The organism is Actibacterium lipolyticum (assembly GCF_900184935.1).
GTDB classification, from domain to species: Bacteria; Pseudomonadota; Alphaproteobacteria; order Rhodobacterales; family Rhodobacteraceae; genus Actibacterium_A; species Actibacterium_A lipolyticum.
The window spans coordinates 673,095-729,752 of the sequence record NZ_FXYE01000002.1 but is presented as its reverse complement, the minus strand read 5'-3'; the positions used below and the strand labels follow the sequence as shown (position 1 = coordinate 729,752).

Annotated in this window: 56 protein-coding genes (2 of these 56 running past the window's edge); 29 read left to right on the top strand and 27 right to left on the bottom strand. The window is 57.9% G+C overall.

The window, feature by feature from the left end; translation table 11 throughout:
* The 4 genes in view from COL8621_RS12265 to COL8621_RS12250 are tightly spaced (each overlapping or abutting the next) and all read right to left on the bottom strand, a layout consistent with a single transcriptional unit that may run on beyond the window.
* Positions 1-8: the 5' portion of an SDR family oxidoreductase gene (locus COL8621_RS12265; RefSeq protein WP_093967635.1), read on the bottom strand. 733 nt of this gene lie to the left of the window's left edge; only the first 8 of its 741 coding nucleotides appear in the window; its start codon is at positions 6-8; its stop codon lies beyond the left edge, outside the window.
* Entirely contained in the window at positions 5-1,327 is a 1,323-nt protein-coding gene (locus tag COL8621_RS12260) for an FAD-binding oxidoreductase (protein WP_093967634.1), read from the bottom strand. The genes COL8621_RS12265 and COL8621_RS12260 overlap by 4 nt, the downstream gene beginning before the upstream one ends.
* Entirely contained in the window at positions 1,324-1,752 is a 429-nt protein-coding gene (locus tag COL8621_RS12255) for a GtrA family protein (RefSeq protein WP_093967633.1), read from the bottom strand. Before COL8621_RS12255 ends, COL8621_RS12260 begins: the two co-directional genes overlap by 4 nt.
* Positions 1,749-3,191 carry a UbiA family prenyltransferase gene (locus tag COL8621_RS12250; protein ID WP_306345723.1) on the bottom strand — a complete coding sequence of 481 codons (1,443 nt, stop codon included), beginning with the start codon at positions 3,189-3,191 and terminating at the stop codon, positions 1,749-1,751. The genes COL8621_RS12255 and COL8621_RS12250 overlap by 4 nt, the downstream gene beginning before the upstream one ends.
* Positions 3,192-3,389: 198 nt before the next feature.
* On the opposite strand from COL8621_RS12250, the gene COL8621_RS12245 reads away from it, so the two are divergent.
* Positions 3,390-4,142, top strand: coding sequence for an SDR family NAD(P)-dependent oxidoreductase (locus COL8621_RS12245; protein ID WP_093967631.1), 753 nt, complete (start codon positions 3,390-3,392; stop codon positions 4,140-4,142).
* A 7-nt stretch (positions 4,143-4,149) separates the two neighbouring features.
* On the opposite strand, the gene truA is transcribed toward COL8621_RS12245, so the two are convergent.
* Positions 4,150-4,917, bottom strand: a complete 768-nt coding sequence (gene truA / locus COL8621_RS12240) for a tRNA pseudouridine(38-40) synthase TruA (protein WP_093967630.1) — start codon at positions 4,915-4,917, stop codon at positions 4,150-4,152.
* A gap of 100 nt (positions 4,918-5,017) precedes the next feature.
* Between truA and COL8621_RS12235 the strand changes: the two genes are divergently transcribed.
* From COL8621_RS12235 to COL8621_RS12220, 4 genes are all read left to right on the top strand, one after another.
* Entirely contained in the window at positions 5,018-6,433 is a 1,416-nt protein-coding gene (locus COL8621_RS12235) for a YcjX family GTP-binding protein (protein ID WP_093967629.1), read from the top strand.
* A 22-nt stretch (positions 6,434-6,455) separates the two neighbouring features.
* Complete coding sequence (locus COL8621_RS12230) at positions 6,456-7,460, top strand: YcjF family protein (protein WP_093968555.1); 1,005 nt, start codon at positions 6,456-6,458, stop codon at positions 7,458-7,460.
* A gap of 242 nt (positions 7,461-7,702) precedes the next feature.
* On the top strand, positions 7,703-10,603 hold the full coding sequence (ileS, locus tag COL8621_RS12225) for an isoleucine--tRNA ligase (protein WP_093967628.1): 2,901 nt from the start codon (positions 7,703-7,705) through the stop codon (positions 10,601-10,603).
* Positions 10,604-10,607: 4 nt separating this feature from the next.
* Entirely contained in the window at positions 10,608-11,075 is a 468-nt protein-coding gene (locus tag COL8621_RS12220; protein WP_093968553.1) for a methylated-DNA--[protein]-cysteine S-methyltransferase, read from the top strand.
* On the opposite strand, the gene COL8621_RS12215 is transcribed toward COL8621_RS12220, so the two are convergent.
* Genes COL8621_RS12215 through fsa form a run of 4 tightly spaced genes read right to left on the bottom strand, consistent with a single transcriptional unit; the run spans position 11,072 to position 14,130 of the window.
* On the bottom strand, positions 11,072-11,764 hold the full coding sequence (locus COL8621_RS12215) for a CDP-alcohol phosphatidyltransferase family protein (protein WP_093968554.1): 693 nt from the start codon (positions 11,762-11,764) through the stop codon (positions 11,072-11,074). The two genes, COL8621_RS12220 and COL8621_RS12215, sit on opposite strands and share 4 nt — an antisense overlap.
* A gap of 40 nt (positions 11,765-11,804) precedes the next feature.
* Complete coding sequence (locus tag COL8621_RS12210) at positions 11,805-12,728, bottom strand: tyrosine recombinase XerC (RefSeq protein ID WP_093967627.1); 924 nt, start codon at positions 12,726-12,728, stop codon at positions 11,805-11,807.
* Entirely contained in the window at positions 12,725-13,432 is a 708-nt protein-coding gene (locus COL8621_RS12205; protein WP_093967626.1) for a DUF484 family protein, read from the bottom strand. The genes COL8621_RS12210 and COL8621_RS12205 overlap by 4 nt, the downstream gene beginning before the upstream one ends.
* 44 nt (positions 13,433-13,476) lie before the next feature.
* Positions 13,477-14,130, bottom strand: coding sequence for a fructose-6-phosphate aldolase (gene fsa, locus COL8621_RS12200; protein ID WP_093967625.1), 654 nt, complete (start codon positions 14,128-14,130; stop codon positions 13,477-13,479).
* A 90-nt stretch (positions 14,131-14,220) separates the two neighbouring features.
* Between fsa and COL8621_RS12195 the strand changes: the two genes are divergently transcribed.
* Complete coding sequence (locus COL8621_RS12195) at positions 14,221-16,413, top strand: primosomal protein N' (RefSeq protein ID WP_093967624.1); 2,193 nt, start codon at positions 14,221-14,223, stop codon at positions 16,411-16,413.
* 430 nt (positions 16,414-16,843) lie between these two features.
* On the opposite strand, the gene COL8621_RS12185 is transcribed toward COL8621_RS12195, so the two are convergent.
* Positions 16,844-17,905 (bottom strand): YeeE/YedE family protein, encoded by a 1,062-nt coding sequence (locus COL8621_RS12185; protein WP_093967622.1) that lies wholly within the window; start codon positions 17,903-17,905, stop codon positions 16,844-16,846.
* Positions 17,906-18,087: 182 nt separating this feature from the next.
* Between COL8621_RS12185 and COL8621_RS12180 the strand changes: the two genes are divergently transcribed.
* The 5 genes from COL8621_RS12180 to COL8621_RS12160 all read left to right on the top strand — a co-directional run bounded on the left by COL8621_RS12180 (position 18,088) and on the right by COL8621_RS12160 (position 21,965).
* A complete protein-coding gene (locus COL8621_RS12180; RefSeq protein WP_235823854.1) occupies positions 18,088-18,537 on the top strand; it encodes a cupin domain-containing protein in 450 nt (149 codons plus the stop codon).
* A gap of 73 nt (positions 18,538-18,610) precedes the next feature.
* Positions 18,611-19,861 carry an MFS transporter gene (locus COL8621_RS12175; protein ID WP_093967621.1) on the top strand — a complete coding sequence of 417 codons (1,251 nt, stop codon included), beginning with the start codon at positions 18,611-18,613 and terminating at the stop codon, positions 19,859-19,861.
* 54 nt (positions 19,862-19,915) lie between these two features.
* Positions 19,916-20,566, top strand: coding sequence for a peptide-methionine (S)-S-oxide reductase MsrA (msrA, locus tag COL8621_RS12170; RefSeq protein ID WP_093967620.1), 651 nt, complete (start codon positions 19,916-19,918; stop codon positions 20,564-20,566).
* Positions 20,567-20,643: 77 nt separating this feature from the next.
* On the top strand, positions 20,644-21,513 hold the full coding sequence (locus COL8621_RS12165) for a 50S ribosomal protein L11 methyltransferase (RefSeq protein ID WP_093967619.1): 870 nt from the start codon (positions 20,644-20,646) through the stop codon (positions 21,511-21,513).
* A 104-nt stretch (positions 21,514-21,617) separates the two neighbouring features.
* Positions 21,618-21,965: a hypothetical protein gene (locus COL8621_RS12160; RefSeq protein WP_093967618.1), complete on the top strand. Its 348-nt coding sequence runs from the start codon at positions 21,618-21,620 to the stop codon at positions 21,963-21,965.
* 79 nt (positions 21,966-22,044) lie between these two features.
* Here COL8621_RS12160 and COL8621_RS12155 read toward each other — a convergent pair whose 3' ends face one another.
* Positions 22,045-22,233, bottom strand: coding sequence for a DUF1127 domain-containing protein (locus COL8621_RS12155; RefSeq protein WP_093967617.1), 189 nt, complete (start codon positions 22,231-22,233; stop codon positions 22,045-22,047).
* 314 nt (positions 22,234-22,547) lie between these two features.
* On the opposite strand from COL8621_RS12155, the gene ruvC reads away from it, so the two are divergent.
* The 13 genes from ruvC to ftsH all read left to right on the top strand — a co-directional run bounded on the left by ruvC (position 22,548) and on the right by ftsH (position 34,242).
* Positions 22,548-23,051: a crossover junction endodeoxyribonuclease RuvC gene (ruvC, locus tag COL8621_RS12145; protein ID WP_093967615.1), complete on the top strand. Its 504-nt coding sequence runs from the start codon at positions 22,548-22,550 to the stop codon at positions 23,049-23,051.
* A complete protein-coding gene (ruvA, locus tag COL8621_RS12140; protein WP_093967614.1) occupies positions 23,048-23,716 on the top strand; it encodes a Holliday junction branch migration protein RuvA in 669 nt (222 codons plus the stop codon). Before ruvC ends, ruvA begins: the two co-directional genes overlap by 4 nt.
* 3 nt (positions 23,717-23,719) lie before the next feature.
* Positions 23,720-24,748: a Holliday junction branch migration DNA helicase RuvB gene (gene ruvB / locus COL8621_RS12135; RefSeq protein ID WP_093967613.1), complete on the top strand. Its 1,029-nt coding sequence runs from the start codon at positions 23,720-23,722 to the stop codon at positions 24,746-24,748.
* A gap of 43 nt (positions 24,749-24,791) precedes the next feature.
* A complete protein-coding gene (locus COL8621_RS12130; protein WP_093967612.1) occupies positions 24,792-25,418 on the top strand; it encodes a hypothetical protein in 627 nt (208 codons plus the stop codon).
* Positions 25,418-25,810, top strand: coding sequence for a tol-pal system-associated acyl-CoA thioesterase (gene ybgC / locus COL8621_RS12125; RefSeq protein ID WP_093967611.1), 393 nt, complete (start codon positions 25,418-25,420; stop codon positions 25,808-25,810). Before COL8621_RS12130 ends, ybgC begins: the two co-directional genes overlap by 1 nt.
* A gap of 105 nt (positions 25,811-25,915) precedes the next feature.
* The gene (tolQ, locus tag COL8621_RS12120) at positions 25,916-26,611 is read left to right on the top strand and encodes a protein TolQ (protein ID WP_093967610.1); all 696 of its coding nucleotides are present in this window, start codon (positions 25,916-25,918) and stop codon (positions 26,609-26,611) included.
* Positions 26,612-26,614: 3 nt separating this feature from the next.
* Complete coding sequence (gene tolR / locus COL8621_RS12115; RefSeq protein WP_093967609.1) at positions 26,615-27,085, top strand: protein TolR; 471 nt, start codon at positions 26,615-26,617, stop codon at positions 27,083-27,085.
* Positions 27,086-27,098: 13 nt separating this feature from the next.
* Positions 27,099-28,223: a cell envelope integrity protein TolA gene (tolA, locus tag COL8621_RS12110; protein WP_093968551.1), complete on the top strand. Its 1,125-nt coding sequence runs from the start codon at positions 27,099-27,101 to the stop codon at positions 28,221-28,223.
* On the top strand, positions 28,220-29,545 hold the full coding sequence (tolB, locus tag COL8621_RS12105) for a Tol-Pal system beta propeller repeat protein TolB (RefSeq protein WP_093967608.1): 1,326 nt from the start codon (positions 28,220-28,222) through the stop codon (positions 29,543-29,545). Before tolA ends, tolB begins: the two co-directional genes overlap by 4 nt.
* 75 nt (positions 29,546-29,620) lie before the next feature.
* On the top strand, positions 29,621-30,148 hold the full coding sequence (gene pal, locus COL8621_RS12100; RefSeq protein WP_093967607.1) for a peptidoglycan-associated lipoprotein Pal: 528 nt from the start codon (positions 29,621-29,623) through the stop codon (positions 30,146-30,148).
* Positions 30,149-30,165: 17 nt separating this feature from the next.
* Positions 30,166-30,999, top strand: coding sequence for a tol-pal system protein YbgF (gene ybgF, locus COL8621_RS12095; protein ID WP_093968550.1), 834 nt, complete (start codon positions 30,166-30,168; stop codon positions 30,997-30,999).
* On the top strand, positions 30,996-32,249 hold the full coding sequence (gene tilS, locus COL8621_RS12090; RefSeq protein ID WP_235823852.1) for a tRNA lysidine(34) synthetase TilS: 1,254 nt from the start codon (positions 30,996-30,998) through the stop codon (positions 32,247-32,249). The genes ybgF and tilS overlap by 4 nt, the downstream gene beginning before the upstream one ends.
* A gap of 73 nt (positions 32,250-32,322) precedes the next feature.
* Positions 32,323-34,242 (top strand): ATP-dependent zinc metalloprotease FtsH, encoded by a 1,920-nt coding sequence (gene ftsH / locus COL8621_RS12085; protein WP_093967606.1) that lies wholly within the window; start codon positions 32,323-32,325, stop codon positions 34,240-34,242.
* A 33-nt stretch (positions 34,243-34,275) separates the two neighbouring features.
* On the opposite strand, the gene COL8621_RS12080 is transcribed toward ftsH, so the two are convergent.
* Positions 34,276-35,124: a hypothetical protein gene (locus tag COL8621_RS12080; protein ID WP_093967605.1), complete on the bottom strand. Its 849-nt coding sequence runs from the start codon at positions 35,122-35,124 to the stop codon at positions 34,276-34,278.
* A 159-nt stretch (positions 35,125-35,283) separates the two neighbouring features.
* On the opposite strand from COL8621_RS12080, the gene COL8621_RS12075 reads away from it, so the two are divergent.
* The 3 genes from COL8621_RS12075 to folD all read left to right on the top strand — a co-directional run bounded on the left by COL8621_RS12075 (position 35,284) and on the right by folD (position 38,676).
* Entirely contained in the window at positions 35,284-35,883 is a 600-nt protein-coding gene (locus COL8621_RS12075) for an MOSC domain-containing protein (protein ID WP_093967604.1), read from the top strand.
* 145 nt (positions 35,884-36,028) lie between these two features.
* Positions 36,029-37,705 carry a formate--tetrahydrofolate ligase gene (locus tag COL8621_RS12070; RefSeq protein WP_093967603.1) on the top strand — a complete coding sequence of 559 codons (1,677 nt, stop codon included), beginning with the start codon at positions 36,029-36,031 and terminating at the stop codon, positions 37,703-37,705.
* Between the two features lie 68 nt (positions 37,706-37,773).
* Entirely contained in the window at positions 37,774-38,676 is a 903-nt protein-coding gene (gene folD, locus COL8621_RS12065; protein WP_093967602.1) for a bifunctional methylenetetrahydrofolate dehydrogenase/methenyltetrahydrofolate cyclohydrolase FolD, read from the top strand.
* Here the strand turns inward: folD and COL8621_RS12060 are convergent.
* Positions 38,666-39,109: a PaaI family thioesterase gene (locus COL8621_RS12060; protein WP_235823851.1), complete on the bottom strand. Its 444-nt coding sequence runs from the start codon at positions 39,107-39,109 to the stop codon at positions 38,666-38,668. The genes folD and COL8621_RS12060 overlap by 11 nt on opposite strands.
* Positions 39,110-39,274: 165 nt before the next feature.
* On the opposite strand from COL8621_RS12060, the gene COL8621_RS12055 reads away from it, so the two are divergent.
* Positions 39,275-40,048: a LytTR family DNA-binding domain-containing protein gene (locus COL8621_RS12055; RefSeq protein WP_176438490.1), complete on the top strand. Its 774-nt coding sequence runs from the start codon at positions 39,275-39,277 to the stop codon at positions 40,046-40,048.
* On the opposite strand, the gene pdeM is transcribed toward COL8621_RS12055, so the two are convergent.
* The 4 genes from pdeM to COL8621_RS12035 are packed head-to-tail and all read right to left on the bottom strand — an operon-like array spanning position 40,045 to position 45,316.
* Positions 40,045-40,710, bottom strand: coding sequence for a ligase-associated DNA damage response endonuclease PdeM (gene pdeM, locus COL8621_RS12050; protein WP_093967600.1), 666 nt, complete (start codon positions 40,708-40,710; stop codon positions 40,045-40,047). The genes COL8621_RS12055 and pdeM overlap by 4 nt on opposite strands.
* A gap of 39 nt (positions 40,711-40,749) precedes the next feature.
* On the bottom strand, positions 40,750-43,152 hold the full coding sequence (locus tag COL8621_RS12045; RefSeq protein WP_093967599.1) for a ligase-associated DNA damage response DEXH box helicase: 2,403 nt from the start codon (positions 43,150-43,152) through the stop codon (positions 40,750-40,752).
* 41 nt (positions 43,153-43,193) lie between these two features.
* Positions 43,194-44,048, bottom strand: coding sequence for an NAD(P)-dependent oxidoreductase (locus COL8621_RS12040; RefSeq protein ID WP_093967598.1), 855 nt, complete (start codon positions 44,046-44,048; stop codon positions 43,194-43,196).
* A complete protein-coding gene (locus tag COL8621_RS12035) occupies positions 44,006-45,316 on the bottom strand; it encodes a DUF8689 domain-containing protein (protein WP_093967597.1) in 1,311 nt (436 codons plus the stop codon). Before COL8621_RS12035 ends, COL8621_RS12040 begins: the two co-directional genes overlap by 43 nt.
* A 144-nt stretch (positions 45,317-45,460) precedes the next feature.
* Between COL8621_RS12035 and COL8621_RS12030 the strand changes: the two genes are divergently transcribed.
* Positions 45,461-47,095 (top strand): DUF2029 domain-containing protein, encoded by a 1,635-nt coding sequence (locus tag COL8621_RS12030; protein ID WP_141137887.1) that lies wholly within the window; start codon positions 45,461-45,463, stop codon positions 47,093-47,095.
* Here COL8621_RS12030 and COL8621_RS12025 read toward each other — a convergent pair.
* The 10 genes from COL8621_RS12025 to cpaB form a co-directional block, all read right to left on the bottom strand.
* Positions 47,055-47,576, bottom strand: a complete 522-nt coding sequence (locus COL8621_RS12025; RefSeq protein ID WP_093967595.1) for an A24 family peptidase — start codon at positions 47,574-47,576, stop codon at positions 47,055-47,057. The genes COL8621_RS12030 and COL8621_RS12025 overlap by 41 nt on opposite strands.
* 3 nt (positions 47,577-47,579) lie before the next feature.
* Positions 47,580-48,425, bottom strand: a complete 846-nt coding sequence (locus COL8621_RS12020; protein WP_093967594.1) for a tetratricopeptide repeat protein — start codon at positions 48,423-48,425, stop codon at positions 47,580-47,582.
* A 26-nt stretch (positions 48,426-48,451) separates the two neighbouring features.
* On the bottom strand, positions 48,452-49,018 hold the full coding sequence (locus COL8621_RS12015) for a tetratricopeptide repeat protein (protein ID WP_093967593.1): 567 nt from the start codon (positions 49,016-49,018) through the stop codon (positions 48,452-48,454).
* 4 nt (positions 49,019-49,022) lie between these two features.
* The gene (locus COL8621_RS12010; protein WP_093967592.1) at positions 49,023-50,024 is read right to left on the bottom strand and encodes a type II secretion system F family protein; all 1,002 of its coding nucleotides are present in this window, start codon (positions 50,022-50,024) and stop codon (positions 49,023-49,025) included.
* Positions 50,025-50,036: 12 nt separating this feature from the next.
* A complete protein-coding gene (locus COL8621_RS12005; protein ID WP_093967591.1) occupies positions 50,037-51,005 on the bottom strand; it encodes a type II secretion system F family protein in 969 nt (322 codons plus the stop codon).
* A 5-nt stretch (positions 51,006-51,010) separates the two neighbouring features.
* Positions 51,011-52,453, bottom strand: coding sequence for a TadA family conjugal transfer-associated ATPase (locus COL8621_RS12000; protein WP_093967590.1), 1,443 nt, complete (start codon positions 52,451-52,453; stop codon positions 51,011-51,013).
* A 27-nt stretch (positions 52,454-52,480) separates the two neighbouring features.
* Positions 52,481-53,737: a CpaE/TadZ family protein gene (locus tag COL8621_RS11995; protein WP_093967589.1), complete on the bottom strand. Its 1,257-nt coding sequence runs from the start codon at positions 53,735-53,737 to the stop codon at positions 52,481-52,483.
* 177 nt (positions 53,738-53,914) lie between these two features.
* On the bottom strand, positions 53,915-54,580 hold the full coding sequence (locus tag COL8621_RS11990; protein ID WP_093967588.1) for an OmpA family protein: 666 nt from the start codon (positions 54,578-54,580) through the stop codon (positions 53,915-53,917).
* Positions 54,580-56,010, bottom strand: coding sequence for a type II and III secretion system protein family protein (locus tag COL8621_RS11985; RefSeq protein ID WP_093967587.1), 1,431 nt, complete (start codon positions 56,008-56,010; stop codon positions 54,580-54,582). The genes COL8621_RS11990 and COL8621_RS11985 overlap by 1 nt, the downstream gene beginning before the upstream one ends.
* Positions 56,011-56,221: 211 nt before the next feature.
* Positions 56,222-56,658: the 3' portion of a Flp pilus assembly protein CpaB gene (gene cpaB, locus COL8621_RS11980; RefSeq protein WP_093967586.1), read on the bottom strand. Its footprint extends 409 nt past the window's final position; 437 of the gene's 846 nt are visible here — the last part of the coding sequence; the start codon falls outside the window, past its right edge; its stop codon occupies positions 56,222-56,224.

Sequence of the window (56,658 nt, the reverse complement as noted above, 5' to 3'; positions counted from 1 at the left end):
TTGCTCATAGTTTCAGCCTTTCGGATTGTGCAGAGGAGAATGTCGCAGCGCGGCCAGCAGCGGCGCGCATGTTCAGGAATTCGTCAACACGCGGGTCAGCAGAACGCAGGGTTTCCGGCGTCATTCGCGCGTCTTTGGCCAGATAGAACCGCCCGCCGTGGTCCAGCGTGATCTGGTCCAGTTGCTTCATCAGGGCCAGCGTTTCAGGATTAACCGGGAAATCCAGCGCCAGCGTGTACCCTTCCATCGGGAAGGAAAAACGGCTGTCTTGCGCCCCGAACCGTTTCAGAACGGCAAGGAAAGACCCTTGGCCAGCCACAGATGTGGCACGCAACAGCGCCTCTAGGCCCTTCTTGGAACTGTCCAGGGGCAGGGCGCATTGGAACTGCATGAACCCTTTGCGCCCATAGATGCGGTTCCAACCAAGGATCGCGTCCAGCGGGTAAAAATAGCTGTCCCAATCGACGAAACTGTCGCCCGCCTTGCGCTGCCCATTATAGAAATAGGCGGCGTTGAAGGCGCGAACCGTCAGGCTGTTCAGGGCAAAGGAAGGCGCATTAAACGGGATGCTGCGTTTGGATTTGGCGGCGATGTCAAACGGGCGGCGGCGCTTTTCCAGATCAAGCGTGTCGCGCGGCGCATGTTCGCCCAGCATTACCAGTGATCGGCCAAGCGCGTCGCCCGCCGACAGGCAGTCAATCCACGCGACCGAGTATGTGGCCTCGCCGGATGCCTCAAACACGTCCATCGCGGCATCAAGGTTTGCGGCGGGGATCATCGTTTGCTTGATCCAGGCGCTCTCAACTTTGCTCAGGCGGAAAGCGGCGCGTAGGATAATGCCGGTCAGGCCCATGCCGCCCATCGTCCAAGCAAACAGATCCGCGTTTTCCGTGGGGCTGCAGCGCTGAACAGTGCCGTCCGCGCCCATCACATCGATCCAATCGACGAAAGCACCGAATGTGCCGTGTTTGTGGTGGTTTTTGCCATGCACGTCTGCCGCAATCATACCGCCGATCGTCACAAACTTGGTGCCCGGCGTGACGGGCGGGAACCAGCCGCGCGGCAGGAAGGCGTTGATGACGTCGCCCAGCAAAACGCCGGCCTCGGCCACCACTTGGCCGGTGGCGTCGTCAAAGGCGATCATCCGGTTGAAGCCGCGCATATCTACGGTGTTCTGCGCGCTTGCCGCGCTGTCGCCATAGGCACGCCCGTTGCCACGTGCGATGGCGTGGCCCTTGGTCAGGGCGGCTGCAACCTCGGCGTCGGTACGCGGGGCGGTGACGTGGCAGTCGATGCGCGGGAATTGACCCCATCCAGACAGTTTCATTGCGCCCCCCGCAAACCCATCGTGGCATCGGTAAAGACAAAGCGTCGGTCAAGCTGGTACTTCACGACGTAGCCAATGCTAAGGCCGATGATTGCGCCCAGCTCTCTCATCGTGTCAGTTTTCCAGACCAGCCAAAACCCGGTTTCCATCCCCCAAAAGATCAGCGTGGTGATGATGCCCATCGCGGTATAAAGGCCGAATTTCTGGCCGTGTGATTTCAGCCCCGTCGACTGGTCGCCAAAAATCCACCGTTTATCCAGAACATATTTGATCACCAAGCCAACCCCGGTGCCCACCGCGACCGCCAAGACAAAGCCAAAGGTCGATGGGACGGCGCCCAGCACAATACGTTGTGCCGCCAGATTGGCGAAGGTCGCGATGACGGCGAAGGCCGCGTATCGCAGAACAAGGCTGCGCAGGGTCACGACATTGCTCCGGTGGCAGAGATCAGAAAGATGATGACAAGGCAGATCTGGCTAACGCGGTCTTTCACCGCGAAGACCACGGGGTCGTCATGCATTGCGCCCCGGTGGGTGATCATCACGATTCGGCTGATCCAATACAAAAGCACCAGGCAAATGCCCCAAAGATAGGTCGGGCTGGTGTAAAGCGCGGTGACGGAAGATGAGTTCACGTAAAGCGCCATAACAAGAACCGATACGTACCCCGCCGCCGCCGCCATGGTAGAAATCAGCGGCAGGTCGGAAGTTTGATACCCGCGCCCATCGGCGCTGGCTTTGCCGCGTGATGCACTGTCTACCAGCTCTGCCTGACGCTTTACGGCAGCGAGCGAGAAGAAGAAGAAAACCGAAAACGCCAACAGCCAGACCGAAAGTTCGATCCCTGTCGCCGCGCCGCCAGCGATGATGCGCAGGGCGTAAAGCACGGCAAGTGTGCAGATGTCGATGACCAGCTGACGTTTCAAATACAGCGAATAGGCGGTGGTGGTGACGTAATAGACCGCCATCACCAACATAAAACTGGGGCCAAGCAACAGGGCCAGCCCGAACCCGCCCAACAGCAGAAGTGGCGCAAGCCATGTGCCGTTTGCGATTGGCAAGCTGCCGGATGCAAAGGGGCGGAACCGTTTGCGCGGATGCGCGCGGTCGGCGGCCAGATCAAGCAGATCGTTCAGAACATAGACGGAAGAGGCCACAAGGCTGAACGCCAGAAACGCCAAGAATGATCGCAGGACCATCGCACCCGTGAAATCATGCGCCATCAACATCGGCAGGAAAACCAACAGGTTCTTCAACCACTGATGCGGGCGCAGGGCCTTGAAATAGGGGCGGACAGAGGGCGCGGCGGCGCTGATGTGTTCGACCTCGTTCATCATCGCGTCCACGCGTGTGCGCAGCGCGCCGGGCGCGTTTACCGTGATCGCCTTGCCCGACTTTTGCCAAACCGGAACGTCCGCCGTGGAATCGCCCATGTATTCAAAGCCGCCCACACCGAAACGTTGTTCAAGGAAGGTGGCTTTGTTCGGTCCTTTCAGGTTGTGCGATTGGTCTGATCCGTGAACTTCATCGAACAGGCCAATGTGATCTGCAACGCGGTCTGCAATCGCTTGGTTGGTTGCGGTGACCAGCGCCGTGCGTCCGCCCTCATCTTTCCAACGGCGGATATAGTCCAAGACCTCGTCGTTATAGGGCAGCGAAGCGGGGTCAACTTGGGCCAGTTCGTTCAGCCGGTGCTTTAGCGCGGCGCGGCCGTTCAACAGGCTTTTCGTCACGACAAACGGCGCCGTCCACCGGGCCGAAAAAGCCGACCAGAAGGTTTCGAACAACATGTCCGAGCGGATAAGTGTTCCGTCCAGATCGATCACAAGGATGCGGTCAGGGCGCATGTCTTCTGTCAAAGCCACACCGATATTCTGCTTTTGCTGCCTCTTTTGCGGTGTTTTCGCATTGCGCGGCCTTCGTGGAAAGGGATTTCGCCAAGCCCTGACAATTGCGCGCAAAAAGGTGACTCCGATACCACGACTGACGGTTGAGCAATCTGTTAGGAAAACGCGACCAGCCGTTCTATGAATTCTACAGGGAATAAGAGGAGGACGGCCAAGATGAACCAGAACCTATCCGGGAAAACTATTCTTGTTACGGGCGCATCCGGCGGGCTTGGCTTGCATTTTGCACGCACGCTGGCGGCGGATGGTGCGCATGTCATTTTGGCCGCGCGGCGCTTGGACAAGGTCGAGGCCGCAGCAAAAGAGATTGCTGAAAGCGGTGGGTCAGCGTCTGCTGTCGCGCTGGATGTCACGGATAAGGCCTCGATCGATGTGGCGTTCGCGGGCCCAGCGGCGAATGTGGACGCGGTGGTCAACAACGCCGGTATCAGCATCGCTGGCGCGGCACTTGATCTTACCGAAGAAGACTTTGACGCGGTGATCGATACGAACCTGAAGGGTGTGTTTCTTGTCGCGCAGGCGGCGGCACGGGCGATGAATACGCGCGGGCAGGGCGGATCTATTGTTAACATCGCTTCGGTTTTGGGGCTGCGGGTGGCAGGGCATTTGTCATCCTATTGCGCGTCCAAGGCGGGCGTTGTGCAGATGACCAAGGCGCTGGCGCTGGAATGGGCGCGGTACGGCATCCGCGTGAACGCGATTTGCCCCGGCTATTTTCAGACCGAAATCAACGCAGGCTTCTTTGATACCCCAGCGGGCGAAGCGATGATGAAACGCATTCCGCAGCGCCGTATCGGGCAACTGTCAGACCTTGATGCGCCGCTGAAACTGCTGTGTTCCGACGGGTCGGGATACATGACAGGGTCTGTCATCGCGGTCGATGGGGGGCATCTGGTTTCATCGATGTAAACGCGCGTCAGGCAAACGGGTCTTCGGGGTAGACAACATTAGCAAGGTAAAGCCCCTGAGGCGGGCAGACCGGGCCACATGCGGCGCGGTCTTGCGCCTCTAACGCCGTTTTCACGTCATCGGGTTCCCATGCGCCCGCGCCTACGCGTTCCAGCGTACCAACGAAGCTGCGCACCTGATTGTGCAAAAAGCTGCGGGCGCGCACATGGAACCGGAATTCGCGACCATGGGGAATGTCGAAGGCTTCGATCCGGACTTCGTCCACGGATTTCACCGGTGACGCGGCCTGACACATCGACGCGCGGAACGTCGTGAAGTCATGCAGCCCGATCAGATGCTTGGCAGCGGCCTGCATCGGTTCAAGTTCCAGCGGGTGCTGGACTTGCCAGACATTGCCACGGTCGTGCGTTACCGGGGCGCGGCGGGAAATCAGCCGGAACAGGTATTGGCGTTCTAACGCCGAAAAGCGGGCGTGGAATTCATCATCCACGCGCGCGGCTGTCAGGATGGAAATCGGGTCTGGTTTCAGGTGGTAATTCAGCGCCTCGGACAGGCGGAAAGGGTCCCAGTCTTTGACCATATCGCAATGGGCCACCTGACCCAACGCATGCACCCCGGCATCGGTGCGCCCTGCGGCGGCAATGGTGGGCACGTCCGCCTCTAGCTTGGCTAGGGCGGCCTCAACAGCGCCTTGCGCGGTGGCAAGGTCGTTCTGACGTTGCCACCCGGCAAAAGGGGCGCCGTCATATTCTATTTTCAGGGCATAACGCGGCATGGCCCCCGGTTACCCGGCAAATGCGGGCTTGGCAATCATCTGCCGCTGGCGAAACCGCAAAGGCATGCTTATCTTTAGCGTAACAATATGAGGGGCGGCTTTGATAATAGGTGACATTGCAGATGGCCTGACGCGCGGCGTCGAAGGCATCAGCGCCAGTGTTTCGGGCGTGTTTTTCGAACCGGTGATCCGGTTGGGCGTGACGGGCTTGTCGCGGGCCGGGAAAACGGTGTTCATCACCTCGCTTGTGGCGAACCTGCTGGACCGAGGGCGTATGCCGCAACTTGTGGCCGCATCTTCGGGCGCCATCCGCACGGCGTATTTGCAGCCTCAGCCCGACGATACGGTGCCCCGGTTTGACTATGAAACCCATCTGGCGGCGCTGACAGGGGATGCGCCGCACTGGCCCGACAGCACGCGTTCTGTGTCGCAGCTACGTTTGTCGTTTCGGGTGCAGCCTTCGGGGTTGATGGGCGCGATTTCGGGGCCGCGGACGGTTCACTTGGACATCGTCGATTATCCGGGCGAATGGCTGTTGGACCTTGCGCTGTTGGACAAGTCTTATACCGACTGGTCCGCCGAAACTCTTGCCCGTGCGCAGGGGCGTGAATTCGCCGCGTCCTACCTTGCCGCCGTTGGTGGGGTCGATCTGACCGCCCGTTTGGAAGAGCCCGTCGCCAAAGAGCTGAGCGCAGAGTTTGCCAATTACCTGCATCAGGCCCGCGCGCAGGGGTTTTCGGATTGCACGCCCGGTCGTTTCTTGTTGCCTGGGGAAATGGCGGGTTCGCCCGTGCTGACATTCGCGCCATTACCCAAGCCCGCCCAAACCGGGCGCGGCACCCTGTGGCGTGAGATGGAGCGCCGGTACGAGGCCTATAAACGCGAAGTGGTGAAACCTTTCTTCCGCGACCACTTTTCCAAAATCGACAGGCAGGTGGTGTTGGTCGACGCGCTGGGCGCGATCCATTCGGGGCCCAAAGCGGTTGAGGATCTGCGCGAGGCGATGGCCGAAATCCTTGGCGCGTTTCGCCCCGGTCGCAACGCATGGCTAAGCCAGTTGTTGCTTGGTAAACGCGTGGAAAAGATACTGTTCGCAGCGACCAAGGCCGACCATTTGCATCACCGTCAGCATGGGCGGTTGACGGCGATCATGTCGGCGCTGGTGCGGGATGCGAAAGACCGGGCGGATTTCGCGGGGGCGCGGACGGCGGCAATGTCGATTGCCTCTATCCGGGCAACGGTTGAGGAAACGCTAAACCACGACGGGCAAAACCTGGACTGCGTGCGGGGCACGTTGTTGGACAGCGGTAAACAGGCGGCGTTCTATCCCGGTGAATTGCCAGAAGACCCCGCGCGTATTTTGGCAGCGGCCAAATCGGGGAAAGAGGCGTGGCTGGACGCAGATTACGAAATCATGCGCTTTGCCCCCGCGCCGTTAACCCTGAAACCGGGCGAGGGGCCACCGCATATCCGGCTGGACAAGGCCGCAGAGTTTTTGATTGGGGACCGGTTATGAGTTTGGTGCAGAGGAAATGGTTATGAATGATCGTAAGGGCCCCGTTCTGATCGAACTGGATGATGAGGCCGCCCAAACCCCATCGACAGCGCCACCCGTGCCAGAAGCTGCGCCGGATATGCCGACAGGCCGGGCCATGCAGACGATGGCCGTGCTGGCCGCGCGCCGACCGTCGCGCATCGGGCGCTTTTTCTGGAGCGCCTTGGTCGCGCTGCTGGGGTTCATCGCCTCGGTTGCGGCGTGGGATTTCGTGACCTCTCTTTTGACGCGGAACACGGTGATCGGAACGGTTGCGTTGGCGTTAATCGGGGCGGTCTTGGTTGCGTTCCTGTTGGTCGCAATGCGCGAGCTGGCCGCATTTGCGCGCCTGCGACGGATGGATGTGCTGCACAAGGCGGCAGAGGCCGCGGTGGTATCGGGCGATCTTGGCGCGGCGCGGGGTGTGACGGACAAGTTGGAAAAGCTCTATGCCGGGCGGGACGATCTGGCGTGGGGGCGCGAACGGTTTGACGAGCGTAAGGGCGATATTTTCGACGCCGACGGGTTGCTTGGCTTGGCCGAGGTGGAGCTGTTGGCCCCGCTGGACGCCGCCGCGATGCGCGAGGTTGAGGGTGCCGCCCGGCAAGTGGCAACCGTAACGGCGCTGGTGCCGCTGGCATTGGCGGATTTGATTGCGGCGCTGACATCGAACCTGCGGATGATCCGGCGGATCGCTGAAATCTATGGCGGGCGGTCGGGTACGTTGGGCAGTTGGCGCATCACGCGCGCGGTGCTGACGCATCTGGTGGCCACGGGCGCAGTGGCGGTTGGGGACGATATGCTGGGTTCAGTCGCGGGCGGCGGGGTGTTGTCCAAAGTCTCCCGCCGGTTTGGCGAAGGCGTGGTGAACGGGGCACTGACGGCCCGTGTTGGCGTTGCGGCGATGGAGGTCTGTCGCCCATTGCCATTTGTGCGGGCAAAGCGCCCATCGGTGACGGCATTGGTGCGCCGGGCGCTGACTGGGCTTTTCGCCAAAGACGAAGCTTGATCCAGCGGCGCGGGGCGTTGCCCCGCACACCATTCTTTGATTGGCGCGTGCCTTGGGGTTTGCGTGGCTTTACGGCCCCTAAGATGCGGCCTATAAGCCATGGCATGATGCATTTGCAGGCCATCATTATTCGAATTATCGGCCCGGCGCTCTGATCCAGATGAGCCGCCGGGACAAGGCGTTTGAGCCATCGCGCCGCCCCCTCCGTCCAAATTGCGAATTCCCTTGAAGGACCACGAAACATGTGTGCCGACACGCCCGACTATAAAGATACGCTGAACCTGCCCGAAACCGATTTCCCGATGCGCGCAGGCTTGCCCAAGCGCGAGCCTGAGTGGCTGGAGCGGTGGGCCAAGATTGGCGTTTACGACCGCCTGCGCGAAAAAGAGGGGCGCGAGCCCTTCACTCTGCATGATGGCCCACCCTATGCGAACGGGCATCTGCACATCGGGCACGCCCTGAACAAGATCCTGAAAGACATGGTTGTGCGCAGCCAGCAGATGATGGGCAAAGACGCGCGTTACGTTCCCGGCTGGGATTGCCATGGCCTTCCGATCGAATGGAAGATCGAAGAGCAGTACCGCAAGAAAGGCCGCAACAAGGATGACGTGCCGGTCATCGATTTCCGTCAGGAATGCCGCAAGTTCGCCGAAGGCTGGGTGGATATCCAGCGCGAAGAGTTCAAGCGTTTGGGCGTTGCGGGCAACTGGGCCGACCCATACCTGACGATGAACTTCCACGCCGAACGCGTGATCGCCGAGGAGTTCATGAAATTCCTGATGAACGGCACGCTTTATCAGGGTTCCAAGCCTGTGATGTGGTCGCCCGTTGAAAAGACCGCGCTGGCCGAGGCCGAGATCGAGTATCACGATCACAAAAGCCACACGATCTGGGTGCCGTTCAAAGCGACAACAGCGCCAGAGGGTCTGGAGGCCGCGCGCTTCGTGATCTGGACGACGACTCCTTGGACGATCCCGTCGAACAAAGCGATCGCGTATAACCCCAAGGTTGCTTACGGCCTTTACCGCGTTGATGCGACAGAGGAAGAAAGCTGGACCAGCCCCGGTGATCTGTACGTTTTCGCCGATACGCTGGCCGCCGATGCACTTGGCAAATCACGCGTGACGGAATTCAGCCGCGTGCGTGATGTTACGGCCGAAGAACTGGCTGTTGTGACCTGTGCACACCCGTTCGCGGGGCTGGACGGGGCGGATGGCTTTTGGGATTACGACGTTCCGATGATCGATGGTGATCACGTGACGGATGATGCCGGTACAGGCTTTGTGCATACCGCGCCAAGCCACGGTGCGGATGACTATGAATGCTTCGTCAAGCGTAACTGGATGGACCGGATGACCCACAACGTGGGCGAGGAATCCGAGTTCCTGCCGCATGTTCCGTTCTTTGCTGGCCTTCAGGTGTTTGACCGCAAGGGCAAAGAGGGCAAAGCCAACAACGCCGTCATCGCCAAGCTGGTGGAAGCGGGCGGTATCATCGCGCGTGGGCGGGTGACGCACAGCTATCCGCATTCGTGGCGGTCTAAGGCACCTGTCATCTTCCGCAATACGCCACAGTGGTTTGCGGCGATTGATAAGGAAGTCGGCGACGGGCAGGACCAATACGGAAAGACGATCCGCGAACGCGCGCTGACCTCGATCGACGAACTGGTGACGTGGACCCCGCAAACCGGGCGCAACCGTTTGTATTCGATGATCGAAGCCCGCCCGGATTGGGTTCTGTCGCGCCAGCGTGCGTGGGGCGTGCCGCTGACCTGTTTCGTGAAAAAGGGGCTGTTGCCGACCGACGAGGGCTTCCTGCTGCGTGACCCAGTGGTGAACGCGCGCGTGGCCGAAGCGTTTGAGGTTGAAGGCGCGGATGCGTGGTATGCCGATGGCGCGAAGGCGCGGTTCTTGGGCAACGATTACAATGCCGACGAATACGAGCAGGTGTTCGATATTCTGGATGTTTGGTTCGACTCTGGTTCGACCCACGCGTTTGTTCTGCGCGACCGGCCCGATGGGGCTGCGGATGGCATTGCAGATCTTTATCTGGAAGGCACAGACCAACACCGCGGATGGTTCCATTCGTCGATGTTGCAAGCCTGTGGCACCAAAGGACGCGCGCCTTATCGCGGGGTTCTGACGCATGGCTTTACGCTGGACGAGAAGGGCAACAAGATGTCCAAATCGGTCGGCAACACGGTCGCGCCGGAACAGGTGATCAAGCAATACGGCGCGGACATTCTGCGCCTTTGGGTGGCTCAGTCTGACTATACGGCGGACCTGCGCATCGGGAATGAAATCCTGAAAGGTGTGGCTGACAGCTATCGCCGTTTGCGCAACACGATGCGGTTTATGCTGGGCAACCTTGCCGGGTTCTCGGACGCGGAAAAGGTTGAGCCTGCGGATATGCCCGAGCTAGAGCGTTGGGTTCTGCATCGTCTGGCCGAGCTGGACCACAAGGTGCGCACCGGTTACGCCGCCTATGATTTCCAAGGTGTGTTCCAAGCGTTGTTCAACTTCGCCACAGTGGAGCTTTCCAGCTTCTATTTCGACGTTCGTAAGGACGCGCTTTACTGTGATGGTGATGACAGCCTTGAACGCCGCGCGGCGCGCACGGTTCTGGATATCCTGTTCCACCGCCTGACAACATGGCTGGCCCCGGTTCTGGTGTTCACCATGGAAGAGGTCTGGCTGGAACGTTTCCCGGGCGACGAAAGCTCGCTTCACCTTCAAGACATCCCGGCGACGCCCGCCGATTGGCTGGACGAACCACTTGCCGCGAAATGGGCTGGCATCCGTCAGGCCCGCCGTGTTGTCACGGCGGCGCTGGAAATTCAGCGTCGTGATAAGGTGATCGGGGCCAGCCTTGAGGCAGCGCCGGTGGTTCACATCGAAAACGCGGACGTGCTGAAGGCGCTGAAATCGGTGAACTTCGCGGATGTTTGCATCACCTCTTCGGTGTCGCTGACCGGCGATCCAAGCCCGGCCGAGGCATTCCGCATGCCAGAGGTTGAGGGCATGGGCGTTGTCTTTGAAAAGGCTGACGGCGCGAAATGCCAGCGGTGCTGGAAGATCTTGCCAGATGTCGGCACGCATAAGCACGCGGATGTCTGCGGGCGCTGCGACACGGCCCTGGGTTAAGAAAATGGCGGGCGCTGTGCATATCGCGGCGCTCGTCACCCCCGTTGGCCAATTGGGGCTGGTGGAAGAAGACGGCGCAATCATCAAGGTGATCTGGGGCGCCGAAGATCGTGGCCCGCGCACAGCTTTGTTGAACAAAGCGCTGCGGCAGTTGGCTGATTATTTCGACGGAAAACTGGAACGTTTTGACCTGCCGCTTCGCGTGGCTGGTTCCGATTTTCAACGGGCCGTTTGTGACGCGATGCTGGCCATACCATTTGGCGAGACACTGACCTATGGCGACATTGCGCAACAGGTTGGTGCATCTGCGCAAGCGGTCGGCAATGCGTGCGGCGCAAACCCAATCCCGGTGATCATACCCTGCCACCGCGTTTTGGGCGCAAGCAGCCTTGGTGGATTTTCAGGCGATGGCGGCGTGGAAACCAAGGTGGCCCTGTTGCGCCACGAAGGCGCGGCGGGCCTGTTGATTTAGCGCTGTTCGGGCAGGATTTGCTGAGCGATACCAGCAAACAGCAAATACACGCTTGTCAGTGTCAGCCCCAGATGCGCCCAACTTTGAGGATCAAAATCCACCCATGCGGCCCATGCGGCAAAGCCAGTCCATGCAAGCGCGATTGGCAGCGAAACCTTGCGCCAGCGCTTTGTGCGTACGGGATGAATGAATTTCAGCGGCAGGAACATCGCCACGGCCAACACGCTGATCGTGAACAGGATCAGCCAAAAGTCGGGCTTCAGCGCGAACATGACGATAACCACCATGTTCCAGCAGCCGGGAAAGCCGTTAAAGGAATAGTCCTGTGTTTTCATGCGGGTGTCGGCGAAATAGATCACGCTGGCAAAGGTGATGACGATAATCGCGCACCATCCTGTCCAGCCGGGTAACAGGTCGGAACTGAACAGCGCATAGGCCGGGATAAACACATACGTCAGATAGTCGATGATCAGGTCCATCAACACGCCGTCAAATCGCGCCGCGTTGGTTTTCACGTCGTACCGGCGGGCAAGGGGGCCATCGATCCCGTCGACCACGAAGGCGACAACCAGCCAAAGGAACATCATTCCCCAGTGGTCATTCGCCGCTGCCAAGACCGCAAGCATTGCGAAAACGGCTCCGGTCGCGGTGAGTAGGTGAACCATCAAGGCTTTTTGCGGAAGTGTCATGCGCATGTCATGACCTATCCGGGGAAGTTGCACAATGGTTTCAGGCTTTTGGGTGCGCTTTCTCGTACACTTCCATCAGGCGGGCGGTGTCGACGGCCGTATAGGCCTGTGTCGTGGAAAGAGAGGAGTGGCCAAGCAGTTCCTGGATCGCCCGCAGGTCACCGCCCGCGCTAAGCAGGTGCGTGGCAAAGCTGTGGCGCATCGCGTGTGGCGTGGCGGTGGCGGGCAGGCCAAGCTGCATTCGTGCAGACTCCATCACTCCGGAAATCAGGCGCGGGTTCAGTGCGCCGCCGCGGACGCCGCGAAACAGGGGCGCGTCGCTGTCCAGATCGAACGGGCACAGGTCAGTGTAACGACCAACCGCATCGCGCGCAGCATTCAGCACGGGTACCAAACGTTCTTTCCCGCCTTTACCAACAATGCGCAGCACGTCGGGCAGGGGGGCGTCTTTGCCGGTAAGGCCCAACGCCTCGGATATACGCAGGCCGCAGCCGTACAGCAGGGTCACCACGGCAACATCACGCGCCGCGACCCAGCCCTTTTGCGACTGTAGTTCGACGGTTTCGATCATCGCGCGGGCGGCATCTTCGGCCAAGGGGCGGGGCAGCTTTTTGTGGAACTTTGGGGCGCGGGTGGACAGAACCGCAGTGGGTTCAAACCCTTCCCGTGCGCTTAGCCACCGGTAAAAGCTTTTGACGGCGGAAAGGGAACGGGCAAGGGAACGCGCAGCAACGCCGCGCCCACGTTCATGCGCCATCCATGCCCGCATATCGGTCACGCCGACGCGGGCCAGCGGCGCAAGGCCTGACTGTTCGCCAAAATGTTGGTTTAGAAAAGAAAGAAAGCCCAGCACATCCGTGCGATAGGCTTTCAATGTGTTTTCCGTCGCGCTGTTCAAAGCCTTTTCATGCTTTAGCCAGCTTTCAAGTGCATCACGCACCGCCGGCGAAAGCATGAGGGTCATGACAGCCAGCGCCGCATGGCACGTTCAAAGACGCCCGCGAAAAAGGCCAGCAGGTCCGTTCCTTGAGTCGGGCAGAACAGGTTGGGATCTTCGGAACCCATAACAAGCAGGCCCGGAAGACGGCCTTCGCCAAGGTCAAGCTTCAGGACGGCCTCGGATCTGATCCAGCTTGCCGCGTCCCCATAGATCAGCGGGGTGGAGCATGAAACCTTGCGAAGCGTCACCGTGCGGGTCGTTGTCTGGCGGCCTTGCGTCAGGTGGTGTTCTGCAAAGCCCGGCTCTGCCACGCTTAGCACTTCGCCGAAACGGGCCAGCGCTGGGTCCAGTTGGCTTTGTGCGGATTCCAGAACCAGCCGAACGTGATCGACGCGCAGGATGTCAGAGACTTCGCCGCCTAGGTTCTTCAGGAAATGTTCAAACTCGGACGGATCCAGAAGTTTCAGGATCGCGCGGTGAATCTGATTTGTTCCCGCAAGGTTTTCATACGCGGCCGCGATTACGGAACGGTGGGTGTCTTCAAGGCGCGCAAGGCGCTTTTCCAACCGTTCCATCGCAATGCCGCGCAGATCGATAATGTTGTTGCCAAGGCTTTTTTCATTGGCCGCAACTAGGGCGCGCATTAGGTCGCGATCTTCAAGAATGACGTCGGGATCCGATATGATCCGGTCCCGCAGGTTTGTTTCGGTCATTGCCGTGCTGCTCATCGACTTGCCTCTTTGTCGTCTTTTTTTGCGACCTTACACGAAACTTACAGAATTTTCTGCCCTGTTTTTTCCCAATCTTTCATAAAAGCGTCCAAACCTTTGTCTGTCAGCACGTGATTGGCCATGGATTTGATGACTGCGGGCGGTGCAGTTGCCACATCGGCACCCACAAGGGCTGCGTCTTTCATGTGGTTGACCGTGCGGATGGACGCGGCCAAAATCTCGGTTCCGAAGTCATAGTTGTCATAGATTGTGCGAATATCCGCGATCAGGTCCATCCCATCGATGTTGATGTCATCCAGACGGCCGATAAACGGCGAAATGAATGTTGCACCCGCTTTGGCGGCCAAAAGCGCTTGGTTGGCAGAGAAGCAGAGCGTCACGTTGACCATGTTGCCTTCGCTGCTGAGGGTTTTACAGGCTTTCAGGCCATCCCATGTCAGCGGCACCTTCACGGTGATGTTTTCCGCGATTTTGGCCAGTTTGCGGCCTTCGGCGATCATGTCATCGGCTTTGGTTGCAACAACTTCGGCGGACACGGGGCCAGCGACGAGGTCACAAATCTCTTTCGTGACTTCAAGGATGTCACGGCCAGATTTCATGATGATAGAAGGGTTTGTGGTAACACCGTCAACCATGCCAAGATCGTTGAGTTCGGCGATCGCCTCTACATCGGCGGTATCTACGAAAAATTTCATGCTGCGTCTCCTGCGGGCATTTGCCTTGATTTGCGCCCCTGATACAGGATGGGCGCGGGGGCTGGAACCCTCTGAATTGCGGCGGAGCGTATGACGGATCAGTTCTTTGACGAAGGCGCGCTTGTTGCGGTGTTGACGACACAGCCACTGGATCGTGCGCTGGACTATCGCGCGCCGGAAGGGGGCTGCCACCTTGGGGCGTTTGTTGAGGTGCCGTTGGGCCCGCGCAAGGTTTTGGGCGTGGTCTGGGGCAATGGCGAAGGCGGATATGACCTTGCCAAGGTCCGGTCGATCATCCGCGTGCTGGATGCGGCGCCAATGCGCGAAGATATGCGCAACTTCCTGATCCGTGCGGCGGATTACACCGTAACGCCAATGCCCGCGATGTTGCGTCTTGCGACCCGCGCACCGGGTTTGGGCGATGCGGTTTCGATGCGCAAAGTGTATCGCCTTGGCCACAATGAACCGGATCGGATGACCGACGCGCGCACCCGCGTCATCGCAGTGCTAGAGGAATACGGCGATCTGGCGTTCACCCTAGGCGAGCTGTCGGAGATGGCGGGTGTATCAACATCCGTGATCAAGGGTTTGGTCAAACAAGGCGCAGTGTCCGAAGAGGATACGCCGCGCGATCTGCCCTATCCACGTCTTGATCCGAACCTTCCGGGTCATGAACTGACCCAGGCTCAGGCCGATGTTGCGGATGCATTGAAGGCGGCGGTTGCTTCGGGCGAATATGGCTCAACGTTGCTGAAGGGCGTTACCGGGTCGGGCAAGACCGAAGTGTATCTGGAGGCTGTTGCAGAATGCCTGCAGCAGGGCCGCCAAGCGCTGGTGCTGTTGCCGGAAATTGCCCTGACGGCAGAATTCCTGACCCGCGTGGAAAAGCGGTTCGGGGCAAAGCCTGCCGAATGGCATTCGGGCGTTACGATGACGGAACGCCGGCGCTGTTGGAAAATGGTGGGGCAGGGCGGTGCGCAACTGGTTGTGGGCGCGCGGTCCGCACTGTTTCTGCCTTATCGTGATCTTGGTCTGATCGTCGTCGATGAAGAACACGATACTTCGTACAAACAGGAAGAGGGCGCACTGTATAACGCGCGCGATATGTCCGTGCTGCGGGCTCATTTTGCCTCTGCTCAGGTTGTACTGGCGTCGGCTACCCCGTCGCTTGAAAGCTGGGCGAATGTCGAGGCCGGGAAATACCAGCGGCTGGATCTAGAGGCGCGGTTCGGCCCTGCTGTTATGCCAGAAATGCGCGCGATTGATATGCGCGATGAAAGCCTTCCGTCGAACCGTTGGATTTCGCCAACGCTGCAACGCGCAGTGTCCAAGCGCATCGAGGCGGGTGAACAGGCGTTGTTGTTCATCAACCGCCGCGGCTATGCGCCGGTGACCATCTGCCGGGCCTGTGGTCATCAGATTGGGTGCGATCATTGCGACGCGCGGATGGTCGAACATCGGTTCCAAAAACGGTTGGTCTGCCATCAATGCGGGGAAACCAAACCCGTTCCCGAAAAGTGCCCATCATGCGAGGCGGTCGATAAGCTGGCCCCTGTCGGCCCCGGTGTCGAACGCTTGGCCGAAGAGGTCGCGGCGCAGTTCCCCGATGCCCGCGTGGCGGTTCTGTCGTCCGACCTTTACGGGTCGGCCCGTGCGCTGAAGGAACAGATCCAATCCATCGCCGAGGGCGGGGCGGATATAATCATCGGTACGCAATTGGTGGCCAAGGGGCACAACTTTCCCCTGCTGACCTTGGTTGGGGTGATCGACGCCGATCTTGGCCTTCAAGGGTCTGACCTGCGTGCGGCCGAACGGACGTTTCAGTTGATGCGTCAGGTGGCGGGTCGTGCGGGGCGGGCGGAAAAGCCGGGTGTGGCGTTGTTGCAGACGTTTCAGCCTGACCACCCTGTGATACGCGCGATCCTGTCCGGCGATGAAGAGGGGTTTTGGAAAGCCGAAGCCGCCGAGCGTAAGGCCGCAGGCGTGCCGCCCTATGGCCGCATGGCCGGCGTTGTTCTGAGCAGCCCCAACGTGCAAGACGTGTTTGATCTGGGTGCCGAAATGGCCCGCATGGATGCCCCGTTGCGCAGGATCGGGGCACAGGTTTTCGGCCCGGCACCCGCGCCAATCGCCCGCGTTCGCGGACGCCATCGCGTTCGTCTGTTGGTTAAAGCGGACAAGGGCGCGCCCTTGCAAGCGGCGCTTCGCGAATGGGTCGCGCAGTTTAAACTGCCCACCAACCTGCGGCTTCAATTGGATATTGATCCGCAGAGCTTTTATTAGACTAGTGATGGTTTAACGCGTTGTGCAGGTGTGCGGGGCGAAGCTGCCGTTGAGTGACAACATTGACCTGTTTAGTCTTGTTGGAAATCCGAGGGTATGGCCAGTGAGCAGAATGATTACTTCCGCAGTGTTTCTTGGGCTATTTTGCGGATTTGGGTACATGTTCTATGCCCAGTATTTCAAATGGCGCCATTGTTTCAATGAGTTGGGCCGGTGTTTCGATCCTGACTCCGGTGTCGTGTATCTGCAGCAATCTGGAGCTGTATGGCTTTCGCTTGCAATTGCAGCACTTGGGCTGTCGCTTTTTCAAATCTGGCGGTTGGCCCAACTTCGACGATGAGTTGGGTTAAAACAGAACCTTTGCCGCAATGGTGATGAATGAAGATCGTGGCAGCCAATCAAACAATGTACTGTTGGAACCTGCCCCGTATCAAACGGGAACCTTCTGCGCGGACTGGTCCACCAGAAAATCCGTGATAATCGCGCCGATCCACATGCAGAAAAGTGCCAGCCATGCGGTGCCTGCAAAGATTGATCCGCCTGTGACGCCCGCCCCGATGGCGCAGCCTCCGGCCAGCATGCCGCCGAACCCCATCAACGCGGCGCCTGTTATGGCGCGTTTCATGTTGTCGGCATCCTGAAAGCCCTGAAACTGAAACTCGCGCGTGAAAGCGGACGCTAGGAACGCGCCGATGAAGACGCCCGGCACCAGCCCGATATCGAATTGCAGCACCGGATTGCTTTCCAGAAAGAACATCAGCGTGTTGGCCGAGGGGCCGGTGAACGTCGCGCTTTCAATCTGAACCGGGTCAAAGCTGACTTGGCTAAGCCCGAAGGTCAGAGCCCAGCCAACGGCCACCGCGAACCCAACGCCCGAGGCAAAGACCAGAACCCGCGTGCCGATCTTGTTCTGATGCGCATACCAAAGCGCGACCAGCGCAAGTGCAAGACCAAGCGCAAGGCCGCTGCCTTCGGGCACGTGGGCCGTATCCAGAAGGTTCAGATTGCGACCGCCTTCGGTGATCCAAAGCCCTGCCAGTTTGTCACGCAGGGGGGACAGCCAGCCTTGCAGGCTCATCTGTGCGACCACGGCGAAGATCAGGCCGGATACAACCGCCCGCAGGTTTCCGGTGGCGGCCAGTACCAGCAGGCGGCCCGAACAGCCGCGTGCCAGAACCATGCCGGCGCCGAAAACCAAGCCGCCGATAATTGCGCCCGACCATGATCCTGTCACGGCCATCATGCGCGCGTCTTCGGCGCGCATCAGGCCCAGCATTTGCGCGCCCTGCACCCAGACCACGGCGGTTGAGAATGTCAAAAGCCAAACCGATACACGGGGCCCAAGGTGGCCGCGGGCGAATTCAACGGTTGCTGCACGCAGGCAAAACGAAGACCGCTGTGCCGCGACGCCGAAGATGATGCCGGTGATCAGGCCAAAAATCGCAGCCGTGCGTGCCTCGCCCACCCATTCCACTATGCTTAGGATGTCCATTATCGCATTCCCACATTAACGAATTTGAATGCTTGTGCGCCTTCGCCGGTCATTCTGCTTTGATCCAGATCAGCAAAACTGGCCAAAAACCGACATTATCGGTGTCGCGTGTGGGCGCGCAGAAAGGGCCGATCCTAGCGAATCTAGATTTATCAGGGTCGCGGCGTAAGGGAGTTGGCGCGATGGGAGTAGAGCAAGAAAAGTTCGACGCTGCGCAGCCGTTTGTTGCGCTGATGAAGCCTCCGGGAAAATCGTTCAGCGTGGACGCCAGTCAATTGGTGACAGAGGGCGGGACTGATCCGGCTTTTGGGACCGTTATGTGGCGCACGTTGATCTGCGCTGACCGAACGCCTTCGGCGGGAATGGTGCTGGGCGTTGCAGAGTTTGGCCCCTATGGCACCTTACTGCCACACCGCCATGCCCCGGCCGAGTTTTATCTGGGCCTTACCGGCAACGGGACCGTTACGGTTGATGGCGTTGCGCATCTGATTGCGCCCGGCGTTGCGATCTATTTGGACGGCGATGCCGAGCATGGCGTTGTGGCCGGCCCTGAAGGGCTTAGCTTTGCTTATGGCTTTCCGACCAACCGTTTTGCCGATGTCGCCTACCGCTTCAGCGCAAGCAACGATTGACGCACGGTTAATGTGCGGTCGGGTTGCAGTTTACCTCTCGCCTTTCTGAGGGCGGGAGCCTAATGCATTCAACATGCATAGAATTCTGAAACTCTTTGAGCGGGTTCCGCTTGCCGCCACGTCTGATCTTCCGCGTTGGCGTCAGCCCATTGTTCTGCTGGCCCTGATGGCTGTGGCGATGCCCGTCGGGTTTGCCACGTGGTCCGCGCTTTTGAACAACTTTGTGATCGAGGTCGCGGGCTTCACCGGTGTCGAAATCGGCTGGTTGCATACAGTGCGCGAAATTCCGGGGTTTCTGGCCGTAGGGGTGATCGCGCTGATCATCTTTATGCGAGAGCAGGTTTTGGGCCTTGTGTCCTTGGCAATGCTGGGTGTCGCGACCGCCGTCACAGCGTGGTATCCATCCTTGGGGGGCATTCTGACGATCACAATGATCAGTTCGATTGGGTTTCATTATCATGAGACCGTCAACCAATCGCTTCAGTTGCAGTGGATCGAACGGGATAAGGCGCCACAGGTCTTGGGCTGGCTGGTCGCCATCGGGTCCGGTTCGGCGTTGGTGGCCTATGGGTTGATCGTTGCCAGTTGGAAGGCGTTCGAACTGTCCTATAATTTCGTTTACATGATTTCGGGCGGGTTCACGGCGCTTGTCGCGCTGATTTGCTTTTTTGCCTACCCACAGTTCGAAGCCCCACATCCGCAGCTTAAAAAGATGGTCCTGCGCCGCCGTTACTGGCTGTATTATGCGCTACAATTCATGTCTGGCGCGCGGCGTCAGATTTTCGTTGTTTTTGCGGCCTTCATGATGGTCGAACGGTTCGGGTTTGAGGTGCACGAGGTTACTGCGCTGTTCCTGATCAACTTTGTCGCCAACATGGTGTTTGCGCCCTTGATGGGCCGCGCTGTCGGAAAATTCGGAGAACGCCGGATTCTGATGTTCGAATATGTCGGGCTGGTCGGTGTGTTCCTTGCATATGGCGGTATCTATTACTTTGGCTGGGGCGTTTTGCTGGCGTCGATCCTTTATGTGGTCGATCACTTGTTCTTCTCGCTTGCGTTCGCGTTGAAGACCTATTTCCAAAAGATCGCGGATCCGGGTGATATCGCGCCAACAGCGGCGGTTGCGTTTACCATCAACCACATCGCGGCGGTCTTTTTGCCCGCGTTTCTGGGATACCTTTGGGTCACGTCGCCGGGCGCGGTTTTCGTGCTGGCGTCTGCGATGGCGGCTGCGTCGTTTGGGCTGGCGATGTTGATTCCGCGCCATCCTGAGCGGGGGAATGAAACCGTGTTCACCAAATACGCACCGACCCCGGCAGAGTAGGTTTTTCAGTGTCGGGCGCTATATTCTGATAAGATAGAATAGAAGGAGACTGCGATGTTTGCTTTTGCCCGAAAGAAAACCGAAATGGTCGCCCCTGATGCTGCGCTTCCGGGGCGGGACGTGCCGTTGGCGACTGCGCAAACTCATTTCGTGAATGGGCGTTTGCTGAAGGCGGATGTGCCGGGTGGAATGCAGGAAGCCATGTTTGGTATGGGCTGCTTTTGGGGTGTCGAACGGGTGTTCTGGTCGCTTGAAGGCGTTTACCTTTCGATGGTGGGTTATGCGGGGGGCTTCACCCCGAACGCGACCTACGAAGAGGTCTGTACCGGCCAGACTGGTCATAACGAGGTCGTGCGCGTCATTTTTGATCCGGCGGTTATTGCTTACGATGAATTGCTGCGGGTGTTTTGGGAAGGGCACAATCCGACCCAAGGGATGCGCCAAGGCAACGACATGGGCACGCAATACCGTTCTGGGATCTACACCTACAACGACGCACAGCAGCAGACCGCCGAACACAGCAAGGCGATCTTTCAGGAACGGCTTAACGCGGCTGGGCTGGAAAGCATTACAACTGAAATCATCCCTGCGCCGCAGTTCTATTACGCCGAAGATTACCATCAGCAGTATTTGGCGAAAAACCCGAACGGGTACTGTGGGCTGGGCGGCACAGGCGTAAGCTGCCCGATTGGCACCGGTGCGTGACGGGTACGTGTTGTAAGCTTGACCAGCCCTCTGCAGCGGCCTAGGCGCAGAGGGTAAGAAATTTATCGGAGCGTCGAATGCCTACCTTTACTGCCCTAACGACCCTTCCCGGCAAAGCCAGCGCGGACGCGCTGGGCGAGGCGCTGGAAAATCTGGTTCCGGAACCAACAGGCATTGGCGTTTTCGAAATCGAAGACGGTTCTGGCCTTTGGGAAGTGGGCGGTTATTTCATCGAGGCCCCCAACGCGATTGAGCTTGCCCTTTTGGCAAAGATGCACGGGGCAAAGGATTTCACGGTCTCAGAAGTGCCAGACCAAGATTGGGTCGCGAAAGTGCGGCGTGATCTGGCACCGGTCGAAGCTGGACGGTTCTTTGTTTACGGCAGTCACGACTCTGACAAGGTTCCCGCAGGCCGCGTGCCGTTGTTGATTGAGGCCGCAATGGCCTTTGGCACCGGGCACCACGGTACGACACTTGGCTGTCTGCGTGCATTGGACCGTTTGGCCGATGGCGGCTTCCACGGGCATAACGTGGTCGATATCGGCTGCGGGACCGCGGTTCTGGGCATGGCTGCCGCCAAGATCTGGCCGGAAACGGTTCTGGCCTCGGATATTGATCAAGTGGCCGTCGAAGTTGCAGAGGCAAATGTGGACGCCAACGGTCTGTCGGGACGCGTGAAATGCGTAGAGGCGGCCGGTTTTGACAATCCCGTACTGACCGCGGCTGCGCCTTTTGATTTGGTCTTTGCCAATATCCTGAAAGGCCCGCTTGTGGCGCTTGCACCCGACATGAGTCGCTATATCGCGCCGGGTGGCTATGCGATTCTCTCAGGTATTTTGAACCAACAAGCCGACGAAGTTGCCGCTACGTACACTAAAAACGGCTTTATTGTTGAAAGCCGCGACGAAATCGCGGACTGGACGACGCTTTGTCTTAAAAAGAGCTAACAGTTCGCCATATTTTCGCCCTGTTTTCAACCTAGTATGGCCTTGGTGAGAGTGGGATAGGCTTCGTGCGTCGGGTGGACGTCGAGTTTGTAAGGATTGGTGTAATGGTGGATCCATATATTCAGGAATTTCAGGGCCGGTTGCGCCGTGTAGAAAAAATTCATCGTAGGGGCGGCGGCTTTGAAGCGGCGGGAACGCTGGGCCGTTCGTACTATACAAGTGCTGCGCGCAAGAAATCTTTCGTGCGTCCGTTCTTGTTGACGCTGACAGGGGCGATGCTGTTCAAAGCATTCCTTCTTATGCAGATCGGTGAGCTTGATTATCGCGAACGCGTAGAAGCCTTGAAAAGCGGTACGCAGGTCGAAGTAGCCGGTGCCTATGTTATGCAGGCTGACCCGATCACTGTGTGGTTGGCGAATAACGCTAAGGCAATGCTGAAGGCAGTCTTCTAAGACCTTCGGTTTCTTAAAAAGAAAACCCCGCTCGGCACGGCCGTGGCGGGGTTTTCTTTTTTTGGTACTTGGCTTCGGATCAAGCGAAGTTTTCAATATCGCAACGCATCAGCCCAATATCATCAAGTTGCCAGTCGCTTAATGTGCTTAGCGCCTTGCGTGTGACGCGTACATCATTCCAGCGCCCCACGGTGCTGCGCAGCCGCCAAATGCGGCCAGCCATTGCGCGGCCAAAGGCAACTGGGCGGGCGGTAAAAGTTCCAGCCATCTTTGTCGTCCTTATTCCAAGAAAACTTAGGGGCATTGCGCCCCGATAATTCGGCAATTAGGCGCGAAAATCGCTCCTCACAAGCGGGATTTTTGCATGCCTCATATGCGGTTTTTGCATGGGAAAATGCTCCGCTGCGCCGCCGTGTAAAAAGCCGTTTTCGGTGTCGTAATTGGCGCCCGTAACGACGAATTTGCGCGGTCGATTCGGGAAAGCGGCGATGCCTAGCTGTAGGTAGGTGATTTGCATTAGGGCTAGGCGATGTTCACCATTCGTGCTACTGCGTCAGAAAAGACACAACAATCGGGGCGAGCATGCGTGTATTGGGGGTGGACCCTGGCCTTCGCAACATGGGGTGGGGCGTGATCGACGTTAAGGGGTCGCGCATTACTCATGTGGGAAACGGAATTTGCCATTCGTCCAGTGGTACGTTGGCCGACCGTTTGTTGAGCCTTCACAGGCAGCTTACCGATGTCATCACTCAGTTCAGTCCGGAAACCGCAGCGGTCGAACAGACCTTTGTGAACAAAGATGCCGTGGCGACGCTAAAGCTGGGGCAGGCGCGCGGTATTGCGTTGTTGGTGCCTGCGCAGGCGGGGCTTGAGGTTGGGGAATACGCGCCGAATGCGGTCAAAAAGGCCGTTGTTGGGGTTGGGCATGCGGCCAAGGCGCAGGTTGATCATATGGTTAGGCTGCAATTGCCGGGCGTGAATATTGCCGGGCCGGACGCGGCGGATGCGTTGGCTGTTGCGCTGTGTCATGCTCATTATGCGCAATCGGCTGGGCGACTGGCGGCAGCAGTAAAGGCGGCGACATGATCGGCAAGATTTCGGGGCGTTTGGATTATCGCGGGGCAGACCACGTGCTGATCGATGTGCGCGGTGTTGGGTATATGGTGTATGTGTCCGACCGGACCATGGCCGCCCTTCCCGGACCGGGCGAGGCTGTTTCGCTTTATACCGACCTTTTGGTGCGCGAAGATTTGCTTCAGTTGTTTGGCTTTCCCTCGCTTGTCGAAAAAGAATGGCATCGCCTGTTGATGAGCGTTCAGGGGATTGGGGCGAAGGCCTCGATGTCAATTCTGGGCACTTTGGGGGCGGACGGGGTGTCCCGCGCCATCGCATTAGGGGATTGGAACGCGGTAAAGGCCGCCCCCGGTGTGGGCCCAAAGACGGGCCAGCGCGTGGTGTTGGAACTGAAAGACAAGGCGCCGTCTGTCATGGCGATGGGCGGCACCCTTCCGGCGGCGATGGGCGATGAACCGGCCGAGGTGATCGAAGGCGAAGCCAAAGCACCGCCAAAACCCGCAGCACCAGCCCCATCGGCATCAGCGCAGGCCGAAGCTTTGTCGGCACTGGGGAACCTTGGCTATGCGCCGGGCGAAGCGGCAGGCGCGGTGGCCGAAGCGGCGGGGAACGATCCGTCGGCGGATACCTCGGCCCTGATCCGGGCGGCGCTGAAGCTGCTTGCGCCAAAGGGATAAAAGATGAGCGAACCCGACCCAACTCTGCGCCCCGAAGCCCGCCCCGAAGATGCCGACCGTGCCTTGCGCCCGCAGTCTCTGGATGAATTCATCGGCCAAGCCGACGCCCGCGCCAACCTGAAGATTTTCATCGAATCCGCCAAGATGCGCGGCGAGGCGATGGATCACGCGTTGTTCCACGGCCCGCCGGGTTTGGGGAAAACGACGCTAGCGCAGATCATGGCGCGCGAATTGGGGGTGAATTTCCGCATGACCTCTGGCCCGGTGTTGGCCAAGGCGGGCGATCTGGCGGCGATCCTGACGAACCTTGAGGCACGCGATGTACTGTTCATCGACGAAATCCACCGGCTGAACCCCGTGGTGGAAGAGGTGCTTTACCCCGCGCTGGAAGATTACGAGCTTGATCTGGTGATCGGCGAAGGCCCCGCCGCGCGGACGGTTCGAATTGAACTTCAACCTTTTACGCTGGTCGGGGCGACAACGCGGCTTGGCCTGTTGACCACACCGCTGCGCGACCGGTTTGGCATTCCGACCCGCCTGCAATTTTACACCGTCGAAGAGTTGAATGAGATTGTGACCCGTGGCGCACGCCTGTTGGGTGTTCCAGCAGACCCGGAAGGGGCGCGTGAAATCGCGAAACGGGCACGTGGCACGCCGCGTATCGCCGGGCGCTTGTTGCGCCGCGTTCTGGATTTTGCGGTCGTCGAAGGGGACGGGCGTATCACCCAATCCATCGCTGACGGTGCGTTGACCCGGCTTGGAGTGGATCACCTTGGCCTTGACGGGGCCGACCGGCGCTATCTTCGGCTGGTGGCCGAAAACTATGCGGGTGGTCCAGTGGGGATCGAGACCCTGTCTGCCGCGCTAAGTGAAAGCCGGGATGCATTGGAAGAGGTGATCGAGCCATTCTTGTTGCAACAAGGCCTGATCCAGCGAACGCCACGCGGGCGGATGCTGGCACAAAAGGCGTGGTCGCATCTGGGCATGGCTGCGCCAAAAGCGCCGGGGCAGACTGACCTGTTTGACGGTTAGGTGTGTTTGACCGTATCCCACCCGCAAGCAAAAGGTAGGTTTCATGGCATCGCCCGACGATATTCAGCCCTTATTCACCCGCGCAGACGGTCAGTACGTGTTCGCCCGTTGGGGGCGCCCCATCGTTCCCATCGTTTTTGGGGTGGAAGATGAATCGCTAAAGGTCATCAAAGGCGCCTGCGAGGCGGTCGTGGCATTGGCAGGTCACAAGATGGCCGAAACCGACCCAGAGCTTGGCGCGAACCTGATGGTGTTCTTCTTTCGCGATTGGGCGGAACTGTTGGACACTCCGAACCTGGACAAGCTGGTGCCCGATCTGGAAACCCGTGTTGAACGGTTGCAGCAGGCGGGCGCGAACCAGTACCGGTTTTTCCGTTTTGATGACGACGGGGCGATTCAGGCGGCGTTTGTGTTTCTTCGCATGGACGAGGCGCTGGCCGATATGCCCGCTGAAACGCTGGCCTTGGGACAGATGGTTCAGATCATCTTGCTTTGGTCCGATGTCGTCTTTTCCACGAAAAGCCCGCTTGGCCTAACGCCCGAGGGCGCGACGGTGTTGCGGCCCGAAATCGCTGATGTGATCCGTGCGGCCTATGACCCGGTGATGCCAGCGGCGGCACGCGATGCCAGCCACGCTTTGCGCCTTGCAGCGCGGATCGGGGGCAACTGATGGCACATCGTTTTCCGGTTCGGGTCTATTACGAAGACACTGATGTTGCTGGCATCGTCTATTACGCCAACTATTTCAAATTCATCGAACGTGGCCGCAGCGAATGGGTGCGTGAACTGGGCCTGGATCAGGCCCGGATGAAGAAAGAGGGCCTGTTTTTCGCCGTGCGTAAGGTTGAGGCCGATTTCCTGCGCCCAGCCCTTTATGATGATCAGTTGATCGTCGAAACGGTCCCCGAAGCGGTCACTGGCGCGCGCTGTATTCTGATGCAGCGGGTGCTGCGCGGTGACGAAGTTCTGTTCACGGCACGGGTCACCTTGGTTGCGGTCATGGAAAGCGGCTATCCGGCCCCGATCCCGGCAGATATTCGCCGATTGTTGACGGATGGTTAGGCGCAATCGCGTGATGACGCGGTTGTGTTGGCAATTCCCCTAAAAACCAGCTACGGTCTGACGTAATCAGAGCTGCACAAACGCGGCCCAAAAACGAGCAGGCATATGGAAACCCAAACCCTTGCGATGGCGCAGGAGATCGATTTCTCCATGCTCGCCCTTTTCGCACGTGCGACTTTCGCAGTTAAAATCGTAATGTTGATGTTGATTATTGCTTCCTTCTGGAGCTGGGCGATCATCATCCAAAAAACCATCACGTATCGCGCAACCCGCAAAGGGGCCGGCGCGTTTGACGAGTCCTTTTGGTCAGGCGAGCCGCTGGACGAGCTGTACGAAAAAATCGGGCCAGAGCCCGCAGGCCCGTCTGAACGGATTTTTGCAGCAGGGATGACTGAATGGCGCCGCAGCCACCGCCAAGATGGCGGGCTGATCCCTGGCGCGGCTCCGCGGATTGACCGGTCGATGGATGTTGCCATCGCGAAAGAGGCCGAAGGGCTGAACGGTGGTCTGTCTTTCCTTGCGACAGTCGGGTCCACCGCGCCGTTCATCGGGCTGTTTGGTACCGTCTGGGGTATCATGAACGCCTTTGAAGAGATTGCCTTGCAGCAGGACACCAGCCTTGCAGTTGTTGCGCCCGGTATTGCCGAGGCGTTGCTGGCGACCGCGCTTGGCCTGTTGGCCGCGATCCCTGCCGTTGTGTTTTACAACAAGCTTTCGGCAGACAGCGACCGGATCATCGGTGGCTATGAGGCCTTCGCGGACGAATTCTCTACGATCCTTTCGCGCCAGTTGGATAGCTGAGCGATGGGCGCGGGTGTTGTTCAGCGCAAGGGTGGTAACCGGCGGCGTCGCAGCCGGGGCCATTCTGCCGCGATGTCGGAAATCAACGTCACGCCATTCGTTGACGTCATGTTGGTGCTGCTGATCATCTTTATGGTCGCCGCGCCCTTGTTGACCGTCGGCGTGCCGGTAGAGCTGCCCAAAACCGCAGCAGAGGCTTTGCCGACGGAACAAGAAGAGCCGCTGACCGTTACCTTGACGGTGGATGGGTTGATCATGCTTCAGACAACAGAAACGCCTGAGGATCAGTTGGTGCCAAAGCTGCGCGCGATCGCGGCAGAGCGCGAGAATGACAAGATCTTCCTGCGCGCGGATGGGGCCATTCAGTACGAACGGGTCATTCAGGTCATGGGCGCGTTGAACGCGGCCGGTTTTCGCAACATCGGCCTTGTGACCGACACAGGCGGGCCGACCCTTGATGGGCAAGACGGGTAAGGCAGAGGCCTTCATGAACAAGGGCATCTATATTTCGGGCATCGGGCATATCGGCCTGATCGTCTGGGTTTTGGTCGGCGGGCTGTTTTCCAGTGACCGCACCGAACCCCTTGACGTGGCCGAAGTGTCGATCATTTCTGGCGAGGAATTTGCGGCGCTGACGGCGCCCGCCTCGGCTCCGCGCGCAACGCAGGACACGCAGGAACCCACGCCTCCCGCGTCAGAGCAGCCAGTTACGCCCACGCCAACACCTGATACGACGCCCGAAACGCCGGCCCGTCCTGATGTATCGCAGCCCGAACAACCCGACGCGGCCCCCGATGTCAGCGAAATTGAGCCTTTGCCGCAGGCCGAAGTGACGGACGAAGCACCAACGCCGCCTGCGCCCCCGACCGAAGACAACGGCACAACCCTGTTGACGCAAAGCACGCGCCCACGCCCCGCCCCACGCGTGGCACCGGTGCCTGCGGCGCAGCCAACCCCGGATGCCGAAGTGTCGGATACAGTGACCGAAGCAACCGTTCCCACGCCCGAGCCAGAGCCGGAAGTGGTGAAGCCACCCGTTGAAACCGCGACAGCCCCGGAAGAGGCGACAACCGAAATCGTGACCGAGGCAGAAGAAAAGCCCGACGCGGAAACCAGCCTTACCTCTTCCATGCGCCCACGTTCGCGCCCCGCACGCCCGACAAAACCTGCGCCGTCAACGCAGAAGGCCGCCAAGCCCGCAGACGTCCAAAGCTCGGTTAACGATGCCTTGGCCGAAGCACTTGGTGGCGGCGCCACGGAAACCTCAGGCAACGGATCTGCCCCAGTTGGGCCCCCCATGACCAGCGGCGAAAAAGACGCGCTGCGGATTGGGGTTCAACGGTGCTGGGTTGTCGATGCCGGATCAGAGGCGGGACGCATTACCGTGACGGTCGCGATGTCGCTGACCGAAGACGGCAAGGTGGCTGGCAACAGTATCAAGATGATCGCAAATTCTGGCGGATCGGATCAGGCTGTTAACAGCGCGTTCCAATCGGCCCGTCGCGCTATTTTGCGGTGCCAGCAAAACGGCTATGATCTGCCGAAAGAGAAATACGCCCAGTGGCGCGATGTTGAAATGACATTCAATCCTGAAAAGATGAGGATCAAATGATGTTACGAGTGCTGACCCTCCTTGCGGCCCTTATGGGGTTTGCTGCTGTACCTGCAATCGCGCAGAACGGACCGTTGCGGATTGAAATCGACGAAGGGGTAATCGAACCGATGCCCTTCGCGGTGCCTGACTTTGTGGCGGAAAACGCTGCGGCGGCAGAAATGGCGCGTAACATCAGCCGGGTCGTGGCGGCGGATTTGGTGAACACCGGCCTGTTCCGTGAGATCCCGAAAGAAGCATTCATCGCGAGCGTTACGAATTTCGACAGCCCCGTCCAATATGCGGATTGGAAGGCGATCAACGCTCAGGCGCTTGTCACCGGCGCGGTCAGTGTTGGGTCAGACGGGCGGCTGAACGTGAAGTTCCGCCTGTTGGATGTGTTTGCGGACGCCCCGCTGGGCGATGGTCTGCAATTCGGCGGTACAACGTCAAGCTGGCGTCGCGTGGCGCACAAAGTGGCCGATCAGGTTTATTCGCGCATCACCGGCGAAGGCGGGTATTTTGACAGCCGTGTTGTGTATGTTGCCGAAACTGGCCCAAAGAATGACCGTAAAAAGCGGTTGGCAATCATGGATTATGACGGGGCCAACACGCAGTACCTGACTGACAGTACGTCCATCGTGCTTGCGCCGCGGTTTTCGCCAAATGGCGACCGGGTGCTTTATACCAGCTATGAAACCGGTTTCCCGCGGATCTATCTGTTGGATGTCGCCACGGTGGGGCGTCGTGCGGTTGATGACCAATCTGGCACCATGACGTTTTCGCCGCGCTTTGGCCCGGATGGCAGCACAGTTCTTTATTCGGCCTCGCAAGGTGGGAACACCGATCTGTTCAGCATGAACCTTGGCGGTGGCCAACGCGCGCGCCTGACATCATCGCCTTCGATTGAAACCGCGCCAAGCTATTCCCCTGACGGAAGCCGCATCGTGTTTGAAAGTGATCGTTCGGGCACGCAGCAGCTTTACATCATGTCAGCAGGCGGCGGAGAGCCTCAGCGGATCAGTTTTGGCAGCGGGCGTTATTCCACACCCGTTTGGTCGCCGCGTGGTGATTACATTGCCTTCACAAAGCAGAACAAGGGCCGTTTCCATATTGGTGTTATGCGCACCGATGGCTCCGAAGAGCGTTTGTTGACCGCGTCTTTCTTGGATGAAGGGCCGACATGGTCGCCCAACGGGCGTGTCATCATGTTCTCGCGCGAAACGGCGGGGGCAGGGGGCACTTCTGCGCTTTACTCGGTCGATATCTCGGGGCGGAACCTTCGCAAGATCTCGGTCGACGGGGCGGCATCTGATCCTGCGTGGTCGCCCTTGCTGCCGTAAGCGTGCGTTTCCAAAACCGCGTCTGACTGATATGCTGGGCGCAATCGAGCAAAAAACGACAACAGGAATTGTCAGATGAAAACTCTTACCAAATCTATTCTTCTTGTGGCTGCGCTTGGCCTGTCCGCATGTACCAACCCCGACCGGTTCGCCGATAGCGGCTCTGCCGGTGGCGTTGGCGCAGGGGCTGGCACTGGTTTTGACAGTGGTGCCGCTGGTGGCGTGAATGATCCGCGTTCGGTTGCGTATTTCCAACAGACGGTCGGTGATCGTGTGCTGTTCGCCGTTGATCAAAGCACGCTGGGTGATACCGCACGCGGAACGCTTGAAGGACAGGCACAGTGGCTTCTGACGAACACAGATTACAGCGTTATCATCGAAGGCCACGCCGATGAGCAGGGCACACGCGAATATAACCTTGCACTTGGTGCGCGCCGCGCCAACGCTGTAGAGGAATATTTGGTTTCGCGCGGGGTTTCGCCCGCACGTGTACGTGTGGTTAGCTACGGCAAGGAACGTCCGATCGAAATTTGCTCGGATGAGACATGTTATGCCAAGAACCGTCGGGCTGTTACCGTGGTTACGGCTGGCCTGAGCAGTTAAGGAGCGACAGTTCAATGATGCGGTTTGGGGCAGTTTGCCTTTCGGTGTGTCTTTCGCTGGGCGCGACAGGCGCGGGCTTTGCGCAAAGCAGTGATGAAACGCTGGCTGATATTCGCCAGCAATTGTCGGTGCTTTACGTGGATGTGCAGCGCCTAAAACGCGAGCTTTCGACAACTGGTGGTGCCCAGCAGGGCATCGCCGGTGGTTCAGCGTTGCAACGGATCGACAGCATTGAACAACAGCTTCAGCGCCTGACAGCGCGCAGCGAAGAATTGGAATTCCGTATCAACCAGATCGTCGGGGACGGTACCCGGCGCATTGGTGATCTGGAATTCCGCCTTTGTGAGCTGGAAACCAATTGCGACATTGGCCAGCTTGGTGAAACGACAACTTTGGGCGGGGCTGGCCAAGCCTCCACCACTGCACCGGTTCCGGTTGCACAGCCTGACACCGGCGGCGCGGAATTGGCGGTGGGTGAACAGGCAGACTTTGATCGGGCGAAGGCGGCGCTCGATTCCGGTGACTTTCAAGGGGCTGCGGAAAAGTTTGCGACCTTTACCCAGACCTATCCAGGTGGGCCGCTAAGCGGCACCGCGCATTTCCACCGGGGCGAGGCGTTGCATAACACGGGCCAAACCGCCGATGCGGCCCGCGCGTTTTTGGAAAGCTTTTCTGGTGCGCCCGATGGCCCGCGTGCGCCCGAAGCGTTGTATCGTCTAGGCTCTTCGCTGAACGACCTTGGGCAAACGCGCGAGGCATGTGTGACACTTGGCGAAGTTGGTGCGCGTTTTCCGGCATCCTCTGTTGCGGGTGAAGCGACGGCGGCCCGCAACGCGATTGGCTGCAATTGACGGATGCGCAGCAACCACTGACCAACACATTCGCCTTGGCGCTTCCTGCGGTTCTTGATGGCCCGCTGGGTCTGGCCGTTTCCGGGGGCGGTGACTCAATGGCGATGTTACACCTCGCCGCTGACCACGCGCGGGAAACTGGCCTTAGAATTCACGCGGTTACAGTCGATCACGGGTTACGCCCCGAAGCGGCCGAGGAAGCCGCGTTTGTTGCCGCAACCTGCGCCGAACTTGGCCTGCCACATGATGTTCTTGAATGGCGGGGCTGGGATGAAACCGGCAATCTTCAGGCAGAGGCCCGCAAGGCTCGCTATAGGCTGATGGCCGACTGGGCAAAGGCGCACGGTATTTCAACAATCGCGCTGGCCCATACGGCGGACGATCAGGCGGAAACCTTTCTGATGCGTCTGGCGCGCGAGGCGGGCGTTGATGGCTTGTCCGGTATGGCGCAAAGCCGCGCGGGGAATGGTGTTACGTGGCTGCGCCCGTTGCTTTTGGCGCGGCGGCAGCAGCTTCGCGATTATCTGAGCCAGAATGGCCACGCATGGCGCGATGATCCGTCGAACGAAGACACCAAGTATGAACGTATCCGTGCGCGCGAAGTTCTGGCCGCCCTTGGCCCACTTGGCATTGATGCGCAGGTGCTGTCCGGGGTGACGCGGCACATGGCGTCGGCTCGCCACGCGTTAGAGGTGCAGACCCGCGCAGAGGCCGAAGCCTGCGCCCGGATCGATGCGGGCGACGTGCTGTTGGCGCGGCGTTCTTTGGCGACTTTGCCACCCGAAATCACCCGGCGCATCCTAGGCCACGCATTGAAATGGGTCGCGTCGGCAGAATTCGCCCCACGTGCGACAAAGCTGCATGATTTCAGCGCATCGGTGATTGCTGGCGACGATGCAATGCTTCATGGATGCCGCGCCATGATCGAAGGAAATACCGTTCGCATCACCCGCGAATACCACGCGGTGCGCGAAAAAACCGTGGCGAGTGATGCCGTTTGGGATGGTCGCTGGCAGCTTTCCGGCCCTGTTGCCAATGGGTTGCAGGTTCGCGCCCTTGGCGAGGCGGGATTGCTGGAATGCCCCGATTGGCGCGAAACTGGCCTGCCGCGTGCGACACTTGCCGCGTCCCCCGCCGTTTGGCGCGATGATGTGTTGATCGCAGCACCACTGGCCGGGCTTGATAACGAATGGGATGCGGAACTTGTTTCCGGGGCCGAAAGCTTCTTTGAATCCATTATATCGCATTGAACCTGCGCAGCTTATCTCTATTTTAGAGTAATCGGTCGCACCGCACCGCGGCCACTAGTTCAGGGAGCTCATCGTGGGTAACGCACGAAACATCGCCTTTTGGGTCGTATTATTTCTTTTGATCCTGGCCTTGTTCAACCTTTTCAGCGGTGGTCAATCGACCATGGCGACACAGACAATGAGCTATTCAGAGTTCCTTTCAAGCGTTGAGGATGGTGATGTCACCGCTGTAACGCTTGATGGTGAAAAGGCGCTGATCCGCAGCGCGGACGGAACCACCTATACGGCCATCGTGCCCGAAGGTGTTGATCTGACCGATCGCCTTGTTGAAAAGAACGTTGATGTAACCGCCAAAGCGCAGGAAAAATCCGGGCTGTTGGCTTATGTTGGTACGCTGCTGCCATTCCTTATTCTGATCGGCATCTGGATCTTCCTGATGAACCGCATGCAGGGTGGGGGCCGTGGCGGCGCGATGGGCTTTGGCAAAAGCCGCGCCAAGCTGCTGACCGAAAAGCATGGCCGCGTCACGTTTGACGATGTTGCCGGCATCGACGAAGCCAAAGAAGAGCTGGAAGAGATTGTTGAATTCCTGCGCAACCCGCAGAAGTTCAGCCGCCTTGGTGGTAAAATTCCAAAAGGCGCGTTGCTGGTGGGCCCTCCGGGTACTGGTAAAACGCTTTTGGCGCGTGCCATTGCTGGCGAAGCTGGCGTACCGTTTTTCACCATCTCGGGTTCTGACTTCGTAGAGATGTTCGTTGGTGTTGGTGCATCCCGTGTGCGCGACATGTTCGAACAGGCGAAAAAGAACGCCCCGTGCATCGTGTTCATCGACGAAATTGACGCCGTTGGCCGTTCGCGTGGTGTTGGCTATGGCGGCGGTAACGACGAACGCGAACAGACGTTGAACCAGCTGCTGGTCGAAATGGACGGCTTTGAGGCGAACGAAGGTATCATCATCGTCGCCGCCACCAACCGTCCTGACGTTCTTGACCCTGCGCTGTTGCGCCCGGGCCGTTTCGACCGTCAGGTTCAGGTTCCGAACCCAGACATTAAAGGCCGCGAAAAGATCTTGGGCGTGCATGCGCGCAAAGTGCCGCTGGGCCCTGATGTTGATCTGCGTATCATCGCGCGCGGTTGCCCGGGCTTTTCCGGTGCCGATCTGGCCAACCTTGTGAACGAGGCTGCGCTGATGGCCGCCCGTATCGGTCGCCGGTTTGTCACGATGGAAGATTTCGAAAACGCCAAAGACAAGGTCATGATGGGCGCAGAGCGTCGTTCGATGGTCATGTCTGAGGATGAGAAAAAGCTGACCGCCTATCACGAGGCTGGCCATGCGATTGTGGGCCTGAACGTCCCGCAGCATGACCCCATCCACAAGGCGACAATCATCCCGCGCGGTCGTGCGTTGGGTCTGGTTCTGTCGCTGCCTGAGCGCGATCAGCTAAGCGTGACTTACACCAAATACACCTCCAAAATCGCGATGGCGATGGGCGGTAAGGTGGCCGAAGAGTTGATCTTTGGTAAAGAGAATGTCACCTCGGGTGCTGCGTCTGATATTCAGCAGGTCACGAAAATCGCCCGCGCGATGGTGACGCAGTTCGGCATGTCTGAAACGCTGGGCAACATCGATTACGCGAACGAACAGCAGTCTTATCTTGGAAACTCTCAAGGGCCGGCAAATGCCTCGCCTGAGACGCAGGAAAAGATTGACGAAGAAGTGCGCAAGATCGTTGACGAAGGTTACGAGACTGCCAAGCGTATTCTGACCGAAAAGAATGAGGATCTGCATCGTTTGGCGCAGGGCTTGTTGGAATATGAAACGCTGACCGGGAATGAGATCACCAAGGTGATCGCAGGCGAGCCGCTGAACCGTGGCGACGACGAAGACACCCCACCGGACAGCGGCAACACGCCTTCGGTTACGGCGATCCCGAAAACGGCCAAGCCGAAACCGCCAGCAGATGGCGGGCTAGAGCCGGAACCGACTGCGTAAAGCAAAGACTGAAGAAAAATGAAGCGCCGTTCCCTACGTAGGGAGCGGCGTTTTCTGTTTTTGATGGTGGTTACGATAGGCCCGATAGAATTCTGTCACTAGGCCGACAAGAACCAAAAAGCGCACAGAAGTCAGAACGATCAACGCCAGAGCCGCCATCCAGTTGCCCCAGTTCCCGTATGTGGAGCGCCAGCCGTACTGCACGATCAAGATAGACCGTTCGGCAAAATGAAAGGCCAACTGCGCGAGGGTGACGGCCAATACGATGTGAGCTATATTCCGAACCGCAAATTTTAGAGTGGCCCCAAATGGAACAGTTTCACCTGCCGCAATGCCCGGCAAGCTGAGGCCAAAAAAGGTCCAGCTGAAAGCGAATGCAAGTGCCACTAGGCCAGAATCCACGAACATGAGTGCTTCGAGGTGGAACCGGAGGCCAAGCGCATCTCGTCCAGCATCGGTATAAAGCCAGTCTTTCAACAGAAGGGCGGGCCAGCTCAGCGCCAGCATGACAATGGCGACGAAGATGCACACGATACTGCAACGCAATAGATAGCGCCAACGCGGTTGTCCTTTGATCGCCTTGCCCAGCGATGCTTGATTTAACAATCTACGGTGCCACGCAATTGCGACGCTGATGGTGATGGCGATCGTTATCAATAAGAGCGCCAGTAAGTATACCCAAGTGGCATAGGGGGAAGGTAAGATTGGCGGAAAATGTAGCGAAAGCGGATCGGTCGGCGCGGCATCAAGGTCAAAGATATGACGAGGGAAATAAGCGAGTTCCATAAACAAAACGGCGGGCAACACGATTAAAGCCCCAAATCGCCAATTCTGCCCGACTGCGACGATAGCCCTGTATAAAACGTTGAATCCCAGCACCATAGTGTCCCTTTTTACAATGGACCGTATTCGGGCCATTAAGGGCGGTCCAGTCAAGCGATAGGTGTTGACGCGCCAATTTGAAGCCTCATTGTCTGGTTCCACCTGTCGCGCCTTCAGACCATTGCGCCACGGGTGCTGGCGCAAATTGAGGGAGCAACAATGCCTGCACTAAAACCAACAGAATTCAGCGCCAAAATCGTTTGGCTTGGCTGCGTTTCGGATCGCGAAACCAGCCTGATGGCCGAACCGTTGAACGAGGTGACAGCGCGCTTTTCCGGGGTGGATGGCGAAGAGCATGCCGGGATTACCCGCCCTTCTTGTTCGCGCGTCCTGTCACAGTACGAACGAAACACCGAAATCCGCAACGTGCGCCAATTTTCGGTTCTGTCTGCCGAAGATATCGCTGCTATCGCCGCCGAGATGGGAATTGATGCGCTGGACCCGGCGTGGCTGGGTGCGTCGATCGTGGTCGAGGGAATACCGGATTTCACGCACATCCCTCCGTCGTCGCGCCTGCAAAATCAGGATGGCACAACGCTGACCGTCGATATGGAAAACCGGCCCTGTCAGCTTCCTGCCAAGGTGATCGAAGGGGTCCTGCCTGGAAAAGGACGCGCGTTCAAACCGGCAGCCGTTGGGCGGCGCGGGGTCACCGCGTGGGTCGAACGCGAGGGCCGCTTGGCCATAGGTGACACGCTGACCCTGCATGTGCCCGACCAGCCCGCATGGGTGCATTTGGGCGTTGCACGCGGGAAATAGTCGCGTTTGCTCGGCATCGGTTTTTACCTGAAAATAGCATAAGACGGTTCCGTGGCGGGAAATGTCGGAATTGCATCTCTTTGACAGGATTACGCCCGCTATAGCCGAAAGAGGGCCGTAATCGCGGCACAGGGAGGTAAGATTAATGGAATATAAGACCGATATCGAAATCGCACGAGAGGCTCAGAAACAGCCAATTCAGGAAATTGGCGCAAGGCTGAGCATTCCAAGCGAACATTTGCTTCCCTATGGCCATGACAAAGCGAAGGTCGGCGAAGAGTTCATTAAATCCATCCAAGGTCGCCAAAACGGCAAGCTGATTTTGGTGACCGCCATCAACCCCACCCCCGCGGGTGAGGGGAAGACGACAACCACGGTGGGCCTTGGCGACGGGTTGAACCGGATCGGCAAGAAGGCGGCGATTTGTATCCGAGAGGCGTCGTTGGGCCCGTGCTTTGGCATGAAAGGTGGCGCAGCGGGTGGCGGATACGCGCAAGTCGTCCCGATGGAAGAGATGAACCTTCACTTTACCGGCGATTTCCACGCGATCACCAGCGCGCATAACCTGCTGGCCGCGATGATAGACAACCACATCTATTGGGGCAATGAGCTTGAGATCGATCAGCGCCGCGTCGTTTGGCGCCGGGTGCTGGATATGAACGACCGGGCGTTGCGCGATACTGTGACCTCGCTTGGCGGGGTGGCGAACGGATTTCCCCGCCAGACAGGGTTCGACATCACGGTTGCGTCGGAGGTGATGGCCATTCTGTGCCTTGCTACCGATCTGGAGGATTTGCAGCGCCGTTTGGGCGATATCATTGTCGCCTATCGCCGCGACCGCACGCCGATCTATTGCCGCGACATCAAGGCCGACGGCGCGATGACGGTGCTGTTGAAGGATGCGATGCAGCCTAACCTTGTGCAGACGTTGGAAAACAACCCGGCCTTTGTGCATGGTGGCCCGTTTGCGAATATCGCGCATGGCTGCAATTCAGTCGTGGCGACGACGACGGCGTTGAAGCTGGCGGATTATGTGGTGACAGAGGCCGGTTTCGGGGCCGATCTGGGCGCAGAGAAATTCCTTAACATCAAGTGCCGCAAAGCGGGGCTTGCGCCGTCTGCGGTTGTGGTTGTCGCCACAGTCCGCGCGATGAAGATGAACGGCGGGGTCGCCAAGGCCGATCTTGGCGCGGAAAATGTGGATGCGGTAAAGGCGGGCTGCCCGAACCTTGGCCGCCATATCGAAAACATCAAATCCTTCGGGGTTCCGGTCGTTGTTGCCATCAACCACTTCGTCACCGACACGGATGCAGAGGTTCAGGCGGTGAAGGACTACGTTGCCTCGCAGGGCAGCGAGGCGATCTTGTGCCAGCATTGGGCCAAGGGGTCCGAAGGCACGGAAGAGCTTGCCACCCGCGTGGCAGAAATTGCCGATGCAGAAACGTCCGATTTCGCGCCGATCTATCCCGACGACATGCCGTTGTTCGAAAAGATCGAAACCATCGCCAAAGGCATTTACCGCGCGGATGCGGTTGTGGCCGATCAAAAGATCCGCACGCAGCTTAAGGATTGGGAAGAGGCCGGATATGGCAACCTGCCGGTCTGCATGGCCAAGACGCAGTACAGCTTTACCACCGATCCCACGGTGCGGGGCGCGCCGACCGGGCACAGCATCCCTGTGCGCGAGGTGCGCTTGTCCGCCGGGGCCGGGTTTATCGTGGTCATCTGCGGAGAGATCATGACCATGCCCGGCCTGCCGCGCGTCCCCTCGGCCGAGGCGATCGGGCTGAATGACGATGGCCAGATCGAAGGCCTGTTTTAGCGGCTTGAGAATGCGCTTGGCCTGCCATAGGACAGGCAGGCCAGACGTGACATGAAGGAGCGCGAAACATGCCAGCACAGATCATCGACGGAAAAGCATTTGCCGAGCAGGTGCGCGGTAAGGTTGCAGCCCATGTCGCCCGCCTGAAAGAGGTTCACGGCATCACCCCCGGCCTGGCCGTTGTGCTGGTCGGTGAAGACCCGGCAAGTCAGGTATACGTCCGCAGCAAGGGCAAGCAGACGATTGAGGTTGGCATGGCCTCGTTCGAACATAAGCTGCCCGTTGAAACGCCCGAGGCCGATCTGGTGGCCTTGTTGGATAAGCTGAATGCTGACCCGTCTGTTCACGGTATTCTGGTGCAGCTTCCCCTGCCAAGTCACATCAACGAAGATTTGGTGATCAACCGGATCGACCCGGCCAAGGATGTGGACGGGTTCCACATTTCAAACGTGGGATTGTTGGCCACAGGGCAAAAAGCGATGGTGCCTTGCACGCCACTGGGTTGCCTGATGATGCTGCGCGAACAGCACGGATCACTGTCGGGCATGAACGCGGTTGTGGTGGGGCGTTCCAACATCGTTGGTAAACCGATGGCCCAGCTTTTGCTGCGCGATAGCTGCACGGTGACGGTTGCGCATTCCCGGACCAAGGACATTCAGGCCGTGTGCCGTCAGGCCGACATCGTCGTTGCCGCCGTTGGCCGCCCGGAAATGATCGACGGCGACTGGATCAAACCCGGTGCGACGGTGATCGACGTGGGCATCAACCGCATTCCTGCGCCCGAAAAAGGCGAAGGCAAAACCCGGCTTGTAGGCGATGTTGATTTCGAAAGCGCCGCAAAGGTTGCCGGTGCGATCACGCCCGTTCCCGGTGGTGTCGGCCCGATGACGATTGCGTGCCTGTTGGCGAACACGCTGACGGCGTGCTGTCGGTCAAACGACCTGCCGGAACCTGCTGGCCTTACGGCTTAGGTGCCATTGGCACAATCGTTCCAAGCAGGGTGGCGACATGAGTCTGCGCGCCATCCTCGGCTTCGGCCATGACATCGGCGCGGGTCACCACAAGGCGGCGACCTGCGCGAATGACCTCTGCGTTTGCGATCAGGCGTTTGCCTTGCGCGGGGGCAAGCAGATGGATTTTCATCTCGCTTGTTAAAACGCCGTATCCCACGTCCAAAGTGCTGAGCGCGGCGCAACCGCAAGCGACATCACCAATCGCAAAACTGGCCGCAGCATGGGCGAATCCGTTTTGTTGTGTGATGGCTGGCCCGATCGGAGCGCCGATAGAGCATTTACCGGCAGAAATAGAAAAAATTTCCGCGTCGAGAGTTTTCATCATACCCTGAGACGAAAAAGCTTCGTGCACCATGGCTTCGATGTTCTGATTTATAAGGGAAGGCGCCAATGAAATGACCTTTGAAAAGAACGAAGTTTTTGGATATTGGCTGGCAAGAACCCGCTTTGGCAATCGAATTGCCGACGCGTCATTGAAATTTAAGCTTTTCCACAGGGGGAACTGGCGGTAACTGCTTTTTCGTGTATGCCGATTTTTGATTCATTAGGGCGTGTTATGGCCTCGCTGAAAAAAGAATTTTTCGAAGCGATGAAGTCTCCAGCCCTGTATGTTGCTTGGTTGGTTGTATCTGGGATGGTGGCTTACGCCGGCCCATTCGGTACTTATGACGGTTTCCCACTTACAAAACGCTTGATCTATTGGCCGACGGTTGTTGCCGTTGGGATCGTGTTGGGCATCGCCGTCAGGCTGTCTGTTCAAAGACTGATCACTGGGGGAGGGTTTTGGCCGGTGGTTGTTGTTTCATCGGGATGTATGGGGGTTTGCTTCGCAGTCCCACTGACGGCATTCACCCGGTTCATGGCGTCCGGGACCACAGCACATGTGCCAAGTCTTTTGGAAATGTCGTTCTTGGTGTTCGTCGCTGGCATTGGTGTTGGGGCGATCCGGCTGTTGCTGAGCACCCCATCGCCACGGCAGAAGCCGGAAGCGGAGGCGGAGGAAAAAGAAAAAGTCGTTCGGCCACGTTTGCTTGATCGGATTGAGCCGGGCCTTCAAGGCGAAGTCCTGAAGTGCGAGGTGTTCGATCACTATGTCGCGCTGACCACCGAAAAAGGCCAAGCGCGCCTTTTGATGCGTTTTTCGGATGCAATCGCAGAACTGGACGGTGTTGATGGGTTGCAGGTTCACCGATCCCATTGGGTTGCGACCAATGCCATTGAAAGCCAGTCGGTGGAAAGTGGGCGGCTGTTTTTGACGCTGAAAGATGGAAGTCGCGTGCCGGTCAGCCGCAACTATCGCCCTGTTGTTGAAGAACGCGGATTGTTTTAGGCGCGCGGCATCGGAATCGCATATGCGGTTTTACCGGTAAGCACCGCCAGCGCCTTTGGCCCCATCAATGCCGCCAATACCTTCTCATCCGTGCGCAGGCCGCCCGTGTAGGTGCCATAGGCGGGCATAATGACCCTTTGCTTATCAATCAGGAAACAGGGGCGCGACAGGGCCGCTCCTTGGGCGCTAAGGCGTGCTTTGGGGTGGTAGTGGCCCGAAACCTCTGCCTTGGCGCTGGGGGCCGCGATATGGCGGAAGGTAAGGGGGGATTGATGAAGCTCTGCCAGATGGGTGCCGCCAAAGGCCGTTGGGCCAGGGTCATGGTTTCCCTCAATCCAAATCCAGCGACGTCCGGCCATCAGGCGCATCAGCCACTGGGTTTCAGCATCAGGCAGGTTTTCCATCGCAGACAGGTCGTCGAACGTGTCGCCAAGGCAGATAACGGTCTGGGCGGCGGTTGCTTCTATGTCGGCCTCTAGCCGGGCTAGGGTGTCGCGCACTTCGTATGGTGGCAACATGGTGCCGCCGCGCCGTGCGATACGTTCGGACTTGCCCAGGTGCAGGTCCGACACCGTCAGAACACGCGGCTCTGCCCACCACAGCGCACCAGAGGGAAGGGCGGTAAGCACAGCACCGTTCAGAGAAAATTCAAACCCGCTCATTCTATGTGGAGTGGTGGAAGTATTGGTCATTTGCAAGTCTTAGCTAAGGCCCGCAGCCTTCATCGCGCTTTGCGCGGCTTGGGCCAAGATGCGTTCCTGCGCGGCGCCTTTGATCGGCACCCGGCCAACCTCCAGAAACAGCGGTGCGGCCAATGGGCTGACGCGGGGCAGGGCGATGTGATCAATCTGCCCATCGATCCGGCGCAGCATCTGTTCGATCCGCCCGAAATCGACCAGCCCCTTCATCGCCTCTTCGCGCGTGATTTCCAGCATCAGGTGGTCCGGGTCATATTTTGACAGCGTGTCATACAAAATGTCGGAACTGAACGTCGCTTGCCGACCTGATTTTCGCTTGCCGGGGGAATTGCGTTCGATCAGCCCGGCAATGATCGCCGCGCTGCGAAAGGTGCGCTTCATCACGGCGTTGCCAGACAGCCAGTTTTCGAACCCACCGCGCATCGCCTCGGCGTCAAACAGCGGCGCAGGGTCCGTTACCGGGTCCAGCCCCCAGATCAACGTCGCATAGTCGGTGGATAGAAATCCAAGCGGGTGAAGGCCCAGTTCTTCCATCCGTTGGGTCAGCAAAAGGCCAAGTGTCTGCTGGGCGTTGCGGCCGGCAAAGCCGTAAAGGCACAGGTGTTCGCGCCCGTCATGGGCGAAGGTTTCAACCAACAGCCGATCACGTTCTGGCAGTTGCGAAACCTCGCGCTGAAGCGAAAGCCATTGCGCGGTATGCGCGGGCAGGCCGGGCCAGTCGATTTGTTTGAACATCGCAAGGATACGATCCGAAAGCTGGGTGGATGTCGCGAACTTGGAGCCTGAAAATACCGCAACCTTTGGATTGTCTGACGGGCGGCGCGTCACCTCTACGGTCATTTCGCGCAAGCCTTCATAGCGCACGATCTGCCCGCCAATCAGAAACGTATCGCCTTTTGTTAAGGTGGCGGCGAAGGCCTCTTCCACCTCGCCTAGTGGGGCGCCGCCGCGACTGTTCTTTAGGCGAACCTTCATCATTTCGCTATCGATGATGGTGCCGATGTTCATGCGGATTTGCGCCGCCGCGCGTGGGTCGCGCAGATGCCACAGGCCATCGGTTTGCTGCAATCGCTGCCAGCGGTCATAGGCCCGCAGGGCATATCCGCCCGTCGCCGTGAAATCCAAACATGCGTCGAATTCTGTACGACTAAGGGTGGCATAGGCCCCGGCGCTGGTCACCTCGGCAAACAGCGTTGCGGCGTCGAACGGGCCTGCGGCGGCTGTAATCAAAATGTGCTGGCACAAGACGTCGCGTGGGCCGGGGCCGCGTGGTTCGCCATCCAGATCGCCTGCTTTCACGGCTTCAAGTGCGGCAAGGCATTCCACCACCTCAAACCGGTTCGCGGGCACCAGCAGCGCCTTGGACGGCGCGTTATAGCGGTGGTTCGCCCGCCCGATCCGTTGCACCAGCCGTTTAACGTTTTTCGGTGCGCCGACCTGTATCACAAGGTCCACATCGCCCCAGTCGATCCCAAGGTCCAGCGAGCCGGTGCAGACGATGGCGCGCAGTTGCCCGGCGACCATGGCCGCCTCGACCTTTTCGCGCTGTTCCCGCGCGAGCGAACCATGGTGGATACCAATGGGCAGGCTTTCGTCGTTTTCCAGCCAAAGCGCGTGAAAAAAAATCTCGGCCTGGGCGCGGGTGTTGTGAAAGATCAGCGTCGTTTTGTGTTGCTTGACCTGTTCCAGAATGGCCCCGATGGCATAGCGCCCGCCGCCGCCCGACCATGGGGGTGGCGCATCTGTTTGCAGCATCGCAATGTCCGGCGCGGGGCCGGGATCGGCGTGGATAATTTCGCAGGGATCCGGGTGGCGGGCCAGAAAACGCGCAATCGCGGCGGGGTCTTCGACGGTTGCCGAAAGGCCGACACGGCGCAGGCCGGGGCAGATCGCGGACAGCCGCGACAGCGCAAGCATCAGCTGATCGCCACGTTTGCTTTCAGCCAGCGCGTGAATTTCGTCGACAATTACCCGCTGTAGTCCCGCAAAAATGCGTGGCGCGTCAGGATAGCTAAGCAGCAGGGCAAGGCTTTCGGGCGTGGTCAGCAAAATATGCGGTGGGTCGGCCCTTTGTTTGCGGCGTTGGGTATAGGACGTGTCGCCGGTTCGGTCTTCGATCCGGATGGGGAGCCCCATTTCATCTACTGGGGTGCGAAGGTTACGCCGAATGTCCGCGGCCAGCGCCTTTAGCGGCGAAATGTAGAGTGTGTGCAAGCCAGAGTGGGTTCCATCAGCCAATTCGGCCAGCGATGGTAGGAATCCTGCAAGTGTTTTGCCGCCGCCGGTGGGCGCGATCAGCAGTAACGACGGGTCATGGGCGCGATCCAGCATCGCCTGTTGGTGCGGATGGACGGTCCAGCCACGTGTCGCAAACCATTCGTGAAAGGAAGAAGGAAGCGCGCTCATACAAGGCAATGTAGGGCGCGTGGTGGGGTTTGCACAGGCCCCTAAGGGCGCGGTTTCAGATGACGGATCATGTTTTGCACCACGCGCGGAAGGGAGGTATCCGCGCCATCTGGCGCAGCGTCCAGCGCGCTTTCGACATCTTTCACCAGAATGCCAATGGTGTTGTCTTCGGAATACCCATCGCGGGCGAATTCAATTTCGTCAAAACCCGACGCCAGCCAGTTTTGGCCAGAGGAAGTGTGGATCAAAGCCAACAGCTCTTTTTCGTCGACCCCGGTCTTGTCGGCCCAGTCCAGCACAAGCCGCGTCATCGCGGTGCTGGACGCGGCCAGCAGATTGTTCAGAACCTTTGCTTCCATCCCAGAACCAAAGCCGCCCATGCGGTGGAAATGGGTGCCCATTGTCGCGAACAGTGGTTGCAAGAAATCCAAGTCGGCCGCGTCGCCGCCCAACATGAAGGATAGCTCTTTCCGCTCTGCCTTGATTTGCGCGCCAGACATGGGGGCATCGATCAGCTTGACATGTACAGGGGTGCGGGCGCGCAGATCGCGCGTATAGCGCGGTGAAAGGGTCGAACAAACGACAATCATTTCCAACTGTTTCGCGCGTTTGACCAGCCCATATTCGCCAAACAGCATGTCGTCGGTTTGATGCATGTCGCGCACGACAGTTAGCAAAATCCGCAGACCATCAGCAAAGGTTTCAGGATCGTTATGCATAACGGAACTAAGCGCGCCGTATTCAGAGCGCGGCCGAATATCGAACCCGCGCGCGTCATGCCCGGCCTCGCGCAAGGCGCGCAGCATAGGGCGGCCCATACGGCCGCAGCCAGCCACGCCTATGCCGCTAAAAGTCAATGGACGATCGTTTCTTCTTTGACGAACATGTTTGCCCATGCGCGATCAATCAGGTCCGGGTTCATCTGATATGGGATGCCCTCGAACTCGCAGATCGCCATCATCTGGTCGATTAGGAAGACCGGCTGATAGTTGGCATAGACATTGTCGATCGTCGGATATTTCTTCTTCAGCAGATAGATGATCGTCTGCTCGTCCAGTGGCATCTTTTTCTTGCGTGCCACCAGCGCGAAGATTTTCAAGAAGTCTTCCTGACTTGGACCATCAATCTTGATCTTAAAGAAGATCCGGCGCAAAGCCGCCTTATCGAAAATCTCGTTCGGGTGGAAGTTGGTCGAGAAGATAACGAGGGTGTCAAACGGCACCTCAAACTTTTCACCAGATTGCAGCGCAAGAATATCGCGCCCTTCTTCCAATGGAACAATCCAACGGTTGACCAGCGCCTGTGGCGGTTCTTCCTGTCGCCCAAGGTCATCCACGATGAACACGCCGCCGGACGACTTAAGCTGCAACGGCGCCTGATAGGTACGGGCCGTTGGGTTATAAACCAGATCAAGCATGGACAGCGAAAGTTCACCGCCGGTCACAACGGTCGGACGGTCACACAGCACATAGCGCGTGTCGTACTTGTTTGATGTACGGCGCAGCGAGTTGGGGTCATCCACCTGCTCTTCCGCGGCCGAGTGAACGATCGGGTCATAGACGGTGATAACCTGACCAGAATATTCGATCGCACGCGGGATATAAATCTTGTCGCCCAACGCATCGCGAATACCGTTCGAGATGGACGATTTACCGTTACCCGGAGGGCCATACATCAGGATCGAACGGCCAGACGATACAGCAGGCCCAAGGTGGCCCAACAGTTCTGGCGGCAAAATCAGGTGGCCCATCGCACCGGTCAGCTGGGCGCGGGTGATTTGGATGTTTTTGATCGACTGACGCTTTACCTGCTCTTGATAGACTTCAAGCGGGACAGGCATTGCGCCGTAATATTCAGACTGGCTTAGCGCATCCAGCGCGCGGGACTTGCCGGTATCCGTAAGCTGATACCCCATAGACCCACCCGAGTTTGCGTGCAGGGTACCTGTCGCCTCTAGCAGTTTTTGCGAGCGGGCCAGATCGACCAGCTCCTGCGCGACGGGTGTGGGCAGGGCGATATTGCGGGCGATGTCGGGAACGGTTTCCACATTCTGGCGGAACATCGTTTTCAATAGGATGTCGCGCATCATCACCATAGGCAGCTTCATCCCGTCAAGAGAACGGGGCGCTGGTGGTGCGACGACTGCGGATGGCTGAACGTTCATGGTTGAAGCCTTAATTCTGCTCGAAAGATTTGTGAAAGATTACCCGCCCGACGTCAGGCGAACAACTTAAACTGCCCTTGCTTTGACACGAGTTGATGGCCAGAAAAGGGCAGTTGAAAGACAAAAATGTTATTTGAGGCACGAATGAGCAAACCCAGACCACTTTTCATAGCTGGCTTCTTGCTGTTCGTTGTCGCGCTATATGGTGCCGTTACCCTGGCCAAAGGTGGGCTGTATGTCGCCACCTATGAGGGCGACACCGCGCATTTGCTTGATCTGGCCTTGCGTTTGGCGGGCGGCGCGCAGCCGCACACGGAATTCATGACGCCGCTGGGCGTGCTGTCATACGCACCGATTTCGTTCTTTTTGAACATGGGCGCGGGGGCTGGCCATGCGTTCATCTATAGCCAGATCTTGGTGGCCTTGTGCCTGCTACCTGCGTTGTGGTGGGCCATCATCAGCCGACTTTCGGGCGGATGGGCGTATTTTTTCGGGTTTTACGTGATCGTGCTAACGCTTGCCTTGTCGCAGGGGCAGACCACATCGGCGATTTCGGTCGCGATGCACTATAATCGATGGGCTTGGTCGGTTGCCTATATCGTTGTGCTGATCGCTGTCGTCGCGCCGGTCTATCGGAAAAGCGTGGTGGCCGATGGGGCGATTATCGGCGTCGGGATGGCGTTTCTGGCGCTTTGTAAGCTTACCTATTTCGCGGCCTTCGCACTGCCCGTATTGATTGCCCTGTTGGTCCGGCGCCAATGGGGAACATTGGGGGCCGCAGTCGTGGCTGGGATCGGCGTTATCGCGGTCATGACGCTGTTGATGGGGGTGGATTTCTGGGGCGCATATCTGAACGATTTGCTTGCAGTTGCGTCATCGGACGTGCGGCCATACCCCAACAAACCGTTCTTCACGATGCTTCGGTTGCCCGCCTATATGGGCGGGACATTGTTGGTGTTTCTGGCCGTCGTGTTGTTGCGTCAGGCGGGCAAGAAAGACATGGGCCTGTTGCTTATGATCTTTGCGCCGGCGTTCTTTTACGTGATGTTTCAGAACTTCGGGAATGATCCTCAGTGGTTGGTGCTGACTGGGGTGTTGATCGTGCTGTCACGGCCCGAACCGGGCGTGAGCAACAGTTTCGGTTGGGACATGCGCCAAGCCTTGGCGTTAGCGGCGGCGGCCATCTTTGCGCTAAGTTCGCCTGCTGCCCTCAATATGATTTACAGCCCGATGGTGCACCTTAAGGTGAACGAGGCTGACTTTGGCGTGTTCCTGCCAACGCGCCCAGAACACAACGATCTGTTTGGCGATACAAAGCGGGCCTATGCGCTGAAGGCGAACATCCGGTTGGATATTCCCGATACCTCTCCGATGGTGAAAGGTCACGGCGCGGCAAAAGAACAAACGCTATTGGCCGGGGAACCGCTGCGCGCTTGCGAGCTTTACGATGGCGCCGTGGGATATTTCAGCAGCATCGCAGAGGAGCTGTCGGCCGCAGGTGTGGGCCCTGATGATGGGTTTCTGGTGGCTGATATCGTGAACGTTGCTTGGATGTTTGGCGATTTCAAGCCGCTACCGGGCGGTGGCCCTTGGTATTACGGCGGGGCGCCGGGGCTGGAGAATGCCAGATATCTTGTCGTCCCCAACTGCCCATATCGCATGTCGGAACGGCACCGGATCATCGGGGAAGTTGTGAAGCGTGAACTGCCGTTGAAAGAGGTCTACCGCAGTTCGATGCTTATCCTGATGGAAATAGGCCGGGAAACGCCGCAAGGGTAAGATAGGCGATCAACAGCGGGCCAAGGGCGACGCCCATGGGGAACTTTGTTCGCTTTTCTTTAGACAATGACAGTGTGTTTGGTGCGGCTTTACTGATGCCGGGAATGGCGCGCACGATCATGTGCAGCACATAGATTACCGGCACCATAAAGAAGAATAGCATCAGGAATTCGGACGTGTCGGCCCACGCAATGTAAGGGGCCATCACTGCCATCATCTTGGCATCGCCCGCGCCAAGAATTGGCGTTTGCGCCAGAACGAAGCCGATCACCAGCACGACGACAAAATGCAGCCAACGCCACATGTATTCGTCTAGCGGAAGCACGAAAAATCCCACAATTGCGAATACCGCAAACAGAGCGTCAACGACGCGGTTAGGGATTTTCATGATGCGAAAATCCACCCACGCAGCATAGAGGCCGATAACGACCGCGAATGGCAGGAACCAAATGGCTGCCTCTGCAGGGGTGGCTAGGACCATGTCTTACCCGTTAAGCGCCCGAAGCGAACGAACGGCGTCTTCGAAGTGCTGAGGGTGGGTGTCAATCGCGTCTTCCAGCAGGCCTTTGCCAATCGCCGTGTCGCCCTGTTTGATCGCGGAAAGCGCCATGGTGTACAGCAATTGCGCACGCTCTATCTGGCTCATGTCGATAACGGGCATCTGATAATTGCGCTGCGCACCGCGGGCCAGAACAAGGTTGTTCTTGGCGGTGAACAAGTTGCGGTCATATCCGATGGCTTCGATAAACAGGCGTTCGGCTTCTTTGAAATTGCCGCGCGACAGTTTGGAATAGCCCCAGTTGTTCAGAACGCCGGATGGTTTGGTCGTAAGGCCAACGGCGGTTTCATAGAAACTGTCGGCATTTTTCCATTCCTTGTTGCTGTCAGCAACCATGGCTTCAAGCCGGTATCGTTTGAAGGTCTCAACCGTTGGCGGGATACCATCCAGAACTTTTTCGGCTTCGTCCCATTTGCTTGCACGGATCAGCGCGTCGGCCAATTCAATGCTGTCATCTGTCGTTGCTTCTGGGTGCTGAACGACGTTCGACCAGACGATCACAGCTTCGGAGTTGTGTTTTGCGCGCACAAGGGATCGGCCCAGGCCGCGCTTATAGTCGATCCGATCAGGGGATTCCGCCGAAGCACGTTTGAAATAGGCGACGGCTTCGTCAGGGTCGGCAACCGTCATCATGATTTCGTTAAGGTTGCTTTCGTCGCTGGCCATCACGTCTTGTACGGCGCGCTCGACTTCTTCTTCCGACGAACCGGTACATCCAGAAAGCGCGAAAGCGCCGGTCACGCATAGCGTTACTAGGAAAAGGTGGCGCATTTTGCGTCCTTTATACTGCTCTGTCCTCAGGGTGTAGAAAGGATCAGGTATCGCCCGTTTCCTCGCCGCACCAAATCGAAATTATTGCTATTGATTGAATCATACGCAGGATTTTCGGATTTTGCGATAGCCAAGCGCAGATTTTCGCGAATTTCGTCCGATTGGCCACTATCCAGCGCAAAAGCCGTGCGGAACACGCGCTTAGCTTCGCCAGTTTCGCCCAGCTCCATCAGTGTAACGCCCAAGTTGTTCCACGCAGGCGCGAAGTCTTCGTTCTGTTCAACGGCTTTTCGTAACAGCGTTTCGGCTTGTCCAAGGCGGCCAAGCCGAAGGTTGGCAGAGCCCAACGCGGACAGAACGTCAGCATCAATGCCGCGTTCGCCAGCCGCGCGGTAATAGGCCTTAAGTGCCAGTTCGTATTCGCCTGCGGCCATAAGCCGATGACCCACGACAAGGCCATCGACGGCCTCTGTTATCTTCGGGGTACCTGGGGGCGGGGCTAGCCCCTCGTATTCAGGCGTAAGGCCGCCGGTCGTCTGACAGGCGGCCAATAGGCACACTGCAGTGAGAAGCCCCACCGATTTTTGTAACATGCACTCAGAATTCCACAGTCGTCAGCATCTGATACATACCATAGATCGAAGGGCCGATCAGAACAATCATCAGTGGTGGAACCGTGAACATCATGGTGCCAAGCGTCAGTTTGGTCGGCAGCTTGTTGGCTTTTTCTTCAGCACGCATCACGCGCTTGTCACGCATTTCTGCCGCGTAAACCCGCAGCGCATCCGCGATGGACGTACCGAATGTTGCCGACTGAACCAGCACGGTCACGAATGACGACACATCGGTCACGCCGCAGCGTTCGCCCATGTCTTTCAGCACGGTGATCTTGTCTTTACCGGCTTTCATCTCGTGCGAGACGATTTCGTATTCGTCGGCAAGGGCAGGGAAGCCAGCCCGAATTTCACGCGCGACGCGAATGATCGATTGATCAAGCGACTGACCGGCCTCGATGCAGACAAGCATCATGTCCAAGCTGTCGGGAAAACCGTTGATGATTTCTTCCTGACGGGTCTGAACACGACGTTCGACCCAGTACTTTGGCAGGTAATAACCGATACCGCCGGGGATCACGACAGACAGGATAAGCTTTTGGGTTGTCACTTCGCCCGTTGCCGACGCGAAGAAAGCGTAAAGTACGCCGCAGAACAGGAAGAACAGGCCAAGTGCGAACTGCGCAAAGTGAAACGCGCGAACCGCAGATTTGGAACGATAACCAGCGCGCGTCAGTTTCAGGCGCGCAGCCGAATATTCCTCTTCGTTCTGTGGCTCAAGAAAGTCAGCAAACTTGTCCAGCTTTTCAGCGTTCTTGCTGCCCGAACGTAGCCGTGCTTCGGCCGCTGCGGGCTGCTGTGGTTTCGCAGCGCGGCCACCGCCACCGGGTTGCTTAAGCTTGTCCAGCGGGTCAGCTTGACGTTTCAGGAGGACCGGCAGGGTAATGACGATGAACAATACACCCAGCATGCCCACAGCATAGAGCGGGCCAAGCGCGCCGAACTTTTCGGTCAGCATGTCGTTAAGTTGGTTCAGGAATTCCATTTGGTTTTCTCCTTAAACCTTGATGTTGACCATGATCTTCATGAAGACCACGTTCACCACCAAAAGCGCACCTACGAACAGACATGCAGGAATAAAGTAAGGGGTATCTTTCACTTCGTCGTAATAGGTCGGTTCCAGAATGTTGATGACCACGATCGCGATCAGCGGGAAAGCAGACAGGAACATACCCGAATACTTCGCCTCGGCAGTAATCGCTTTTACGCGGCGGAACAGTTTGAAACGCGAACGGATAACCTTGGCCAAACCTTCAAGGATTTCAGCAAGGTTACCACCGGATTGCTGCTGGATGGTCACGGCAACCGCAAGGAAGCGCAAATCCTGCAAGTCCATCCGTTCAGCCAGATCCTTCAAGCTTTCCGATACATCACGGCCATAGGCCGCTTCGTCGGCGATCATGCCAAATTCTGAGCCCAGCGGGTCGGCCACTTCGTTCGCGACGATGGAAACCGCCGATGCGAAGGGGTGACCCACGCGAAGGCTTCGCACCATCAGCTCTACGGCGTCAGGCAGTTGTTCTTGGATAAGTTCCAGACGTTTGGTGGCTTTGTTGTTCACCCAAACGAATACCGCGCCAACACCCATCACCACGGACACCAGCGCCCGAATCTGAAGCGACGCACCGGTACCGATGGTCAGCCCCAAAAAGGCCAGCACCGAAAGCAAAACCATGATCATGATCAGCGCACGTGGCGAAAAGGCGATGTTGGCCTTTTGTGCCTTGGCGGCCAGCATTGAATAAAGGGGAATGCCCTTTGAATTCATGTGCTGGCTCATCTCTTTGCGAAGCTGTTCCAGAACTTCTTCGCGGGCGGCACCCTTTTCCAGCATGTCCAGGCGCCGGTTGACGCGGCTGTTCAAGCTGATGGATTTGCCGAAGATCGTTAGATACAGGCCCTCGACCAGCGCCAGAACCCCGACGAAGATCAGACCATAGATAATTGGTTCTGCACTGATTTGCATACTGGTTACTCTGCTGCGATCGGTTCAAAAATGGACGGGGGCAGATCGTAACCCCACTGACGGAACCGCTCGGAGTAGTGAGAGCGGACGCCTGTCGCGTTGAAGCGACCGATGATTTTTCCGTCCGATGCAAGACCAAGGCGTTCATACCGGAACACCTCTTGCATCGAGATGACTTCGCCTTCCATGCCGGTCAGTTCGGTAATCGACACCATGCGGCGCGAACCGTCCTGAAGGCGGCTGGCCTGAACGATAAGGTTCACAGCCGATGCAATCTGGCTGCGCACGGCCTTAAGCGGCATTTCAATACCGGCCATCGCAACCATGTTTTCCAAACGCGAAACACCATCACGTGCGCTGTTGGCGTGGATCGTCGTCATAGACCCGTCGTGGCCGGTGTTCATCGCCTGAAGCATGTCGATAACTTCTTCGCCACGCGTCTCACCTACGATGATGCGGTCTGGGCGCATACGAAGAGCGTTTCGCAGACAGTCCCGCTGTGAAACGGCGCCTTTGCCCTCCACGTTGGCGGGGCGGCTTTCCATTCGGCCCACATGCGTCTGTTGAAGCTGAAGTTCCGCCGTATCCTCGATCGTCAGGATGCGTTCGGCGTCGTCAATAAAGCTGGACAGTGCGTTCAACGTGGTCGTTTTACCAGAACCCGTACCGCCAGAAACGATAACGTTCAGACGGCAGGCAACCGCAGCCTGAAGATAGGCGGCCATTTCTTCGGTAAACGCGCCGAATTTCACCAGATCGTCGATCGCAAGCTTTTCTTTCTTAAACTTACGAATGGAGACGAGGCTGCCATCAACGGCAACAGGTGGAACCATGGCGTTGAAACGCGAGCCGTCAGAAAGACGGGCGTCAACATAGGGGTTGGATTCATCAACACGACGACCAACGGCCGAAACGATTTTGTCGATGATCCGCAGAAGGTGACGTTCATCTTTAAAGGTGATGTCCGTCAGTTCCAGCTTACCCGAACGTTCCACAAAGATCTGTTGTGGGCCGTTCACCAGAATATCGTTGACGGTGTCGTCTTTCAGAAGCGTTTCAAGTGGGCCAAGGCCCATAACTTCGTCGAACAAATCCTGATTCAGGCTTGTGCGTTCGTCCTTGTTCAGAACGACGCTCATTTCTTCAAGCGCTTCCGCTGAAATCGCTTGGATTTCAGCTTTCAAGTCACTTTCAGAAGCATGCTCAAGCGCGGAAAGGTTCAGGTCTTCCAGCAGCCGCTTGTGCAGCTCGACCTTGATTTCTGACATCCGCTCACGGCGTTTCCGGTCTTTATCAACGGGCGCGGCGCGGGCAGGCGCGACTTTCGGTGCCGCCGCGGGTTTCCGCGCGGCGGCCGGCTCTGCGGCCGCTGCCGCAGGGGCTGCCTGCGCAGGTTTGTCCGCTTCCGGCGCCGGCGTTCCAGATGATTTTTTGTATCGCGAAAACATGTTCGAACTTTCTACTCGATGTCTCTGTTAGAGAGCGGCGGCTTGTTCGTGTGCGTGAGAATAAAGCGACGCAGCCAGTTTCTTGATCTCTTTGCGCAATGGGTTTTTCCCGGCGCTGTCTGACAATGGCAAACCATGGTCGCCAGCCTGGGCCACCGGCTTACCGCCATCGGGCAGCATCAGCTCGATGTCGATGTTCAGGTTTTCGGCCATGCGTTTGACGCGGCTTTTACCCGACAGATCAGCGAATTTCGGGGCTTTGTTCAGTGCGAACCGCAGCTTTTCAACTGGCAGGTCTTCGCTTTTCAAAGCGCGAACCATACGCAGCGTATTCTGAGCAGACCGCATATCAAGCGCCATCAGCGCGAAATAGACGTGGGATCGCGCCAAGGCGGTTTCAGTCCACTGAACCAGCGTCTTTGGCATATCAACAATGACAAAATCGAAATTTGCGCGCGCCATATCAATCAGCGCGTTCACGTCATCGGGGCCAATCATGTCAAGCGGCAGGATCTCTCCGGGCGCGGTTAAAACATGCATTTTGTCCTTAAATGGAAGCAAAGCATTCATAAAGCTTTCCTTATCCATCCGGGACGTGTCTGCCAAAAGCTCGTACACAGCCTCGCGCCGGGGCAGGTCAAGGTAGGTCGAAACAGAGCCAAATTGAAGGTCCAGGTCCAACAGGCAAACCTTGGGGGGATCTTTCTTAGTGACGTTGGCAAGTTCCCAAGCCAAGTTCACAGCGAATGTTGTGGCACCCACACCGCCAGCAAGCCCATGAACAGAGAATACAGCCCCGTCCAGATTCGCAGGCGCACCAACCGCATTCTCATTTTCAGAGGCGACGACAAGTTCTGTCGGGCGATGAATCGGGGTCGGTTCGTTAAGGCGTTCAATCGCTTCGTGAAGCGCACCTTCAGGAAGCGGGTAGGGGACAAAATCGTCGGCACCCAGACGCAGCAATTTATGCAACGCCATTGGGCTAAGCTCATCCGCGATCAGAATGATACGAATCCGGTTTTCTTTGGCGATCTTAATCAATTCGCCAACATAGCCCAGGCGTTCTTCGTCTTGGCTATCAACCGCAATTGCAACAAATTTTAGTTCGGCCGCGTCAGGTTGTACGAAAAACGCTGCTGCGTCTTCGAACGACAGGTCACCCCATCCTTCACCCAGTTCAGCCTCCATATCTTCAATAAGAAGATCAAAGTTCTGAACATCACGTGATACCGTGCAAGCTACGATCGGCGCCGGTTCTGGCTGCAACGCTGCACTCCTTGCCATCAATCTTTACCCTTCATTTGCAGGGTGACGCGGCACAAAGCAAAGATGGGTTGGTTCTACCCACTCGGCTCCGCAGTCACCCAGTGCGACTCACATCCGCACCTACTGCTCCCTCAAGGGTAAGATGGAGGTCAATCTGGGCAACATTAGGGCTGAAAAGCCGAAATTGTTTGGAGATTAGCGCTCTTCTGCCTGAGCTTCTTCGTCAACCAGCGACAGTGTATGGTTTTCTGTCGCGCTCTTGACGTACTCTGTATATTCAAACAGCGCATATTTTCCATCAAGGGTCTGCGAACGACCCTTCAGGAACCCCGAAACTTCGGTCACGGTGCGGCGATTGCGACGCTCACGCCCGTCCGTCACGATAATCGGCTGCGTTTCACCGAAGGAAACAACGGCTTCCAGGCGGCTACGCTCGATTCCCTGTGATACAAGGTAGTTAACCACAGTCTGCGCGCGGCGCAGGCCAAGGCTTTGGTTGTAGTTGTTGGAACCAACCTTGTCGGTGTGGCCGTAAACCCGGAACGTCGCCAGAGAATAGCTGCGAATCCACTGTGCCTGTTGGCGCAGGGCAGCTTGTGCTGCCGAATCCAAAGTTGCGCTGTTGAAGGCAAAGTTAACAGTGCTTGGAACTTCTGACGCGAACTTGCGTGACAGGTTGATCGCTGCGTTACGCTCTCCGCTCATCACTTGGATGTTGTTCATCGTCGGATTGCCGAATGAACCTTCGTCGATCGAGTTCCCGGCAGGCGCGTTGAAGTCACGCGCCATTTCCGGAGTACACGCACCAAGGCTGGTTACGGCGACTGTAGTCAGTAGAACAAGGGGGGTGCGCATAGCCATCACTCCATCACATAGCCGTAAGAGCCGGAAAAATCTTGGCGGGCAACTTCACCAGCAGCGCCGCGACGCGTGCTTCCGCTGGCGGATACTTTGCCGTGCAAGAACAGCTCATTTTCGGTGGGCGGACGAATTCGATCCGTTGGCAGGGCAAACGCCTCGCCGCTTGTTGGCGTTACCAGATGTGCGGTGATGATGATCACCAATTCGCTCTGATCGCGCTTGTATTCGGAGCTACGGAACAGTGCGCCAAGGATCGGAATGTCGCCAAGCCATGGAACCTGACCATTCAGCGCCGTGAAGTCATCCTGCAAAAGACCTGCGATCGCAAAGCTTTCGCCGTCTTGCATTTCAACTGTTGTCGCTGTGGTGCGTGTTGAAAAACCGCTGATCGAGATCGAGCCGTCGGTGTAAGAAATCGTCGGATCCACACCACTTACCGAAGCGGTCAGACGCAGGTTGATGTTCTTGCCCACAACACGAGGTGTGAAGTTCAAGCTGATCCCGAACGGCTTAAAGTCGACCGAGATGTTCCCGTTTTCATTAGAAACTGGAACCGGGTATTCACCACCAGCCAAGAATTCTGCGTTCTGACCGGAAAGGGCAGTCAGGTTCGGTTCAGCAAGTGTGCGAACAAACCCTTTTGTTTCAAGAGCTTCCAGAAGAACCGCAAATTCAACGTTGCCAGCGCCGACACCAATAGAGAAGACACCGTTACGAGAGTTGGCGCTTGTCGATCCGGTCGAAGAATCGCCATCAAAGAGGGCGCTAAGGTTGCCATCGCTGGAAAGAGTGCCCGTGCCGCCTTGAACGCCGACGTCACCGCCACTACCAATGCCGTTTACAGCAAGGCTGGCGCTGAGGCTTTTCGTGACAGAGCGATTCATTTCCGCAAAGCGAACTTTCAGAAGAACCTGCTGGCTTCCGCCAACTGTCATCAAGTTAGAAACACGCTCTGGCGCGTAGCGCTGAGCAAGATCAAGCGCGCGATCAACAGCTGCGACCGAAGAAACCAAACCGGACAGCACCAAACCATCATTGGCTGGGCGGACTTCGATGTTTTCGTTCGGGAGCACTTCGCGAAGACGCTCTTTCAGCTCACTTACGTCAGGCGTAACGCGAACTTCTACGTTGGTGATCAAACGACCGTCTGGCCCCAGCAGCGTCAGGGTCGTGCGCCCCGGTTGCTTGCCAAGCACATAGATCGTGCGGTCCGACAGCGTCGAGATGTCGGCGATAGATGGGTTGGCGATCGAAAGTTCCGCGAACACCACATCGCTTTCAACCACAACGGCCCGGTTCAACGGAACATTAAGTTGGCTGCCAACGTCGCCCTGCATCACACGCAAGGTGTCTGCGACGCCTTGCGGAGCTGTAGAAAATGAAACAGCCGCGCCTATAAGCGCCGCTTGAAAGAAAGTCGTAATTTTCATGTGATCCTGCCTCTCCGATCACGCCTCAGGACGGGTCTTTTTTGCCCAATTGTCCGAACAATGCGCCAGTCTTCCTTTTTTTGCAAGAATCAAAGGCTTGCGAGGGGAACTTATGTGGAAATCAAGCAACAGACGGAATTTGCTTTCGCCACGAAAAACGCGGGCCGCCCTGTGGGTGACCCGCGTCAGAATGTTGTATTTGAACTATTTTTTAGTTCGTGCAGGGGATCGGAATTTCAAACCGTTCGGTACCACGGCGCTCTACGCGAACGCATTTTTCCTGTGGCTTCACTTCAACGACTTCCTCTTCTTCCTCGATACCGAGCAGCGTGTTCTGATCAATTTCGACTGTGTTCGAAAGCGTTTCGTCAAGCGCGCCAACAAGCGACAGTGACAGTTTACCGGTCTGTTCAGCCAATGTAAGCGCAGCAACTTGACGGTCCGAAGTGGCCCGAAGTGTTACTGTCCGTGCGATCGCGGGGCTTTGACGGCCCGAGTCCGACGATTGATCCACCGCCATCAATTGAAGGCTAGGGATGATGAGCTTCGTCACCTTCGCGCGGCCCTTAACGGTGCCGGTCCAGTAAACGTCTACACGGTCGCCAGGGCGCAGAAAGCCCGATACGCCGGAGCTTGCATCAATGCTGA

Coding starts and splice junctions, on each gene's coding strand:
- folD (WP_093967602.1), top strand. CDS start 37,774: ATGCCAGCACAGATCATCGACGGAAAAGCATTTGCCGAGCAGGTGCGC.
- COL8621_RS12215 (WP_093968554.1), bottom strand. CDS start 11,764: ATGACACTTCCGCAAAAAGCCTTGATGGTTCACCTACTCACCGCGACC.
- COL8621_RS11990 (WP_093967588.1), bottom strand. CDS start 54,580: ATGGCTATGCGCACCCCCCTTGTTCTACTGACTACAGTCGCCGTAACC.
- msrA (WP_093967620.1), top strand. CDS start 19,916: ATGTTTGCTTTTGCCCGAAAGAAAACCGAAATGGTCGCCCCTGATGCT.
- ybgC (WP_093967611.1), top strand. CDS start 25,418: ATGGCACATCGTTTTCCGGTTCGGGTCTATTACGAAGACACTGATGTT.
- COL8621_RS12165 (WP_093967619.1), top strand. CDS start 20,644: ATGCCTACCTTTACTGCCCTAACGACCCTTCCCGGCAAAGCCAGCGCG.
- tolB (WP_093967608.1), top strand. CDS start 28,220: ATGATGTTACGAGTGCTGACCCTCCTTGCGGCCCTTATGGGGTTTGCT.
- ruvC (WP_093967615.1), top strand. CDS start 22,548: ATGCGTGTATTGGGGGTGGACCCTGGCCTTCGCAACATGGGGTGGGGC.
- COL8621_RS12010 (WP_093967592.1), bottom strand. CDS start 50,024: ATGGAATTCCTGAACCAACTTAACGACATGCTGACCGAAAAGTTCGGC.
- COL8621_RS12180 (WP_235823854.1), top strand. CDS start 18,088: ATGGGAGTAGAGCAAGAAAAGTTCGACGCTGCGCAGCCGTTTGTTGCG.
- COL8621_RS12020 (WP_093967594.1), bottom strand. CDS start 48,425: ATGCGCCACCTTTTCCTAGTAACGCTATGCGTGACCGGCGCTTTCGCG.
- COL8621_RS12195 (WP_093967624.1), top strand. CDS start 14,221: ATGACGGATCAGTTCTTTGACGAAGGCGCGCTTGTTGCGGTGTTGACG.
- COL8621_RS12130 (WP_093967612.1), top strand. CDS start 24,792: ATGGCATCGCCCGACGATATTCAGCCCTTATTCACCCGCGCAGACGGT.
- COL8621_RS12260 (WP_093967634.1), bottom strand. CDS start 1,327: ATGAAACTGTCTGGATGGGGTCAATTCCCGCGCATCGACTGCCACGTC.
- COL8621_RS12210 (WP_093967627.1), bottom strand. CDS start 12,728: ATGACCCTCATGCTTTCGCCGGCGGTGCGTGATGCACTTGAAAGCTGG.
- COL8621_RS12230 (WP_093968555.1), top strand. CDS start 6,456: ATGAATGATCGTAAGGGCCCCGTTCTGATCGAACTGGATGATGAGGCC.
- ruvA (WP_093967614.1), top strand. CDS start 23,048: ATGATCGGCAAGATTTCGGGGCGTTTGGATTATCGCGGGGCAGACCAC.
- tolQ (WP_093967610.1), top strand. CDS start 25,916: ATGGAAACCCAAACCCTTGCGATGGCGCAGGAGATCGATTTCTCCATG.
- COL8621_RS12080 (WP_093967605.1), bottom strand. CDS start 35,124: ATGGTGCTGGGATTCAACGTTTTATACAGGGCTATCGTCGCAGTCGGG.
- COL8621_RS12070 (WP_093967603.1), top strand. CDS start 36,029: ATGGAATATAAGACCGATATCGAAATCGCACGAGAGGCTCAGAAACAG.
- COL8621_RS11985 (WP_093967587.1), bottom strand. CDS start 56,010: ATGAAAATTACGACTTTCTTTCAAGCGGCGCTTATAGGCGCGGCTGTT.
- ileS (WP_093967628.1), top strand. CDS start 7,703: ATGTGTGCCGACACGCCCGACTATAAAGATACGCTGAACCTGCCCGAA.
- COL8621_RS12220 (WP_093968553.1), top strand. CDS start 10,608: ATGGCGGGCGCTGTGCATATCGCGGCGCTCGTCACCCCCGTTGGCCAA.
- COL8621_RS12185 (WP_093967622.1), bottom strand. CDS start 17,905: ATGGACATCCTAAGCATAGTGGAATGGGTGGGCGAGGCACGCACGGCT.
- fsa (WP_093967625.1), bottom strand. CDS start 14,130: ATGAAATTTTTCGTAGATACCGCCGATGTAGAGGCGATCGCCGAACTC.
- ybgF (WP_093968550.1), top strand. CDS start 30,166: ATGCGGTTTGGGGCAGTTTGCCTTTCGGTGTGTCTTTCGCTGGGCGCG.
- truA (WP_093967630.1), bottom strand. CDS start 4,917: ATGCCGCGTTATGCCCTGAAAATAGAATATGACGGCGCCCCTTTTGCC.
- pdeM (WP_093967600.1), bottom strand. CDS start 40,710: ATGAGCGGGTTTGAATTTTCTCTGAACGGTGCTGTGCTTACCGCCCTT.
- COL8621_RS12245 (WP_093967631.1), top strand. CDS start 3,390: ATGAACCAGAACCTATCCGGGAAAACTATTCTTGTTACGGGCGCATCC.
- COL8621_RS12175 (WP_093967621.1), top strand. CDS start 18,611: ATGCATAGAATTCTGAAACTCTTTGAGCGGGTTCCGCTTGCCGCCACG.
- COL8621_RS12015 (WP_093967593.1), bottom strand. CDS start 49,018: ATGTTACAAAAATCGGTGGGGCTTCTCACTGCAGTGTGCCTATTGGCC.
- tolR (WP_093967609.1), top strand. CDS start 26,615: ATGGGCGCGGGTGTTGTTCAGCGCAAGGGTGGTAACCGGCGGCGTCGC.
- COL8621_RS11995 (WP_093967589.1), bottom strand. CDS start 53,737: ATGGCAAGGAGTGCAGCGTTGCAGCCAGAACCGGCGCCGATCGTAGCT.
- COL8621_RS12040 (WP_093967598.1), bottom strand. CDS start 44,048: ATGGGCAAACATGTTCGTCAAAGAAGAAACGATCGTCCATTGACTTTT.
- COL8621_RS12205 (WP_093967626.1), bottom strand. CDS start 13,432: ATGAGCAGCACGGCAATGACCGAAACAAACCTGCGGGACCGGATCATA.
- COL8621_RS12025 (WP_093967595.1), bottom strand. CDS start 47,576: ATGGTCCTAGCCACCCCTGCAGAGGCAGCCATTTGGTTCCTGCCATTC.
- COL8621_RS12000 (WP_093967590.1), bottom strand. CDS start 52,453: ATGTTTTCGCGATACAAAAAATCATCTGGAACGCCGGCGCCGGAAGCG.
- COL8621_RS12045 (WP_093967599.1), bottom strand. CDS start 43,152: ATGAGCGCGCTTCCTTCTTCCTTTCACGAATGGTTTGCGACACGTGGC.
- tolA (WP_093968551.1), top strand. CDS start 27,099: ATGAACAAGGGCATCTATATTTCGGGCATCGGGCATATCGGCCTGATC.
- COL8621_RS12155 (WP_093967617.1), bottom strand. CDS start 22,233: ATGGCTGGAACTTTTACCGCCCGCCCAGTTGCCTTTGGCCGCGCAATG.
- ruvB (WP_093967613.1), top strand. CDS start 23,720: ATGAGCGAACCCGACCCAACTCTGCGCCCCGAAGCCCGCCCCGAAGAT.
- COL8621_RS12005 (WP_093967591.1), bottom strand. CDS start 51,005: ATGCAAATCAGTGCAGAACCAATTATCTATGGTCTGATCTTCGTCGGG.
- COL8621_RS12035 (WP_093967597.1), bottom strand. CDS start 45,316: ATGAACGTTCAGCCATCCGCAGTCGTCGCACCACCAGCGCCCCGTTCT.
- COL8621_RS12030 (WP_141137887.1), top strand. CDS start 45,461: ATGAGCAAACCCAGACCACTTTTCATAGCTGGCTTCTTGCTGTTCGTT.
- COL8621_RS12055 (WP_176438490.1), top strand. CDS start 39,275: ATGGCCTCGCTGAAAAAAGAATTTTTCGAAGCGATGAAGTCTCCAGCC.
- COL8621_RS12075 (WP_093967604.1), top strand. CDS start 35,284: ATGCCTGCACTAAAACCAACAGAATTCAGCGCCAAAATCGTTTGGCTT.
- COL8621_RS12160 (WP_093967618.1), top strand. CDS start 21,618: ATGGTGGATCCATATATTCAGGAATTTCAGGGCCGGTTGCGCCGTGTA.
- pal (WP_093967607.1), top strand. CDS start 29,621: ATGAAAACTCTTACCAAATCTATTCTTCTTGTGGCTGCGCTTGGCCTG.